Genomic DNA, 57,671 nt, shown 5'->3' on the forward strand with positions numbered 1-57,671 from the left:
GGGGGGGGGGGGGGGGGGGGGGGGGGGGAGAGCATACCGGAATGACAACTCCCGATGAACGTAAATAGCCTAGTCGGCTGGGTTTTCTGGCTCAGGCGGGTTTTCTGGCTCAACTGGATTCTCTGATTCTGCGGAGCTTTCTGGTGCGGGAGGCTCGGGCGCTGAGTCCTGCGCAGCTTCCAGCTCTTCCTCCAGCTCGGCTACCTCATCGGGGCTCAGCTCCTCCACGTTGCCCGCCGCGTGCTCTTCTTCGGGGCGCCCTTCTTCGAGATGCTCAGCCCCGGCGCGGGCACGCACCCTCGCCGGGCCCAGCGCACCCATGGGCCCCGCGACCGGGACGGCGACCGTCACCTCCACCGTTTCGGGGCGATCCGGAAAAGTGCAGGATTCCAGGTGCGCGCCGTGGCGTTCGGCAAGATCCGCCGCGACCGCGCACGGGTCCCCCTCAGTGAGCCCGCGGTAGGCGTCCGCCGCCGCGAGCGCACTCAAATCGGCGGCCGCGGAAGCCCTGCGGTTTGCGGACACCACCCCAATGAGCCCGGCAATCACCACGGTCACCACCAGTAGCGCGGCAATAATGGTGAGGGCAAGGACGGTGCCGCTACCCTCTTCGGGGCGTTGATTCTCGGAGGCTGTTTTCGGGGTGGGACCCATAGCGGCTCTACTCACCTTCATGACCCGCACCGTTTTCAGCATCGTTTTCAGCGCCGGCTTCAACGCGGGCGTGGGCGTCCGCCCGCAGCACCCAGCCGGTTGCCGAACCAATCACACCGGGGGCGGGGCGGCTCACCCGCACGTGCACTTCCCGGGCGCGCCCCGCCTCTGTCACGACTACATCATCAGGAGAAACAGAAATCTGCACGCTCTGCGCCGGGTCGATGCGGCTGACGGCGGAGCGAATCTGCGCCTCGGAATCTCCGCGGGCGGCGGCTCGTGCAGCCGTTCGCGCGGACTCCTCCACCTTCAGCTGCGCAACCCCCGTGGAGGCGGCACCCAGGCAGAGGGCGAGCACCACCGTCACGGCGGGTAGGGCGACCGCAAATTCGGCGGTGATCACACCCTCTTCTGCCGGGCTCTTGTGCGGGGTCGAGAGTGTCGGGTCCACACTGGTTTTCCCTGCGGAGCAAGTGCGCCGCAAAGCACCCAAATTCACATGAGCGTTCATTCTTTATTCCTCCCTTCTGGCTTGATTTTCCAAAGAACCTAGCATCTAGGGACAAAACCCTACGGCGGGTTTTCCAATACCTCTAGACTAAGGCCTCTAGAGCAGTCCCGTATTGCCCGCAATGGACAGGGCGTTACGCACAATATCCAGGAGCATGGAACGCACCTCATCTGACTTGAGAATCAGCACCAGCAGGCCCGCGAAACCGACCGCCGCGAGCATCACGATGCCGTACTCCGCGGTGGAGGCGCCTTCCTCCGGGTCCCCCGCCGGGGCGTACTCTTCGAGTACCTTATCGTCGCTCTCAGCTGGTACATATTCGGTGCAGCCGGGCGCGTGCTCACCCAGGCTGCGGCAGGTGGCGCCGCATTCGTCCAGGGTGCAGCCCTCGGCGAGCGCACGGGCAATGGTCAGCGCCTGCTCGGGGCTCAGGCTGTTCGTGTTCATATCAATCTCCATTTCGTTAGGGTCAATCCTGGGGCCGGTGTGGTTCAGCTCAGCATCACTCAAAAGCTCGGCATCGTTGAAGAGCTCGGGGCATTCTTCGCACAGCTGCTTCATGGTGGTTGCAATGGCAACGGACAGCGGCACGGGGCCCAGAATGGTCTGCGCTTCTGCGCCGGGTGCGGCGGGCTGAATTTCACGCGGAGCACCGGCCGGGGCGTTTACTGGAGCGCCGACGGGGTGCAGGTCGTGGCGGATTGCTTCGCAGAGGGTGTTCGTCATTGGTTTTCCTTTCGTTGTGCCCTAAACATGCGGGGCGGGGTGGGTGCTCATCCGCGTTCGCTGCAGATGGGCGAGGGTCTAAACTTTTCGGCATTTCAGCTGGTCAACAGCGCTTATGCGCATGGTTCTTTAGCCCGTCAGCGTGGGTAGTAGCGAAATGATGATGGGCACAATACCCAAGCAGATAAAGGCGGGCAGCGAGCACAGCCCGAGGGGTACCACGAGCGCTACGGAGAGCTTTCCGGCGGCGCGTTCTGCCGCGCGGCGCTCGCTGAGGCGGTGCGCATCGGCAAGGGAGAGCAGCAGCGCAGTGCTGGGTGCGCCACCCGTGTAGGCGGGAGCGAGCGCATCCCGAAGCTCACCGAAGGTTCCCGCCGCGGAGCCCGACCAGGCGCTCCCCCAGCTACTGCCCATCTGTAGGCGCTGGCAGACCGTATACAGGGGTCGGCTGTTGAGCGCCTCAGCGAGGGTACCCAAGGCGGCGAGCGGTGCAAGCCCGGCTCTCAACTGCGCGGCGAGTAGTTCCAGTACGAGGGCGGTATCAACAGTCGGTGCATTCAAGGCCTGCTCGCCTCCTGTATGCCCAGCTCGTGTGCTCTCCACCTCCGCCCGATGCACGAGCGCGGCGGTCCAGCGGCGCCCGGCGAAGGCGAGCCCCAGCCCGAACAAACCGGTAAGCGCCCCGAGGATGGAGCCGGTCAGCACGCCCACGGGGTCACTTCCCATGAGCACACCCAACCCCAGGCCGAGTAGCGGCAGCCAGGAGAGAATCCTGCCAGTGGCACGCGGCGCGGCAAGGGCGCTCTGCCGCCCCAGGAGCGCGTCGATGCGTTCTTCGGCGTGTTCTGCGGCGCGTTCCAGGCTCGTGGCGAGCGGCGCACCGGCGCTCTCGCTCATACGCAGGCTCAGCTGCAGGTCGTACAGGCGGGCGCGGCTGTGCGGGCGCATCCGGCTGCTGTTTTCGAGTAGCTGGGCGCAGGCGAGGTGTGCGGGTGCGCCCCAGGAGGCAAGTGCGGCAAGCGCCTGCGTGAAACGACGGATATCTTCGGCGCACCGCTTGTGCCCGTAGTCTTCGGAGAGGGGCGAGAAGCCTCGTGCCCGTCGAGCTTGGGCGCTTTTCCCAGCGCTTTTCCGGGCTGTTATTTTCTTCGCGTGCATTTTCCCCGCATCCGGCACCGGTTCGTTTTGCCCGAACTGTGCAAACTGCCCGGTGCCAGGGTCGGCGTGCACCGCCTCCTGCAGGGGAATGCCGGCGCGCAGGTTCAGGGCGAGGGTGCGTAGCATGAGCGGCCACATGCGCATTTCCTCGGCGCTGGCTGCTCCGGCGAGGTGCTCAGCCCAGCGTTCGCGAAGGCTTCCTCGACTCGTTTCTTCCCTTTTCATGGTTCCTCCTTTCACGTTTTCCGTTTCCCCTTTACGGGGGCTAGTACCCAACTTCGGAGCCCACAGAAATACGCCTGACCTGCAGATACTCTTCGCTCCCCTCAACTGCGGGGTGCAGGCTGTAGACGCCCTCGATGCGGCGGCGTCCGTCCCGGTGTTCCAGATGGATAATGCGTTCAAAAGCCGTCGCCGTATGTAGAGCGACCGTTCTACTATCCAGTCCGGCGAGCGCACCCAGGGCGCACAAACGCAGGGGCACCGCCTGCGCACTATTGGCGTGCAGGGTCGTTCCGGCGCCACGGTGACCGGTATTCATGGCGGTCAGCAGGTGCACCACCTCCGCACCGCGACACTCGCCGACCACGAGCCGATCCGGGCCCATACGCAGCGCCTGCACAATCAGCTCACCCAACCCGATTTCACCGGCACCTTCGGAGTTGGCGGCACGGGTTTTGAGGGCAATAACCTGCTCATGCTGCGGCGCAAGTTCCGGGGTGTCTTCGAGCAAAATGAGGCGCTCCTGCGGCGTACACAGCCCCAGCAGTGCGTTGAGCAGGGTGGTTTTGCCGGTGCCGGTGCCCCCGCTAATCAGGAATCCGCGGCGTTCGGCAATCATGCGGCACAGGTAGGCGGCGGTCGCCTCATCACACAGCCCGGCGGCCTGCAGCTGCGCCAGGGTGGGGCGCTCGCGGGCGGGTAGGCGCACGGAGAGCCGGGTACGTTCGCTCAGCGGAGGGATAATCGCGTGGATACGCCGACCCTGCGCGTCGCTAATGTCAGCTGCCGGATGCGCGGCATCCAGCTGTCCGCCGTGCCTGCGGATGAGCCGCTCGGCGAGGTCACGCACGCGCCGCTCATTGCCGAGGCTTAGCGCCACGGGGCGGACGGTTCCGTTGATGCCCACCCAGATATCGCAGGGCGAGTTCACGTAGATATCGGTGATGGTTCCGGCGCGTTGCCCCTCGTCGAGGAGCAGGTCGAGGGCACCGAGGCCGTAGAGTTCCGCGGCGAGGTAGCGCAGCGTGGTCTGCCGGTTGACGGGCACGTATTCCACGCTGGGGTAGCTCCAGGAGGTGGGCGGTGCAGTTTTGACACGGAATTTTCGGGGCTTCGTCACATTAGTTCCGTCTGCGCCCGTTACTTCTGCACTCGTGTTCCCCCAGGCGTTCCCCCGAGCATTCCCCTGGCATCCGCCGTCGATGGCGCAGATTGCCTCGTCCACGGCGTTTTCGAGAATCTCGCGGAGGGGCTGGGATTCTTGGAGTAGCCCACCGCCCGCGGCACTCGCAGCGTTTGCACTGCCCGCGGCAACCACGCCCTCTGCGGGCGGCCGCTCCCCTGCCCGCTCGGCCCCGGCGCTGAATCCGTTACTGGGTCCGCCACAGAACCCGGCACTGAACCCGCCACTAAAACCACCCAGGGCGATAGCGCTCATCTGCGGCGAACGCAGAATCAGCTCGCGGGCGTGCAGGGCGACGGCGCGGGCGCGATAGTCTTCGGGAATGAGCAGGGCGGGTAGCGAGTGCGCGCGGGTGTTCTGGACACCCATATTCTGTGCGCCCGGCTGATTCGCGCCCTGTGCGGCACGCGGCGAGCAACCGTTGGGGTTGCCGGGATTGTTGGCAGGGTGCCCGGCGGGATTGCTGGAGGGATTCATGACGGGGTTCATGGCTCTAGGAGAGCATTGCGCCCGCCCCGAATTTTTATGAGAATGAGCGTTCTGTGGATAACTCCTCGCGCACCCCGAAATATCCACGATGCACGCACCTCAAACGAACAAAACGCACGCATCCGGCGCTTTTATGACAAACCACTCGTACATTCTGGTGATAACCACGCACCACCCGTTCTACCGACACATCCTCGATAATGGAAGAATGTACGTTCTGCTCAGTCCTGCCACCGGCGCGGGTATTACCGCCCAGACCGGCACCCCCGCGCACCCGGTCACGTCGGCTATTGCCGCGGGTGCGTCCCCGCGCGGTGCTCAGCCGGTGACCTCGTGGGGTGCTTTTCATTTTTCGGCGCCGACCGCTGAGCAGTTGCAGGACCCGACCTTTATTCCGCGGATTACGCGGGCGGATCGGGTGAGTGCGGCAAATCTTCCGGCGTATGTGCGAGAGGTAGAGCGGCAAGCGGCAGATTCGGCGCAGGCGCGTTTTCCCCGCTGGATTTGGGCTGATACCCGCCGCGTTGACCCGCTGCTTCTGCGCCGCGGGGTGCGGGTGCATCTGTGCCATGATTTGCGTCTGGTGCAGCGAATTTTGGCGACTGCCGCTACGCATCCGAGCGGTTTTGTGGAGTACAGCCCGGTGCTGGATCTTTCTGATGTCCGTGAGGCGGCTGAGCCTCAAGGGTATCTGCCGGTGGCGCGGCAGATTCAGGGTCAGGAGGAGCTGTTCGGCACTGATTTTTTGAGTGCGCCCGCCACCTCTTCCGCTACACCTGCCGGTTCTCCTGCTGATTCCTCCCCGGATTTCCTGGAGGCGGCGCCTCATGAGCCTTTTGCCCCGCAGTTGGCGGCGGGCCCGGTGACTCTGCTGCCGGAGCATCCGGTGGTGCGTGTGCTGATGCGTGAGTGGCTGGCGCAGGCGCGCGCTATTAGCGAGTCGAGGCACCCGGAGCGGTTGCGTCTTTTGGCGGCGGCGGAGTCTGCCGGTGCGCTGGTGGCGGCTGAGATTGGTTATTACGGCATCCCGTTTAATGTGCAGGCGCATCATGAGCATCTGTGCGAGTTATTGGGTCCGCGTCCGGTGCCTGGGGAGCGTCCGCAGAAGATGCAGGAGTTGGCGGAGCAGATTCAGCGCATGCTGTTTATGCCGTCGTTGAACCCGGATTCGCCGCAGGATCTTTTGCGTGCTTTGCAGTCTGCGGGGGTTTCGGTGAAGTCTACGCGTTCGTGGGAGTTGAAGAGTTGGGCGGAGGCGATTCCGGCTCAGCGGGAAAAGCGTTGGGCGCTGATTGACCCGATTTTGCGCTATAAGAAGCTGTACCGTATTTGGACTGCTAACGGCTGGACGTGGGCTGATACCTGGGTTTCTGAGGGTGCGTTCCGCCCGCATCTTGAGGTGGGCGGCGCCGCGACGGGGCGCTGGGGTGCTTCCGGCGGTGGTGCGTTGCAGCTGCCTGCGGAGATTCGTCAGGCGGTGCAGGCGCCGGAGGGTCAGGTGCTGACGGTGACGGATGGATCGCAGATTGAGCCTCGTATTCTGGCGGCGTTGAGTCGTGATGAGGCGCTCGCTTCGGCGGGTCGTGGCGCTGACCTGTATGCGGGTATTGCCGAGTTGGCGCGCCTGAAGGGTGTGGGTTTGACGGAGCGTTCCCACGCGAAGGTGGGTATGCTGGCGATTATGTATGGCGGTCGCAGCGGTGAGATTGGTGCCCTGTTGCCGCATGTGGCGGCGCTTTTTCCGCAGGCGATGGAGTTTACGGAGCGTGCGGCTCGTATTGGTGAGGCGGGCGGGCAGGTGACGACTTTTTTGGGTCGTACGTCCCCGCCGGTGGATGAGCGTTTCCGTGAGATTGTGGCTGATCGGTCTTCGCCGGCGGCTGAGTCGCGTGCGGTGTCGACTGCACGTGCGCACGGGCGTATGACCCGCAATTTTATTGTGCAGGGTACAGCGGCGGAGTGGGCTCTGTGTTGGATGGGCGCGGTGCGTTCTCGCCTGTTGTCGGAGCGGATTTTTGGTATGCCGATGCGCACCCGCATTGTGTATTTTTTGCACGATGAGCTTCTGCTGTGCGGTCCCGAGCTGGAGGCCGATCGCGTGGAACGTATTGTGCGTGAGGGCGCTGCGGAGGCGGCACGTCTGCTCTTCGGTCGGGTGCCGGTTGATTTTCCGGTGTCGGTGGCGCGGGTGCGCAACTACGCGGACGGCAAATAATCGGCGGTAAATAATCAGCCGCACATAAGCGGCACCGTACAAGGGTGAAAATAGGGGCGGCAGGTAGCTTCATTCAAGCTATCTGCCGCCCCTATTTGCGCACTATTCTGCACCCTGTATCCGCTGGTCAGGTATTTATTCCAGCCGGTTTTACTCCTCGTAGTTACTCCTCGTAGCCGGGTGCCGGGCGCATCTTTTTTGTATCCCAGGGCACGGTCCAGCCGAGCGAGTCGAAGATCCGGTCCAGTAGAATCGCGGTGAATCCCCACACGGTGAATTCTTCGCCGCCGGGCATGCGCACCTCGAAGGCGGGGGTGCGGTGTGAAGTGCGGCCGTGTTTGACGTAGGCGGTGTGCCGGTTGGCAGGGTTGAGCAGGTCACGCACGGGCACGCGGGCGATGAGCGCGGACTCGTTGTGGTCGACGACTTCGACGGGCACGGGGCTGTTCCACCAGGCAAGCACGGGGGTGACCATGAAGTTGCTGATGGGTAGCGGCAGGGTGTGCAGCTGGCCGAGGATCTGCACGCCGGCGGGGTCTAGCCCAGTTTCTTCGACCGCCTCGCGCAGGGCGGCGATGTGGGCGACGGGTTCGCCGGTGGTTTCGGCGTGCGCGTAGTCTTCAGGGTCGATTTTGCCGCCGGGGAAGGCGGGCTGACCGGCGTGTGAGCGCAGGGTTGCGGCACGCACGAGGAGCAGTACATCCAGGTCGGCGCTGACGTTCTCGGGGCAGCCTTCAAATTCGCCGGTGGAGGGCGAGTTGTCGAGCACGCCGAAGAGAATCAGCACGGCGGCTTCTTTGTTCAACGGGCTGGCGGGTGCGCTGCTTAGCAGGGCTTGGACGTCGAATTCCACGCCGCCCTCTGCGAAAGCCGCCAGTGCCTGCTGGGCGGGGTGCTGTGCCTCCTGCCCCGCCTGTTCGGGTTGTACCTCGGGTGCGCTCATCTGTGTACCTCTCTTCTGTGCGGCTGCATTCCGGTTTGGTTCAGTCGCCGTTAGGCGCTGAGCGGGTAGCCTTCTGCCATGAGTTCGCGGCGGGTTGCGCCCTGCAGGAATCGCAGGTGCAGGTCTTCTCGACCGGGTGCCATTTCGTATTTCATGAGTTTACGTGCTGCTTGTTCGTTCGTCTCCCCGGCTCCATAGGACGGGCAGAGGTCGGCAACGGGGCATACACCGCAGGCGGGCTTTTTGGCGTGGCAGATGCGGCGGCCGTGGTAGACCATGCGGTGTGAGAAGAGCGTCCAGTCCTTGCGTTCGATGAGTTCGGCGACGTCTTTTTCGACTGCTTCGGGGGCGTCTGCGGTGGTGAACCCCACGCGGCGGGCGAGGCGGCCGAAGTGGGTGTCTACGGTCAGTCCGGGCACGTCAAAAGCGTTTCCGAGGACTACGTTCGCGGTTTTGCGGCCGACTCCGGCGAGTTCTACGAGCTCTTCGAGGGTTGAGGGAACCTGCCCGTTGTGGCGTTCTACGAGCTGCTGGGAGAGGGTGACGATGGAGCGTGCCTTGGCGCGGTAGAAGCCGAGGGACTGGATGTAGGGTTCGACCTCTTCGGTGCGTGCGGAGGCGAGTGCGGCGGCATCCGGATAGCGTGCGAAGAGCGCACCGGTGACGGAGTTGACGCGCACGTCGGTGGTTTGCGCCGAGAGCACGGTGGCGATGAGCAGCTCGAAGGGGTTGTCGAAGTCGAGTTCTGCGACGGCGTAGGGGTAGGTTTCGCCGAGGATGCGGTTGATTTTGCGGGCGCGGCGCACGGTGGCGAGGTGGCTTTCGGGTGCGCGTGCGTTGAGGCGGCGGGCGGCGGCTGCGGCTTTGAATTCGGGAACGAATCGGATCTGCAGGAGCGATTCGGTGTTCTGTGCCGCAGCGTTGCGTGCTGCAGTGTTCTGTGCGCCCGCTGCGGGCTGGGTGGCGTTCTCGGTCATAGCGCGAGGGTACCGGGCTTAGGTGTGTGGGCGGTAGCGAGGTTCACCGTACTTGGCGCGCGTCGCCCCCCGTATGCGGGGATGCGCATCCGCCACGCGCCTGCGCTCTCCCCTCCTCCGCATCATTTTCTGGGCAGTTCGCGTCGGCTAGCGCTCAGCGGGCGCTCGCTGTGCCACACTGGTTTTATGTCAGATACGATTTTTGTGCTTAATGGACCGAATTTGAACCTGCTTGGGCAGCGCCGCCCCGAGGTGTACGGCTACACCACTCTGCACGATATTGAGCGTATGGTGCGTGAGCGCGCGGCGGATCATGGTTTTGATGTTGAGTTTATGCAGTCGAATCATGAGGGCGCGCTGGTGGATGAGATTCAGCGTGCTCGTACTCGTGGCGCGGCGATTATTATCAACCCGGCGGCGTACACCCACACGTCGGTGGCGCTGCATGATGCACTGGAGGCGGCTGAGCTTCCGGTGGTTGAGGTGCACCTGTCGAATGTGCATCGCCGCGAGGAGTTCCGTCATCATTCGTTTGTGTCGCCGCAGGCTACCGCGGTGATTGCCGGTGCGGGTGCGTACGGCTATGTCATGGCGGTTGATTTCCTAGCGCAGCACCTTGCGGAATAGCAGCGCAGCATTTGGCAGAATAGCCCCGCCTATCCCCCTCGCTCAACAATTCAGCGTTAAATAGTTCAGGCTCCCGTTCCTCGCTAGAGGTTCGGGAGCCTGAATGTTTTTACTCGTTACTTGCGGCAGGTGCCGGTGGAGACTGCGGCGGTGTTGTCGCCGCCTTCTGCCAGTGCCTGCTTGAGGGTGCTTGCGGTGATGGCGTATCCGGCCTGGCCGGTGGTTGCCTTACCGAAGATCACGCCGACCACGTTGCCGTTTTCGTCGAGGACGGGGCCACCGGAGTTGCCGTGCTGCACGTCGGCTGCCAGCTGGTAGACCTGGCGCATGGCGTTGGCGCGGCCGGTGTCGGCATCGATGGTCTGGGTGTTGCCGATGCCCTGCACGGTGGCGGGTAGTGCCTTGAACGGGCCGCCCTTGGGGTAGCCCATGAAGGTTACGAGGCTACCTGCGGTGGCGTTGGAGCCGATGGTCAGCGGTTCGAGCGGCAGCTTGGGGACGCTGATGAAGGCGATGTCCTGTTCGCTGTCCATGTAGACGACGGTGCCGGGCCAGGTGCGGCCGCGGGAGTCCTGTACGACCGGGGAGGTAACGCCGGCGACCACGTGGGCGTTGGTGACGACCAGGCCGTTGTCCGCCACGAAGCCGGAGCCGGTGGAGGTGTAGCCGCACTGCTCTGCGGCGCCCAGAATCTCAACGACGGAGGCTGCCGCCCGGTCCAGTGCCGCAGATTCTACGGTCTCGGTGGGGGCGCTGGTTTCGGGGGCGATGAGCTGGCTGACTTCCGGAATGGTTCCGAAGGCGAGCACGTCATTGCGTACCGTGTTGATGCGGTCCTTGACGACCTCGGGGGTGGAGGCGACCATCCAGGAGAGGGTCTTGGAGTCGCTGAGCGCAGTGTTGAGCTGCGGGATGGGTACGGTGCGCATGGAGATGGTCAGCACGACCATGACCAGGGCGCAGGCGGCGAGGTTCAGCACGCCGCCGAAGAAGCGTTCAATGCCCTTGAGCGGGGTGATATCGGTGACGCGGCGGATGGTGCGTCCGGCAAGGAGGCCGAGCCACTGTCCGATGGTCAGGCAGATGATGAGCACGCCGACGGCGGTAATGAGGCTCCACTGTGATCCCACGGATGCCACGGCGAGAGGCACGAGCCAGGCTGCGGCGCAGACGCCCAGGCCCAGGCCGAGGAAGGTTCCGAGGGTGGTGAAGAATCCGCTGCGGACTCCGGCGAGGAAGTAGAGCAGCAGGATGATGGGGATAGCAATATCAAGCAGGTTGATGCCAGTCGTCACGACTAATTGCCTCCTTGGTGGGTAGAAGTGGTCACGGTGTGCCCATTGTGGTTGGTGCGGGCTGTGCCCGGTGAGTGTGGTGGCGCGTTAACACCCGGTGGTGGGTGCGGCGGGCTTGTGTACCCGGGGGTTGGGGTCGGGTTTCTGTCTCGTCGCATCGTACCGCGTGTGGAGGCGGGAGCCTCCTTGTCATGAGGGTGTCTGCGTGCTTGGTACCGATAAAAGTACACACCTGAATGCCTGATATTAGGTGGTGAACCTGTGGGGAAGCTTTGAATTTACTCGAAAGAAATAACTTTTGTTGTAAAGCTCGCTGTATCGGAATGCATAAAGCGCTTTTTTAGGGTACGCTCATATCAGTTGAATATGTCACACTAGCTTGAGCCTTCTCACATTTCAGATGTTGAGACACATGGCACCGGTTCGGGCTCACTCACTGAACATTTACGAGTTTCGGCTCATCACCTCATATCTAGGAGAACTTTATGGATCTCGAGATCCTCCGTCGTACCCCTCTCTTTGCTAACCTCGACGACGCAGCATTCGCTCTGCTGACCGATGACATTCAGGAGATTGACCTCTCCCGCAACGCTGTCCTCTTCTACGAGGGCGACCAGGACGACCAGCTCTTCGCGGTGCTCTCCGGTAAGGTCAAGCTGGGTCGCACCGCCGCTGACGGCCGCGAGAACATGGTCGCAATCATGGGTCCCGGTGACGTCTTCGGCGAGATGGCTCTCTTCGATCCTTCGCCCCGTTCGACCAACGCTGTGGCTGTCTCTGAGACTCGCCTGGCTGCCATCAAGCACGAGTCCTTCAAGCGTGCACAGCAGCTCGATCCCACTATCTCCGATCAGGTTATTAAGACTCTGGCTCGCCGCCTGCGCCACGCTAACGAGGCACTGGCTGACCTGGTCTTCTCCGACGTTCCCGGCCGCCTCGCTAAGGCACTGCTGGACCTGGCTGACCGCTTCGGCCGCCCCGCGACCGACGGCGTGCTCGTTGCTCACGAACTGACTCAGGAAGAGCTAGCACAGCTGGTTGGCGCATCCCGCGAGACCGTGAACAAGGCTCTTGCCGAGTTCGTTTCCCGCGGCTGGATCCGCCTGGAGGCACGCGCAGTTGTCATTCTGGACCTGCCCCGCCTGCGCCAGCGTTCCCGCTAAAGCCTCTTTGAGTTAGGGTATTCTAGGTCGCCCTCGCTGAAAGACACGCGGCTTAAAGAAATCAGGAGCCGTTTCCCTCTGCATGGGGAAACGGCTCCTGATTTCTTTAACGCTTCATCGTACGGGCGAGCATTGCGGCAGCTCGTTAGAGCACGCCTGTTAGTGCACACCCGCTACGCCGGTGTACACGCTACCGGTGGTTGCCGGAACCACCTCGGTGAAGGAGAGCATGCACGCGCCATTGTGGGTCACGAGCACGGGCTTCTTCACCTCAATATTGCGGCGTTTGGACAGCCATGCCACGGAAGTCTGTGCCTTCGCCAAAGATTCGAGCAAGCTCATCACGCCGGGGGTGATGAGCTGGTCGAGGGTACGGCCCACCGTGTTAGGCTGGCCGATGCGGTCACCCAGTTCGCTGGTGTCCTTGGCTTCGAGCAGTTCACGCACGTTCAGCCAGTCACCCCACACACCCTTGCCGAGCAGTAGCTTCGGGTCCTGGCCCACGGGCAACGCCGCGGTGAAGTAGGCGATATCGTAGCGCTTGAGGAAGAAGTCCGGGGACTGCCAACGCGCGACCGGGCGTAGCAGGTCAGCGCGCACGCTCAAACCGCTGGAGGTCAAGAAGTCAGAGAAGCTCTTGTCCTGCTCGGCAACTGCTTCACGCCACGCCATGAACTCAGGGGTGCTGGAGCGCTCCACGACGTCCTGTTCGTCCTCGCCGGCAAGCAGAATGCCGGTCTCTTCAAAGCATTCACGCACGGTAGCCATGACGCTACGGCGTGCCTGCGCAATATCGGAGAAGTGGAATTGGTCCTGCCAGTAGTCGGCGCCGGGACCCACCCAGGAGGCGGACTCATCATCACCGGGAAGAGCCGTGCCGCCGGGGAAAGCCACCACGCCCAGCGGAGAGGTGCCGGGGCGGTAGGTCAGAATCGTTTCGAGGCCGTTGTCGCCGTCGCGCACAAAAATTACGGAGGCAGCCTGACGCATCGTGCAACCGGTCGCACCTTCGTTACCGCCTTCACACCAGCTTTCGGCGGCAGTGCGCATGAACTCAGGAATCGCGTAGAGACGCTGAATGGCTGCGGTGCGCGGACCTGACTGGCGGCCGGTAAACATGCGGGGGCGCTCCACGCCCTCAGCCGGGGTGGGAGTGCCGAAGCGGCGTTCCTGCACCGGCAGGGGTAGAGTCTTGATGTTTTGGGCGGTGCCATTATCCTGTGCGGATTCGGTGCGTGCAGTCTTCTCAGGAGCGTCCTGCGCTGCCCGCTGAGCCTGGGCAGCACGAATAGCAGACAGCGGCAGCGCGCCGGTGTACAGATTAGACATATTCAACAATGATCTCGACCTCTACGGGCGAGTCCAGGGGAAGAACGGGAACGCCGACTGCGGAGCGGGCGTGCTGGCCTGCCTCACCGAAGATTTCGCCGAGCAGTTCGGAGGCGCCGTTAATGACGGCGGGCTGAGCGGTGAAGTTCACCTCGGATGCCACGAAGCCGACAACCTTCACGACGCGCTGCACGCGGTCCAGGTCGCCAATGACGGACTTGACCGCTGCCAGGGCGTTGAGCAGGCTGATACCCGCGTACTTCTTCGCATTCTCGGGGGTCACGAAGCCTTCAGCACCGGAGTCGGACACCTTACCAGTTTCGGGCAGGGCGCCCTCAACGAAGGGCAGCTGGCCGGAGGTGTACACGTAGGAGCCGGAGGTCACCGCGGGAACGTATGCGGCAACGGGGGCGGGTGCTACGGGCAGTTCGTAACCGAGTTCGCGGATACGTGCTTCAATACGGGATTCAGTCATGATTACTCCAGAAGGATGGCGGGTGATGGCACCCAAACGGTGATAGGGGAAATGCCGTAAATCTAAACGCTACTGATATTCAGGCAGCTGTTAAACGGCTAACCGGCGGCCTTCCTCATCTATTCCCGCGCTCCCCTAGTTAAAGGAGAGCCGGGATAGCGAGGTGACCGCCGGGTACGCTGCTCTTAGTCAGCCTTCTCGCGCTTAAAGTAGGCGATGGGGTTGCCCTGAGTCGGAGCGACCATGTTCGATGCGGGGGTTGCACCGGCAGGTGCGGAGGCACCGGGCAGCACGGTGACGAGCTCCCAGCCATCTTCACCCCAGTTATCGAGGATTGCCTTGGTCGTGTGGATCATCAGCGGTACAGTTGCGTATTCCCATTTCTTCATACCCTCTAGCCTAGCTTTCAGGGTCGAATAAGTAAAAGGGATTCACTATGGTTTCGGTCAATGTCCGGGGCTTTTTGGGGCTTTATTCTCAGCGCTGAGGCGCCCACCTCCCTGTGGGGTGCCGACCCGGACTTCCTCTCACAGCTTCATGGGATAAACTGAATGAATGGCTTCATCTAAGAAAACCCGTGCGCGTCGCCGCCCGGGAGATTTTTTGCAGTTCCTCGCGTTCAGCGTGATTGCCGGTTTCCTTGCGGCAATTATTGTCGTACCCCCTGCCGTGAGCTTGGGTATGGTCACGAACGCGTCGATGTCATGGTTCCAGGACCTTCCTGACGACATTGCCGATGGCATCTCCTCCCGTCCTTCTACTATTTACGCTGCTGACGGCAAGACCGAAATCGCGACCTTCTTCGAAGAGAACCGTGAACCGGTCAAGCTGGATCAGATTTCTCAGCACATGAAGAACGCTATCGTCTCGGTGGAGGACCGTGACTTCTACAATCACGGTGCTGTCTCCGCTATCGGTATCGGTCGTGCGTTCCTGAACAACATCATTAACTCCAACAGCGGCCGCCGTCAGGGTGCATCCACCCTGACCCAGCAGTACGTTAACAACCTCATTGTTGACTCCGCTGTGGCTCGTGGTGAGGACGCTACCGCAACCCTGAACGGTAACAAGACCTACGCCGCAAAGATTCGCGAGATGAAGCTTGCGATTTCTATGGAGCAGAACAAGTCCAAGGACGAAATCCTTGAAGGCTACCTGAACATCGTGAACCTTGGTGGTTCGAACTACGGTGTTGAGGCTGCTGCACAGTACTACTGGGGTATTTCCGCTAAGGACCTGAACGTGGCACAGTCCGCCCTTCTTGCCGGTCTGGTGCAGGCACCGAACGTGTACGACCCGACCGTGAACCCCGAACTCGCCCGTGAACGCCGCGACATCGTTCTGGGCACCATGCTCCGCGACGGCAAGATTTCCGACAAGGAATACAGCGACGCCATCGCCAGCGACATTAAGCTCAACGTCCACACCAAGTCCCAGGGTTGCTCCCTGGCAGGCGACAAGGCGTTCTTCTGCCGTTATGTGGTCAACTACCTGCTGCAGGATGAGTCCCTCGGCGCAACCGCTGAGCTGCGTAACACCGCTATCAAGCGTGGCGGCCTGAAGATCGTGACCACCCTCAACCCCGAGGCTCAGACCGCGGCTAAGCAGGCAGTTGACTCCACCCAGCCCGCAGCAACCAACTGGAACGACGTGAACTCCGCCCTGACCAGTGTTGAGCCCGGTACCGGTCGCGTCATCGCGATGGCACAGAACACCGAGCTCGGTAGCCCCGCAGACGCAAACGACCACTCCAAGACCGAGTACAACTACAACGTTGATAGCGCCTACGGTGGTACCCGCGGCTTCCAGCCCGGTTCGACGTTCAAACCGATTATTCTGGCTCAGTGGCTCATCAGCGGCCGCGGCGCTAACGCTACCGTGAACGGTACCCAGCTGTTCTGGCCCACCAGCTTCGGTTGGAACGCCAAGTGCTACGACGGCGGTAAGTACTACTACACCGGTCAGCCGAACGGCTGGTCCTATAAGAACGCAGTCAACGGCGGTCTGACCTACGGTACCGCTGCGTACGGTATTCGCCAGTCGTTGAACTCGTACCTGTACGGCATGCTCTCCCAGATTGACCTGTGCGATGTGCACGACCTGTCCATCAAGATGCACGCCCTGGACGGTACCGGCGAACCGCTGCACAGCATCCCCGACCTGGGTACCAACATTGGTGGTACCAAGTACGGTATCTCCCCGCTGACCAGCGCATCCATGTACGCTATCTTCGCTTCTGAGGGTAAGTACTGCACCCCGCGCCCGATTGAGAAGATCACCAAGACCAACGGTGAAACCATGAAGGAATACCAGAACCAGTGCGAGCAGGTCCTGGATCCGGACATCGCGAACGGTGTCAGCTGGGTTCTGAAGGGCGTTATCCAGCCTGGCGGTTCCGCTTCTCAGCGCGGTATTGGTCTTCCGAACGGTTCGGCTGCGAAGACCGGTACGAACGATAACTCCTCCCAGACCTGGCAGGTTGGCTACACTCGTGGCCTGTCCACCGCGTCTTGGGTTGGTTCTAACAACCTCGGCTTCCGCTCCCTGAACGGTGTGGGTATTAACGGTCGAGTCCTCGAGTACGTCGATGGTGCAACCTATGCGGGTGCACAGTGGCAGTCGTTCATGAAGACGATCGCACCGAAGTACAACACGAAGGACTTCACCACCCCCAGCGATAAGATTCTGTCGTACAGCTAGAATCACAGCTCATCAGCTGAAGCCTGAAAGGCGATTGATAATGTGTGAAAACGCAGTCAACGCCCGCGTCCCCGTGGCGGTCCCCGGCGCACGCGGCTCCTCCCCGCTCCTGAAGAAGGTAGCGGGGGCGGTAGCCGCCACTGCAGCCTTGGGGGCCGCCACGGCGGCGTATGGGCACTTTATTGAGCTGAACAATTTTCAGCTCCGCACCGAGTCCCTGCCGGTGTTGCCCGCCGGTAGCCCTGACTTTAGGATTCTGCATATTTCGGATATGCACATGATTCCGGGCCAGCAGAAGAAGATTGACTTCATGCACTCGCTGGCTGCCCTGGAGCCGGATTTGGTGATGAACACGGGTGATAACCTCTCCCACGTGGACGGTATGGGCCCACTGCTGGAGGCACTCGACCCGCTCATGGACTTCCCCGGCGTGTTTGTGCCCGGCTCGAATTGCTATTTCGCGCCGGTTTTCAAGAACCCGGCACGTTACCTGTGGCAGCCGCGCACCCCGCAGATGATTGAGGAAGGCTCGCGCGTAGCCCTGCCCATTGAGCGGATGCACGACGCCTTCGAGTCGCGCGGCTGGACGGGCCTGGTCAACCGCTACGATACGCTGAACCTTAAGGGTCTGCGTCTGGAATTCTCCGGCGTGGATGACCCGCACCTGCGTTACGATGAGCACCCCGGGTTCGCCCCCGGTGCCTTCGATGAGGGTGAGGAGCCGAGCGTCCGTATCGGCGTGGCGCACGCCCCCTATATGCGTACCCTGCACCGCTTCGTGCAGGACGGTGCGCAGGCTATTTTTGCCGGTCATACGCACGGCGGTCAGGTCTGCCTACCCGGCGGTCACGCCCTGGTCAGCAATTGCGATTTGCCGCCTTCGCGTGCGAAGGGTGTCAGTGAGCAGTCCGGTATTCCGGTTCAGGTTTCTGCCGGTTTGGGCACCTCTCGTTTTGCGCCGGTCCGTCTGTTCTGCCCGCCGGAGGCAATCCTGGTGACCCTCACGGCTCGCGATAAGGGGCAGGGCGCCTCCGCTACCTCGGCGGGTGGTCGTCCCTAATGTCTGAGGCTTCTACAGCACACACGGCTAAGCGCCGCCGTAATCCTTTCCTGGAGACGGCGAGCGAGCCGACCCCCGACCCGATCGACTACGCGCACGGTCAGCGTGCCCCGCGCACCCTCGCCGCGTATGCGCGTCCGATTCGTGTGCGCTGGGGCGTGGGTCTGCTCGTCGCATTCGGCGCCGGTGCTCTTGAGATTTCCATCCCGCAGATGTTGCAGATTATTGTGGATCATCTCTCGCAGAGCACCACTGAGAGCGCCATCTGGATTGCCGGCGGCCTGGTGCTTCTGCTGGGTATTGCGCACGCCTCCTTCATGTATTGGAGGCGCTGGCTGATTGTGGACCCGACCTCCACGATTGAGCTGTCCATGCGCATGAACTTTTTTGACCACCTGCTCAGTGCCCCGCTTTCTCTGCTGGATCGTTGGCCCTCCGGTCAGTTGCTGACCCGTTCCATGAGCGATTTGGGGACGATTCGCCGTTGGTTGTCTTTCGGTATTGTTCAGATGCTGACTGTTGTGGTGATGTTCCTGGTCGGTGGCTTCTTCATGCTGCGTTCTTCGCCGTCGCTGGCGCTGGTGTTCGTGGTGACCGTGCCGATTCTGGTGCTGTCGCTGGTGAACTTCACCCGCAAGTACTACCGCGCTTCACATGAGATTCAGCAGATGACGGGCGACCTCTCCACCCGCATTGAGGAGTCGGTGCGCGGCATCCGCGTGATTAAGGCGCTGGGCCGCTCCCCCGAGCAGATTCAGGAATATTCCGAGTCGGTAGATGCCCTGCAGGTGCGCGAGTACGGCAGGTCGATGCTGGTGGCTCGTGTTGCCCTGTACCAGGGCCTGATTGTGGGTGTCTCCACGGCGGTGGCGCTGGCCGTGGGCGCCTCACAGGTTGCGGCGGGCACCTTGAGCCTGGGCGCGATGACCGCCTACTTTGCGGTGCAGACGACCGTACTCAGCCATGTGACGCGCTCGACCGCGCTGATGTCTGCCTATTTGAGCTATAAGGTGGCGCTCGAACGCCACAACGAGGTTATGGATGAGCCCGGCTTTGAGGCGGTGCCGCTGGTTCGTGGCTCCGAGGCTGTGTCTGGGCCCGAGCATCCGCAGGGTGCTTCTGATTCGTCAACAGTAGCTGGAGTGTCTGCCGAGGGCGACTCCGGGAAGGAAACTATGCAGTACCCCAGCGGTGGCGCAGTGTCTGTCACTTTCGATCACGTTCAGTTCAGCTACGATGCTGCCGAAGCACCTGCAGAGGATACCGGCGCAAACTCTGAGGTGAAGGCACCCGAGGTTTCCGTGCTGAAAGACGTAAATTTCAAGGTCTTCCCGGGTGAGATTCTGGCGCTGGTGGGTGCAACCGGTAGCGGCAAGTCGACCGTACTGTCGCTGGTTCCGCGTTTCTACGAGCCGACCTCCGGTTCCCTGCGTTTTGGCACCCGAGATACCGCTGACATGTCCATTGAGGAGGTACGCGCCCAGACCGCGTTCGTCTTTGAGGAGGCGGTGCTCTTCTCTGGCACGGTCCGCGAGAACGTACTGATGGGCGTTGCCGAGCAGTACGAGCACGGCACCGAGGATGAGGACTACCCCGCCGCAGAAGAGCTGGAGGCCACCCTCCAGACCGCGCTACAGCTGGCTGCCTGCGATTTCGTGGCGGAGCTTCCGCAGGGTCTGGATACCGTCATTGGTGAGGAGGGTCTGAGCCTTTCGGGCGGTCAGCGTCAGCGTCTGTCGTTGGCGCGCGCTTTGGCAAAGCGCCCCTCCGTGCTGCTGCTGGATGACCCGTTCTCGGCGCTGGATGTGAACACCGAGGAGCGTATTATTACCGGCCTGCGTGAGGGTCTGGAGGGCCTGGGTGGCGCTACTACCCTGTTGACGGCGCACCGCCCCTCCACGGTAGCTCTGGCTGACCGCGTGCTGCTGATGGTTGATGGTGCCGTGGTCGCTGAGGGCACTCACGCTGAGCTGATGGACTCTTCGGAGCAGTACCGTCAGCTGATGACGATGGAGGAGGGCTAATGGCCCATCATCGTCCGGCGGAGCCGCGGGAGCAGATGAGCCCGCAGGAGCGCGCGGAGACCCGTGAACGCTCGATGGCTCTACTGCGCCAGATGTTGCGCCCGCACCGTGGGGCGTTGGCTCTGTCGATTATTTCGGTGCTTTTGGTCTCGGGTTCCTCGGCGATTGCGCCGATTCTGATTGCCCGCGTCCTGGATAGTTCCATTGAGCCGCTCAAGCAGGGTGACGTTTCTCCCCTGCTGACCCTGCTGGTATTTTTTGTGGCGGCTACCGCGGTGACCGCGATTTTTTCGTGGGTCAACGTGGCGTACACGGTGCGTGTGTCGCTGGGCGTGGTGGTGTACCTGCGTAAGCGGGTGTTCCGCCACGCGCAGTCGCTGAGCGTGTCGTTCCATGAGCGGTACACCTCGGGCAAGGTCATTTCGCGTTTGACCAGCGATATTGATACGGTCCGCAGCTTCTTGGACAGCGGCATCAGCCAGTTGGCGATTACCTTGCTGTCCATGGTGATTTCTGCGGTCGCTATTTTCCTTCTGGATTGGCGTATTGGTCTGTTCATGCTGGTCATGGGCGTACCGATTTACTTCTTGACGCGCTGGTTCCAGAAGACCGCGGTGCCGGTTTTCCGTACGATGCGTACCGAGTCTGCGCATTTGACGAGCCGTTTTGTGGAGACTTTTACGGGTATCCGTGCGGTGAAGGCGTTTGGTGCGGAGGCGCAGATGCGTTATGAGTACGCTCAGGCGTCGGAGCGTTACCGCCTTGCGGTGATGGATTCCATTAAGATTTTCGGCGTCTACTCACCCGTGCTGATGCTTTTGGGCAATGTGTTTATTGCCGGTGCGCTAGTGCTGGGTGGTTATGCGGTGCTGGGCGGCACCATGCAGATCGGTACCCTGCTGGCGCTGGTGATTTACGCGAACCGTGTGTTTGAGCCAGTCATGCAGCTCTCTGAGTTCTACAACATGTTCCAGTCGGCGATGTCTGCGCTGGAGAAGCTGTCGTCGTTCTTGGCTGAGGAGCCGGAGGTTGCTGAACCGGAGCATCCGCATGAGCGCGCTGTAGAGTCTGCTACCGGTACCGCTGCGGGCACGTCCGGCACGGTTCAGGGTGCTCTGGTGGAGCTGGATTCGGCGGTCTTTGGGTACACTTCGGATCGTCACGCTTTGAAGGAGACAAGCCTGCGCATTGAGCCGGGTACGACCGTGGCGCTGGTGGGTGCTACGGGTGCCGGTAAGTCGACGATTGCTAAGCTGGTGGCTCGTTTCTACGATGTTTCAGCCGGTCAGGTGCGTATTGACGGCGTGGATGTCCGCCAGCTGGCGGATGCGCAGCTGCGCCGTGAGGTGCTCATGCTGACCCAGGAGGTGTTCCTGTTCTCCGCGTCGATTCTGGAGAATATCCGCATGGGTAACCCACAGGCGTCCGATGAGCAGGTGAAGGCTGCCGCGAAGGCGGTGGGTGCTGACGCGTTCATTGAGCGTCTGCGTGACGGCTACGAGTCACAGCTGGGCCGTGGCGGTATTACCCTGTCGGCGGGTCAGCGTCAGCTGGTGTCCTTTGCTCGTGTGTTCTTGGCGAATCCGCGGGTGCTAATTCTGGATGAGGCGACGGCTTCGCTGGACATTCCGAGTGAGCGTGCGGTGCAGGCGGCGCTGCGAACTATTTTGGCGGGGCGTACGGCGCTGGTGATTGCGCATCGCCTCTCGACGGTTCTGGGTGCTGATCGTGTGCTGGTGATTCATGAGGGCTCCGTAATGGAGGATGGCTCCCCGCAGCAACTGATTGCCTCCGGCGGTCGTTTTGCGGCGATGTACGCCTCCTGGGATGAGCTGAATCAGGTTCAGGAGACTGAAGCCTAGAAGCTTTATCTGCCCCTCCTCCGAGCGGTGGTGTGCCGCTGTGTTGCGTTCTGAATTTTTTTGGGTTATCCTAGGTGAGTTGCCTACGGTATTCACTGATAGGTCAACATCGGGATGTGGCGCAGCTTGGTAGCGCGCGTCGTTCGGGACGACGAGGTCGCAGGTTCAAATCCTGTCATCCCGACAGATAGCCCCGGTCCTCTGGACCGGGGCTTTGTCGTACCCGCAGTATTTCTGTTGCAGATGTTGAGCACATAGAGGCGACCCCCTACCCGCGCAGGAACTCGGGCGAGGGGGTCGCTTTCGTATCGAGCTCAGTTCCGTTTAGCCGCGCCCGGAGATGAGGGCGAGAATCGCCTCCAGAGGGCCGCGTCCGGCAATGGAGCGCGCCATACGCGCCCAGAGGGTGCAGAAGCCCAGGGCGATTGCGGTACCGAGCAGCAGGAAGGCGCTCCAGTACACGGCGGTTCCCCAGCCTCCGGTGGCGACGTAGTGCTCGCCGACGGTGAATGCCTTGATGGTGGGTCCGGCGTAGATGATGATTCCGCTCAGCACAATGGAGGCGCTCAGCGACATCTGGCCCAGGCGGGCGATGGGGGTGAGCATTCCCGCCTGTGCGGAGAGCAGGCGCGCGCATTCGGCCCAGAAGTAGAGGGTTGCCGCGAGGTTTAGGGTTAGCAGCACCTGCGGGCTGTTGAGGAAGCCGAGCTCGGTGTAGGGGTTGAAGGTGCGGTAGACGGCGAGCGCCAGCACGGCGAGTACCACGGGGATTGCGAGCTTTGCCTGCAGGTTGTCGTAGAGGCGCACGAGCACGATGCCCAGGCACATGACCCAGATGAGCTGGGCGCTCTGCGCGTGGTTGACGCCGTGGTTTGCCAGGAACGGCAGCTGGGTAGCGGTCCACTGGTCGGCCCGAGCGGCTACGTCCATGAGGAGGGTGTAGGTCCAGGTAATGAAGGGGCTGGTGACTACCGCTAGCACTGCGATTGCCCACAGGGGCAGGTGCACGACGAATAGGGTTAGCAGGGTGAGTAGCGCCAGGTGCACGAGCATGTCGAAGGGCAGGGAATATGAGAAGCCCTGCGCCGGTACGGTCACTCCGGCTTGCAGCAGGTAGGTGACGCCCTGCATGAGTGCCACGCCCAGCAGAAGCAGCGCAAGGAATCGCACTATGGTTCCGGCGAAGAGTTGCGGGAAGTTCGCGGTGCGGGCGTAGCGCCAAGCGGCTGCGCCCAGAATTGCGGCGAAGAGCGGTTCAGCCGGTACGAGGGTCTGCGGGATCCAGAACTTCCAGGACACCGGGATCAGCTGCAGCCAGTATCCGAAGGGGATGAGCAGGCTGAGCACGGCGAAGGCGCGGGCGAGGTCGAGCCCAAGGTCGCGTCGGGTTCCTCCGAGGGAGGCGGCACGTGCCCCGCTGCTGACGGTGGGGATAGGTTGAGTGCGCCCTGCTGCCATGTCCTCGCTCCTTGTAGTGCCGTGTTTGAGAGTCTGTGCACCCTGCCGGTGGTGTGTGCCCTGCCAGGGTATCTGCCGCATCCGGTGGTGTGTGTCGGATGCTCTGGCATAGGTGTTAAGTGTAACGGTGGAAGCTGTGTCTGCTCGGGTGGTGGCGCGGAGGTTTTGCTCTCATACTGCCTCTCTGTCGGCTGCTGGCTGGAGCTTCTTGCCCTATTGGTGAGTGCTGTTCAAGTGTTGTTGCACGAGGTTAGGTGTGTACCATTGGTACGTTCTTAAAGGTGGAGCAACCCCGCGGGAGCATGATTTCGCTCCTTTTACTGTCCCAAACGCGCCCCACCTGCACACACCACGTTGAGGTTTTATGTTTTCGACTTTTTCCCCGCTTTTCTTGACGGATTTGGGGGCGTCTGGTGCTCTTCTTGCCTCGGGTACGACCCTCTCGGAAGGGTCGAGCCACGATAGCGGCCAGTTTGTGTCCATTTTCTGGATTACGTTGGTTGCGTTGCTTTCCCCGATTCTTTCCCGCGTGACGGGTAAGAAGATTCCGGATGTGGTCTTCCTGCTCATTTTTGGTCTGCTCATTGGCCCGAATATGTTCAATCTTGCCAGCAGTGAGGGCGGCATCCCGCTGCTGAAGGAGCTTGGTCTGGGCATGCTCTTTTTGATTGCGGGCTTTGAGATTAACGTGTCCTCGCTGCGTAGCCGCCAGGGTTATAGCGCTATTGCCACGTGGTTTGTGTGTTTTGCCTTGGGTATGGCGGGTGCGGCGGTGATTACGTCGTTCTCGCGTGAGCTGAATACGTATGTTGCGGTGGGTGTGGCGCTGAGTTCTACGGCTCTGGGTACGCTGCTGCCGATGTTGAAGTCTCATGGTGCCGCCGGTACGCCGGTGGGTAATGCGGTGCTGGTGCACGGCGCTGTGGGTGAGCTGCTGCCGATTTTCGCTATTTCGCTGTTGTTGTCGTCGCGTTCGCCGGGTATGGCGTTTGTGGTGCTGCTGGCGTTTATGGTGGTTGCGGTGATTACGGCGTTGATTCCGCACCGCCTGTTTGCGCATGTGCCGGGTCTGCGTCAGATTATGGCTGCGGAGGCGAACACTACCGGTCAGACGGTTCTGCGTCTTGCGATGTTCCTGCTGGCGACCCTGATCATGTGCACCGCACTCTTCGATTTGGATGCGGTGCTGGGCGCGTTCGCGGCGGGCCTGATTCTGCGTACCCTGACCCCTCCGGCGGCTCTGCACATGATGACTCGCCGCCTTGAGGTGGTTGGTTTTACGTTCATGATTCCGCTGTTCTTTGTGGTCAGCGGTATGGGTATTGATGTCTCTGCCGTGGTGGCTAAGCCTTTGGGTCTGCTTGCCGTGGTGGTGGGTATTCTGCTGTGCCGTGGTGTTCCGGTGCTTTTGGCGGAGCATTTCTTCGATACCCGTTCGGGGTTGACCACTCGCGCGCAGAAGGCGCAGTTGGCGTTGTATTCGGCTGCGGGTCTGCCGATTATTGTGGCGGTGACGGAGGTTGCGACCAGTTCGGGTCTTCTGGAGGAGTCCACGGCGTCGCTGCTGGTTGCCGGTGGCGCGCTGACGGTTCTACTGTTCCCGCTGTGGGCGTTGGGTATTCGTCAGGCGTTTGGTTCTGCTGGACCGTCTCAGCAGGCGCCGAGCCGTAAGGAACAGATGAATGCTCTGAAGGCTCAGCGTAATGCTCAGACGAAGCTGACTACGGGTATGATTCCGGTGGTTCGTTTGAAGTCTCAGGCTGAATCTGATTCTGTCGAGGTTGAGGTTGCTTCCTGTACTGCGTCTCGGGATGCGGCAAAGAAGCGCAGGGGCTCTGTAGAGAATACGGATGCTGCGCAGAAGTAGCTGCGGCTATGTGGTGGTTCGATCTTTCATGGAATGAACTAGTTTGGACAGGTACCCCGCATACAGTCACAGCAACCTTATGTGGGATTACCTTAATAAAAACCACATAATAACAGGTAGCTACGCTATTCAATTTCACAAGGCATCCCACATATAGGCTCAAAACTCGCCACGCCCTCATCGTAGGGTGTGGCGAGTTTTTGCATCTGAATCTCCTTATAAATCAGGGGGAGGAGGCAAAAAATCCTTAAATTCGGATTTTTTATGCAAATATTACAGAAGATGACGTGTCTTAGCTTTCGCGACTGACACTTTGTCCTATAAAATTGAAAGCACACAGGGTATTTCCCTAAAACACACATAAACCAACATACATGCACAGAGCCGCTTCCGCCCCAGCGGGAGCTGGTGTACCTCCCCATTCACACACGGGAGGCGCCCCTTTCGGGAGTATCCGCGACGATACCCCGGCGGCTCCCAACCACGGAGGAGGATTATATGGGTCAGAAAGGTAATTATTTCTAACCTCACATCTCAAGGCCTCGCACTGAATCCTAACGATTGTCTGCACACACAGTCATTTCCGAAGGAAAAATCATGCACCAACTACTCCTCACCGCGAGCACTGGTGGCGTAGAGCTAGACTTCCCGTCATGGCTCCGAATTACGCACTTCATCAACTTCATTATGATGGGCTTCCTGATTCGTTCAGGTTGGGAAGTTCTCGCCTCTCACCCCCGTCTGTACTGGAACAACCAATGCACCCCGGGTTCCGAGTGGCTCAAGTTCACCAAGGACAAGGTTTCGACTGTCCCCGGTGAGTTCACTGCCCGCGACGACCAGCGTCGACTGTCGCCGCTTATCTCCCTACCCGGTAACGGCCAGATTGGTCTCGGCCGTGCATGGCACGCTCTAGTTACTTTTATCTGGATTGCTAACGGTCTCGTCTACGTCTCCTTGCTATTCCTGACCGGCCAGTGGCGCCGCATCGTCCCGACCAGCTGGGACATCATCCCGCAGGCGTGGGAATCCATCCAGATTTACGCTGGCTTCCAGATTCCCTCCATTGAGCATTTCCAGCCGTACGACGCTCTGCAGCAGATTATGTACTTCACCGTGGTGTTCATTGTGGCACCGCTGATGATTGCAACCGGCCCGATTATGAGCCCGGCATTCTGCGGCCGCTTCCCCGGCTACGTGCGCCTCTTCCGTAACCGCCAGACCGCACGTTCCATCCACTTCCTGGGCATGGCGTTCTACTGCGTCTTCACCGTCATTCACGTGGCGCTGGTGTTCGTGGTTCACCCCCAGTACAACATCGCCCACATGATGCTGAACAAGCCCTACAACGAGGTCGACGCAGCACAGTTCGCTCAGGCAGTCACCATGCTCATTGGCGGCATTGTCTTCGCTGTGGCTCTGTGGATTTTCGCTTCGTACTGGTCCCTGCGCGACCTGCGATTCACCCAGACCTTCATTTGGGGTCTGACCCAGCCGATTCGTAACGTCCTGCTGGACCGTATCACCTCCCGTCAGGTGCAGAAGAAGACCTTCACCGATGCCGACATCTCGCCCTTCCACTGGGTTAACACTCGCCCGCCGACAGAGCGTGAGAGCACCGAGTGGAACCGCCTGAAGGAGCACGAGTTCGTTGACTACCGCCTCGAGCTGGGCGGCCTGGTGAAGGAATCCAAGTCCCTGAGCATTGACGAGCTCAAGCAGCTGGGCAAGGAAGTCAACATCACCATGCACACCTGCATGCAGGGTTGGACCGGCATCGCCAAGTGGGAGGGCGTGCGCCTGCGCGACGTTCTCGCACTGGTCGAGAAGACCGACGAGGCTCGCTACGTTATGGTGACCTCCTTCGGCCACGTGGGCCACACCTACGACGGCCGCCCGACCGAACCTTACTACGAGTGCCTGGACATCTCCATGGCAATGGAGGATGAGACCATCCTGGCATGGGGCATGAACGACAAGCCCCTGCCGGATGTGTACGGTGGCCCGCTGCGTCTGCGTGCGGACTCCATGCACGGCTACAAGATGGTCAAGTGGGTTCAGAAGATCGAGTGGATCAAGGACTACCATGATGTTGGCGACGGCCAGGGCGGTAGCCGCGAGGACTCCGGTCTGCAGCACTTCGACGCACGCGCCTAAGCACCCTTACGGGGCGCTACGACGCTAACCGTCGATACACCACCCTATAAAGCGCTGAACATATAAAGCACAGAACGGTGGCGGGAAACATGGGCCCGCCACCGTTCGCGTATCTTCTCCGCCGCTCTCTAGCTCTGAAAGATGCAGAAGCCGCGAGGGCATAAAGAAACCGCCCGGGAGCCTTAGCTCTCGGGCGGTTTCTTTAGAGGTTTGCCTTCTGGCGCTGCACCTTAAGCGTCGTAGATGATGACGTCCAGGGTACGGGGGCCGTGCACGCCCTCCACGCGGATCAGCTCGATATCACTGGTTGCCGACGGACCGGAAATCATGGTCACAGGGCGGGTGTAGGTGATACGCTCGATCGACTCGGGAACCAGCTCCACCACGGTGGAACGGGGAACCACGCAGATGTGGTGGTCGGGCACCAGGGTGATGGCGCGGCGACCCTCATCGGGGTTGGTGTTCAAGAAGATCGTGCCGGTCTCTGCGCAGGAGACGGTCGAACCGGTCACCACAGCGTCAACTGCGTCCAGTTCCTTCAGGCTCAGGCAGCCGGGTTTGAGGGTGCTACCGGAGTCGGTGACGCGCTTGCGGTCAGCGGTGTCAGCCGGTAGCCACTCCATGTTCAGGCCCTCGGGAACCACGTAGGTGGACTTTTCACCCAGTCGCTCTGCGATGACCTTGGAGATGTTCTCCTTGTTCGCGTGGAACACGTTTGCCTTGTAGTCAATGAGGCGGTCGACGAGCATCTCAATGGTCTGCTCTTCGTTCAGCTCGCTGACGCGGCGGTAGTTACGTACGGGCTCGGGGGCGACGGGTGCGTCAGCCAGGGACGAGCGGATACGTGCGAGGATATCTTCCTTAGCAGAGGACATTAGTTGTTCTCCTTAGCTTCACGGGCTGCCTGGGCGTCCATAGCTGCCTTGGCGTTTGCTGCCGCCTCAGCGACCTTACCCTTGTTTGCCTCGATGAGGGCCTGAATGTCAACGCGCTCAGCGTTATCGCGTGCCGGAGCCTGACCCTTCTCCTTCTTCCACCAGTTGCGGAAAGATTCCTTGGGGGGCTCGGGGATGTCGCGGTAAGCGGTCCAGCCGCTGACGATACCGGGAACAGCGGTGATCTTGTGCTTGCGGCCGCTGATAAGGCGGGACATGGGCAGACCACGCTCTGCAATCGACATCATCTTGCCGGAGGTGAAGAGCTTCTTCGCACCAAGCATCATGCCGTCCATCTGCGAGAAGGGAGCCTTCTTGTTGCCCTCGAACTCGCGGACAGCGTGCTGGGACTCAACATCCTTAGCGCGCAGATGCACGAGGACCTCAGGGAAGTTAATCTTCACGGGGCAAACTTCGTAGCAAGCGCCACAGAGAGAGGATGCGTACGGCAGGGAGTTGTTCTCTGCAGCCTCGATACCGGAGAGCTGCGGGGACAGAATCGCGCCGATGGGGCCCGGGTAGGTGGAGCCGTAGGCGTGACCGCCTGCGCGCTCGTACACGGGGCACACGTTCATGCAAGCGGAGCAGCGGATGCAACGCAGTGCCTGGCGACCCAGCTCGTCGGACAGAACGGCGGTACGGCCGTTGTCGATGAGGATGACGTGCATGTTCTGCGGGCCGTCACCGGGGGTCACACCGGTCCACATGGAGGTGTAGGGGTTCATGCGCTCACCGGTGGAGGAACGGGGCAGCAGCTGCAGGAATGCCTCGTAGTCCTGGAAGGTGGGCAGAATCTTCTCAATACCCATGAAGGTAATGAGGGTGTCGGGCAGGGTCAGGCACATACGGCCGTTACCTTCGGACTCCACGATGGTCAGGGTACCGGTCTCAGCAATACCGAAGTTGGTGCCGGAGACTGCCACGGTGGTGTTCAGGAACTTGTTACGCAGACGGTTACGCGATGCCTCTGCCAGTTCTGCCGGCTCATCGGTGATGTCCGGGTTAATACCCTCAATTTCGCGCAGGAAGATGTCGCGGATTTCGCGGCGGTTGCGGTGAATTGCGGGCACCAGAATGTGGGAGGGGCGGTCGTGGCCGAGCTGGACGATTTCTTCCGCGAGGTCGGTCTCAATAGCGTTGATGCCGTTTTCCTCGAGGAATTCGTTCAGGCCGGTCTCTGCGGTTGCCATGGACTTAATCTTGATGATTTCGTCCACGCCCTGCTCGCGAATCAGGTCCAGAGCAATCTGGTTCGCCTCGGTGGCGTTGCGTGCCCAGTGCACGTGGCCGCCTGCGGCGGTGAAGTTACGCTCGAACTGTTCGAGCAGCTCGGGCAGGTTCGCCAGAACGTAGTTCTTGACGGACTCACCGGTGTTACGCAGGTCCTGCCAGTCGGGCACCTCTGCGGTGACGCGTGCGCGCTTGTTACGGATCGCGTGGGTCACGAAGCGCAGGTTGGCGCGTAGCTGCTCGTTCTTGAGCTCTTCCTTCGCGTACTTGGGGAAGGGGGTTTCTTCGAAAATGTTGCCCTCGCCGTAGTGAACGACCTTGGGCATACCAAGCTGAATAGCGGTCATGAGGTCTTATCTTTCCTTAGCCGATCGAGAGCTCAACACGCTCGGAGTTAATCTTGAGCGGGTTTTCCTTGGTGGATGCGAGGATCTCAGCGAAGTGGATGGTCTGAACGTCCGAGCCGCGACGCATCAGCGCACCGCCGATGTTCATCAGGCAGGAGCAGTCGCCGCCGGTGCAGACGGAAGCACCGGTTGCTTCAACGTTGTCTGCCTTGTCGTTGACCATTGCGCCGGAGACGTCAGCGTTCTTGAAGGAGAAGGTACCACCGAAGCCGCAGCACTGGTCCATGCCCTCGAGCTGGGTGTACTTGATGCCTTCGACGGTGCGGACCAGGTCCTGCTGGCGGGTGCCCAGGCCGAGCATACGCATACCGTGGCAGGAGCTGTGGTAGGTGACGTGCTCGGGGAAGTAGGAGCCGAGCTGCTCGGCAGCGTTGGTGATGCCCAGGATGTCGATTAGCAGCTGGGAAAGCTCGAAGGTGCGGGAAGCAATCTGCTCTGCCTTCAGAGCCAGCGCTTCGTCGCCGCGGCTACGTGCGACCATTGCCTGCTGGTGACGCAGGGAAGCAACGCAGGAGCCGGAGGGTGCAACAGCTACGTCCCAGTCCCAGGAGTCGAAAGCTTCAACGTGGTTCTTGATGACTTCGTAACCGTCATCGAAGTAGCCGGAGTTGACGTGCATCTGAGAGCAGCAGGTCTGGTTCGGGGGGAAGACAACCTCGTGGCCCAGGCGCTCAAGAATTTCGACGGTGGCGCGTGCTACGCGGGGGTACATGCCGTCAACGATGCACGTGGAGAAGAGTGCAATGCGCATGACTTGTCCGTCCTTTCCTCTGTGTTCAGAGTTTCTCGGTCTCACCGCCTGCGTCTGGGGCAGGCGGGGCACAGTCCGAACAAGTTCGGTCTTCCAAAGAAGCGACTCAGATGTATTGAGTCGGGGAAGCTGGACCGGATGGTTCCGGCTAATGTGCGCGCCCCAAGTGGAGGTGGGATGCGGTGGGATCAGAAACCGTGGTGATGTCTTTTATCTTTCTAGCCATTTAACACCGTTGGGCGGCTTTTCTCTAGTTGGAATAGCACATACTTTCCTTGTTAAATAACCGGTTAGGTCGACCTGACCTTAAGGTATATTTCCCTACCTTCCGGTACATGTGACCTCATCTCCCATGCACCCCCCGTAAGACCCCTATATTCTTTTCGCAGATTGAACATTTATCAAACACACAGAAGTGGACCATAAACCCCCTAGAAATCCGCCGTTCTGAAGATTTTATGGTTGTTTTATGGGGCTTTTCCTTTTTAAAACAACATTCTTTTCGGGTATATGCGTCCAAATGAAGACTCTCCCCTGGGTAAACCAATGACCCATACACCCAACTCGTGATGTATCTGAAAATATTCGAGTTTCAGAACCTGGAATTAACTATCAGAACCGCAATATTTCGGCAGTTTCACTGGAAGCGAGCCCAGGTTCCGGTCGCCTTCCACAAAAATGAGTCAGGTCACTTTTGGTGAAACACCACATTATCCGGTACTCTTCTAAACATGCGATCAATGGTCTGACCACATCCCCGCATGGGAAACAATGACCCGTTCCCCAGCGGGATTATCTATGGTCTGACCACACACAAGACACACCCTGAACCAAAGGAGTTCCAGTGGAAACTTATACCGCTGTAACCAATGCAGTGGGAGGTAGCCTCGGCCTCAGCGCACTCGTGGCAACCATTCCCCTCCTCACCTTCTTTGTGATGCTACTGGGCGTTAAGGCACGCGCTCACTGGTCCGCACTCGTGGCACTGGCAGCATCCATCCTCGTAGCAGTCCTGGGCTTCCACATGCCCGCTGACCTCGCCGGTCTGAGCGCCATCCGCGGTGGCATCTACGGCCTGGTCATCTGCTGGGTTATCCTCGGTGCAATCTGGTTCTACCAGATCACCGTCCTTTCCGGCCGCTTTGAAGATCTGCGCCGCGTCTTCGACCGCCTCGGCGGCGGCGACCTGCGCATCCAGGCTATCCTCATCGCATTCTGCTTCGGCGGTCTGCTCGAGGCACTGGCTGGCTTCGGCGCTCCCGTTGCAATTACCGCAACCATGATTCTCTCCCTGGGCGTTAAGCCCCTTAAGGCTGCTGTCACCGTTCTGATCGCTAACACCGCACCCGTGGCATTCGGCGCAGTTGCTGTCCCGATTACCACCGCAGCTGACGTCGGCGGCAAGGACCCACACGTTATCGCAACCATCGTTGGTCACCAGGCTCCGTTCCTGGCAATGCTCGTTCCCCTCATCCTGCTCGTCATCCTCGACGGCATGCAGGGCCTGAAGGACGCTTGGCTGCCCGCACTGGTCATCGGCGTTTCCTTCGCAATCGCACAGTGGGTCACCGCTGCTACCCCCGCATACAACCTGACCGACGTTGTTGCTTGCATCGTCTCCATGGGCGTTGCTGTGATCTTCCTGCGGTTCTGGAAGCCCCGCGGCGTCGCAGGCGTTCGTGAGCGCTACGGTCTGCCCGCACAGTCCGAAGAGAAGGAAGCTCTGCCCGCAGTTCGCGTCTGGATGGCACTGCTGCCCTACGTCATCGTTGTCGCAATCTTCGGTATTGCTAACCTGCACGCCGGCCTGAAGGCATGGCTGAAGAGCTTCGTCATCAAGATTGACATCCAGGCTCTGAGCTCCCGCCTCGTCACCGCTGACGGCAAGCCCGTCAAGGACGCTGTCTACAACTTCGCGTGGATGTCCAACCCCGGCACCCTGCTGATCATCTCCGGCCTGGTTGTTGCTGTTATCTACTTCTTCTTCAACGAGAAGGGCCGCTACGCCTTCAAGTTCCCGGCAATCTTCACCGAATTCGGTTCCGTTGTCTACCGCATGCGCTGGTCCATCCTGACCATTGCTTCGGTTCTGGCACTGGCATACGTCATGAACTTCTCCGGTCAGACCATTGCTATGGGTACCTACCTGGCAGGCCTGGGCACCGTCTACGCGTTCCTCGCACCGGCTCTGGGCTGGATCGGTACCGCTGTGACCGGTTCGGACACCAGCGCCAACGCACTGTTCGCCAAGCTGCAGGTGTCTGCTGCTGAGAACCTGCAGCACGCAGGTATCCACGGCGCAACCCCCGAGCTCATGCTGGCTGCTAACACCACCGGTGGTGTGGTCGGTAAGATGATCTCCCCGCAGTCGCTGGCTATTGCTGCTACCTCCGTGGACATGGAAGGCAAGGAATCCGACATCCTCAAGGCTGTCCTCCCCTGGTCCTTCGCTATGCTCGTGGTCGTCTGCATCCTGGTCTTCCTGCAGACCAACGTGCTGTCCTTCATGATTCCCTAATCTGAAGCTCAGGTTTTAGAGAGTTCCTGAAGCATCCGCTTCACGAACAGTAGGACATTCGCCCCGGTTTGACCGGAGGCCACAGCGGGGCGGCGTACCTTTCCGGTATCGCCGCCCCGCTTTTTATGCCCCTTATGACTCGATAGGTTGCCCCAATAGTTTGGGAGAACATGCTGAGTCGAGACTTCTTTTCGTTATCCGCCTCGTTATCAGGAGAGAGTATGCCTCGTTCTTTTGACGACACCCAGCCTGCAGAGGCGCCCCCTGTGGTTGAGCGCCAGCCGATTCTGGCGGACCGCAGCTACAGCATCATTCTGGAGACCTTTGAGCGGCGCCTGCGCCTGGGTGAGTTGCGTGTGGGCGATAAGCTCCCCTCCGAGCGTGAGCTGGCGGCACGGCACGGTATCTCCCGCCCCTCGGTCCGTGAGGGTTTGAGGGTTCTGAACGCGCTGGGTCTGATTCGTTCCAGCACGGGTTCGGGACCGAAGTCGGGCGCGATTATCATTTCTGAGCCGTCGGATGCGCTCAGCTGGGCGCTGCGCATGCACATTGCGACCCGTAGCCTGCCGGTGAAGGACGTTGTCTCAACCCGCTTGCTGCTGGAGGGCCCTGCGGCGCGTGCGGCAGCTGCCGCGCCGGACACTCCGGAGCGTGCGGCGGCGCTGGAGCGGGCGCGCGTGCATCTGGCAGAGATGGATGAGCAGATCAGCGATGAGCGCTTCCACTTCTGCGATACGCGTTTTCACTATGAGCTGTCGAAGCTCGGCGGCAATATTGTGCTTGATACGGTTATTGACTCTCTGCACATGGCGACGATGAGCTATGTGCAGGAGGCAGTTCCTTTCTTGAAGGATTGGGAGGCGGTCAAGCGCACGTTGCAGCAGCAGCATTACGGCATTATTGAGGCGATTACCTCTCACGATGAGCAGGCGGCCTATGAGCGGGTGTGCGAGCACATTACGTGGTTTTATTCGCTGTCTGACCGTGCTGCGGAAGAGCGGGCGCGGCAGCATCCGGCGCGGGATATTCTGCACGAGGATTTGTGCCACGAGAACATTCACGCCGGCTAGGATGTGCCACTCAACCTCATAACCCCACATAGCTAAAGGGCGGTGCCCCGGAAGAATGACCTTCCGGGGCACCGCCCTTTAGCTATCTCAAAGACTTATTCGGTCCGAAATATTGAGTTTAGAACTTCGTGCCGGTCAGACGCTCATACGCCTCAACGTAACGGGCACGAGTCTTCTCCACAACCTCCTCAGGCAGGTGCGGCACGTTATCCGAACCGTCCCAACCCGCTTCCGGGGAACGCAGCCAGTCACGCACATACTGCTTATCGAAGCTCGGCTGTGCACGACCCGGCTCGTACTGGGTCGCATCCCAGAAACGCGAAGAGTCCGGGGTCAGCACCTCATCACCCAGGGTGATTTCGCCGCGGTACGAATCGGTACCGAACTCCATCTTGGTATCCGCCAGAATAATGCCCTGCTCGCGAGCAATCTTCTCGGCAGTGGTGTACAGGCTCAGGCTCAGCTCCTCCAGGCGCTCACCCACCGGCTGACCCACCTCAGCGTACAGCTCCTCACGGGTCACCAGCTCATCATGCTCACCCACCTCAGCCTTACCGGTCGGAGTGAAAATCGGGGTCTCCAGGCGGGAACCATCCACCAGACCCGCAGGCAACTTCACACCAGCAATCTCACCAGTCTCGTTGTACACAGCCAAACCCGAACCGGTCAGGTAACCGCGCACAATGCACTCCACCGGGAACATGTTCAGGGAGCGGCAAATCATTGCTCGACCAGCCACAACATCCGGAACGTCAGTGGACAGCACGTGGTTCGGAACCTGCTTGAGCTGCTCAAACCACCACAGGGACATCTGAGTCAGAATCTTGCCCTTATCCGGGATCTCGGTGGGCAGAATACGGTCAAAAGCGCTAATACGGTCCGAGGCAACAACCATGACCGAACCGGCACGCAGCTCAGCGTCATCATTGACGGTCAAGCCGGTAGCATCAAAACGTTCCTCATTCGGAACATACAGGTCGCGGACCTTACCGGAATAAATGTGAGTCCAGCCCGGGATTTCCACGGGGTTAGAACGAGAAGTCATGAGAATTTCTCCTGATGAGGTGGTGTGATGTGGATGCAAAAAGTCTGTGTAATTACAATACCGCGACAGGCACGGCTCCCGATAGTGCCATCAGTCACCGATACGGCACAATCTTGTGAGCCCAACCTGCCCCGGTCGCCGCCGACAGTACCCCGAGCTGAGGAAATGAACCCGGGAAAAGCTGAGACTGCGAGGGATAAAGAAGCGAGTGGCAAAGAAGCGACCGGCTCCCCCACCCTCAAGCGGGGAAGCCGGTCACCTTAGGTTTTAGCCGCGCGGAGCGGGAATGTGGATGCGGTTCTCCACAGCCTTCAACGCGATATCGGTACGGTACTGCGCGCCAGCCCAGGAGATAGCGCGAACACCCTCGTAGGCGGCATTACGGGCGGCAGCCAGGTCATCGCCGAGAGCAACAACAGCCAGCACACGACCGCCAGCAGTCAGCACACCCTCCTCAGATGCGACAGTACCCGCGTGAATCACGTGCACGCCCTCCAGGGTGTTCGCCTCATCCAGACCGGAGATAACGTCACCCTTGCGGGGAGTGTCCGGGTAGTTCTCAGCAGCCATAACCACGTCAACCGCGGTGCGGGGATCCCAATCCAGCTCGGTACCCTCAGAAATTTCACCGCGAGCAGCCGCGCGCAGCAGCTGACCCAGCGGGGTGCGCAGACGCGCCAGAACCGCCTGGGTTTCCGGGTCGCCAAAGCGTGCGTTGAACTCGATAACGCGCACGCCGCGGCTGGTCACAGCCAGGCCGCAGAAGAGCACACCCACGAACGGGGTGCCGCGCTCAGCCATACGAGCCACGGTCGGGCGGGCAACCTTCTCCACAACCTCCTGAACGAAGCCCTCAGGCAGCCAGGGAAGCGGGGTGTAGGCGCCCATACCGCCGGTGTTCGGGCCCTCGTCGTTGTCGAAGATGCGCTTGAAGTCCTGAGCCGGGGACAGCGGCAGAACGTTCTTACCGTCAGAGATGACGAAGAGGGACACCTCGGGGCCGTCCAGGAACTCTTCGAGGACCACGGTGCCGCCAGCGTTGAAGCAAGCCTGAGCGTGCTCCAGTGCCGCGGTGCGGTCCTCGGTCACCACAACGCCCTTACCCGCAGCCAGGCCGTCGTCCTTCACCACGTAGGGTGCACCGAACTCATCCAGTGCCGCCTGCGCCTCAGCGGCGTTCGATGCCACGTAGGCGCGGGCAGTCGGTACGGAAGCCTCTTCCATGACCTGCTTAGCGAAGGCCTTGGAACCTTCCAGCTGTGCGGCAGCTGCGGAGGGGCCGAAAACGTCAAAGCCCGCCTCACGCAGTGCATCGGAGACACCTGCGACCAGGGGCGCCTCCGGGCCAATAACGACCAGGTCGGCGTTCAGTTCGCGTGCCAGGGCGGTTGCCTGGGCGGGGTCATTCGCATCAATTGCGTGGACGGGAACATCCTGGGCAATGCCGGCGTTGCCGGGGGCGCTGTGCACCTCGGTTACCTCAGGGTCGCGCAGAAGCGCTCGAATAATTGCGTGTTCGCGGCCGCCGGGGCCCAGTACCAAAACCTTCATAGTATTTAGGGTACCCGGTACCCTCTCAAAAATGTGAGCTGAGCACACTAAAAATGCGGCCCTTCTCATGTAGCGGCACATTCGCAAGAATGCACGCTAGAGAAGAGCCGCACAGCGCGGTAACCGAAGCTACCGAATCAAGCTAAACCTTAGATGAGGGCGGTAATAGCAGCCACACCACCGAAGACAATACCCGGGAGGTTCGCGATGATGATCGGGACGTCCTTCTTGGGGCGCCACAGACCGTACAGAACCCACAGGGTGCAGTTGATAGCCGCGACCAGGGGCTGAATCCAGTCGCCCTTGTGACCGCTCAGGTTACCGATAATCTGCGGGAAGTAGAAGACATACATGAGCACGGCAGTAATCGAAGCGACTCGCGCAAGAATGGGGAAAAACTTGGCGTGAAATTCAGATTCAGCGCTCATGCCGCTTTTTTCTGCGGTGTTCTTAGGGGTGGTGGAAGAAGAGTTGTTCTGCTCTGCCATAAAATTACCTATTTCTGATGATCTAGTGTGCGTATTATCTGGTGCTGTCGTTCTCGCAAACAGTGGAGACGTAGATGATGGGAGGATCTGTTCTAGGTGGCTCCAGGATAGGTGGCGCTAGGATACATGGCGCTAGGAAGGGGCCGCTCCCATTTTGAGAGGTATGCGCAGACCTCACGGGTATACTCCACGAATATTCTATTCCTCCCCATGCTAAAGACGTAACCCCTACCACCAATTAATATGAGAGGTATCACATATACAGCTCACTGTCGGTCAAAAAATATCACATAAACATCCAAAAATAAGGATGAATCCGCCCCACCCTTACAAGCAACGTTCTGCACGGAAATATTTGCGGGGATACCATTCTGAGCCGCCCTATACGCGTAAAACCGCGTACATAAGGCAGAACAATACACCCCTTAAACTAGAAGAATGACCAACAGCACCACCCCACAGGCAACCACTCACACCACCAACCCCAGCAGCGTCTTCGACGTAGAACTCGCGCAGCTCACCCGCAACAACTTTGTTGAGGCACGCCACCGCGGCCGCCTCATCCTCCTCAACCCCGACGGCGATGTACAGCTTGCCCTCGGTGATATTCACGAGCCCTTCTACCTGCGCTCCGCCGCTAAGCCGTTGCAAGCCATCGGATCTATGAAGGCGGGCGCACCCCTGCGCGGTTCCCAGGTCGCCATCGCCTGCGGTTCGCACCGCGGCACCTTCGAGCAGATGCGCGCCGTACAGGACGTGCTCACCCAGGGCAGCACCGAAACCAACCCGCTCACCCCGGCAAACCTGGCGCTCAAGCCCACGCTCCCTGCCGATAAGCAGGCACGCCAGGCAATGACTCAGGCGAACCTCGCCGCTACTGCCCTGGCGCACCCCTGCTCCGGCAAGCACGCCGCATTCCTGTGGGCGTGCACCGCCAAGCTTGAGCGCGGCGACCTTGAAGAGGGCTCGCAGAACTGGACCCTGCACAACTACCTCGACCCCGCACACCCGCTGCAGCAGGTCATCACCGAAGAAATTGAGGCGTTCACCGGCGAGCCGGTAGCCGCCATCGGCGTTGACGGTTGCGGCGCACCCGTGCACGCCGTCTCCCTTGCCGGTGCCGCACGCGCCTACTCGACCCTGGGTGCGGCAATCCGCAACCTCGGGGCGGATGCGCGCGCCTCCACGGTCGCGACCGCCATGGTGGATTACCCCGAGCTGATTCAGGCACCCGGATCCCCCGACACCGTGCTCAGCGAAGAACTGGACGCAATCGTCAAGGGCGGCGCGGAGGGTGTGCTCTGCATTGGTCTGCGTTCGGGCGCGTCCGTGGTGGTGAAGATGAGCGACGGTTCGCACCGCGCTATGTACGTCGTGGCTCTGCGTGCTCTCGTTGCTGGCGGCTACCTGAGCGCCGAGGAATGCGAGCGCCTACTCGCGCTGGTGGTTCGCCCGGTGACCGGCGGTTACGTGAACGACAAGCCGGTTGTGGTGGGTGAGCTGCGCGTACATGAGGAGCTCTTCACTCGCGAGGATTTGGCTCCCGGCGCCGCGGAAGAGGACTAATCGTGGCGATTCGACGTAAGACTAGCGAAGAAGCGGGCATGGCGGCGGTACGCGAAGTGCGTGCCTTCTTTGAGGCGCAGCGTGCGGCAGCCGGTGAACTTGCAGATTCGCATGCCCGAGGCGAGTACCTGCTGAACAGCCCCGAGGTGGAGCAGGCGTTTGCCGCGCTCCCCCGCCCGGTGCGCGCTACCTTTGTGCGCTTCACCCTGGAGGAGCTGGCAACCCTCGCCCCCGGCAATAGTGTGGAGGTGCGCGTACCCCCGCTGGGCGTGACCCAGTGCGTGGCGGGTCCTCGCCATACGCGCGGTACCCCGCCGTCCGTGGTGGAGGCGCGTCCACTCGTGTGGGCGGCGCTGGTTCTGGGTGCCTGTTCGTGGGCGCAGGCGGTGAGTGCCGGTGCGCTGGATGCGTCGGGTGAGCGCAGTGACCTTTCGGGTTTGTTGCCGCTCTTCTAGAGTTCGCTACGAGCTCACAGGTCCACGCAGTTTTCGTGATTTGGCGTGTTTGGTGCCTGTTCTAGTGGTCCATCCTGAGGTATTTAGCGCATCTTTCACCGCATCGGCTCCGAAACCCGGTACACTTTTAAAGGTCTGGTGTATGCTACGGCACACACAGGCAGGTGTGAGTGCGGCAACACGCCCTAATCTTGCGCTTGCACAGACGCATCCGCAGTCCCATCGTCGAAAAGAAGTGAATTGATTCGCCCCGACGGAAAACTCACTCACGACCTCGATCCAATTGACCACGGCCCCAAGGACGCCTGCGGCGTCTTCGGTGTCTGGGCTCCCGGCGAGGACGTGGCAAAGCTAACCTACTACGGCCTGTACGCGCTCCAGCACCGCGGCCAGGAATCAGCAGGTATCGCAACCAGTAACGGCAAACGCATCCACGTGTACAAAGATATGGGACTGGTCTCCCAGGTCTTTGACGAAGCCACCCTCAGTTCCATGCCCGGCGACCACGCTATCGGCCACGCCCGATACTCCACCACCGGCGCATCCCACTGGGCTAACGCACAGCCGACTCTCGGTACCACCCCGCACGGTACGCTCTGCCTGGCGCACAACGGTAACCTCACCAACTCGGCAGACCTCTACGAGCGTCTGATTGAAAAGAACGGCGGCAAGCCCCCCAAGCACGGCGAACTCGCCCAGGGCAACACCACCGACACCGCACTCGTCACCGCCCTGCTGGCGGAGCACGACTTCGACTCCCTCGAAGAAGCAGCACTCGACCTATTGCCGACCCTTCGCGGTGCTTTCTGCCTCACCTTCATGGATGAGCACACCCTCTACGCTGCACGCGACCCGCAGGGTGTACGCCCCCTCGTGCTCGGTCGTCTGGAGCGTGGCTGGGTTGTCGCATCCGAAACCGCGGCACTTGATATTGTCGGTGCGTCCTTCGTGCGTGAAGTGGAGCCCGGCGAGCTCATCACCATTGATGAGAACGGTCTGCGTTCCCAGCGTTTCGCAAAAGCTAAGCCCGCCGGTTGCGTCTTCGAGTACGTTTACCTCGCTCGCCCGGACACCACCATCTCCGGCCGTAGCGTCTACGAATCCCGCGTAGAAATGGGCCGTCAGCTTGCCCGCGAACACGCTGTTGAAGCTGACCTGGTCATGCCCACTCCCGAATCCGGTGTTCCGGCTGCTATTGGTTACGCCGAAGAGTCCGGCATTCCCTACGGTAACGGCCTGGTCAAGAACGCCTACGTGGGCCGAACCTTCATTCAGCCCTCGCAGACTATCCGCCAGCTCGGTATTCGACTCAAGCTGAACCCGCTCAAGTCTGTGGTTGCCGGTAAGCGCCTCGTCGTTATTGACGATTCCATTGTTCGCGGTAACACTCAGCGTGCCCTCGTGCGTATGCTCCGCGAAGCTGGCGCGAAGGAAGTGCACGTGCGCATCTCCTCCCCGCCCGTGAAGTGGCCTTGCTTCTACGGTATTGACTTCGCTTCCCGCGCGGAGCTGATCGCTAACGGCCTGTCCGTGGACGAAATCGCTTCCTCCCTGGGTGCCGATTCGCTCGGCTTCATCTCTCAGGACGGCATGATGGCAGCCACCGAGCAGCCCGCCGAAAACATGTGCACCGCATGCTTCACCGGCAAATACCCGATTGAGTTGCCGAGTGAGGAACGACGCGGCAAGTCCCTCTTCGACTCCGCGGAGAAGGGCAAGGGCGGACCCCTCGCCGGCAAGGCAGCTGAGGTAACCGTGGAGCGCCCCGTCCCCTCCAAGCCTGAGCATGCTGAGGCCGTCTCCATTGAGACCCGCGAAGGCACCGAAACTCTCGAAACGAAGTTCGACCCTTCCGCAGTACAGGTTGCCGCAGACGACGCCGGTATGGGCATGTGCAACCCCGGCCCCGACGCCGACCTCGAGGCATTGCTCACCGAGCAGGACCGCATCCCCGCAAACTCCTCCGCTACCGCTACCCCGAAGGAATCCTCATGAGCGAGAACACCACCACCGTAACCTACGCGAGCGCAGGTGTTGACGTAGAGGCTGGCGATCGCGCCGTTGAGCTGATGAAGGGCGCTATCAAGGCGACCCACAACTCCTCCGTCGTTGGTGGCGTGGGCGGCTTCGCGGGCCTGTACGACGTCTCCGAGCTGGTCAAGTACCGCAAGCCCTACCTGGCTACCTCCACCGACGGTGTGGGCACCAAGGTCGCTATCGCGCAGGCTCTGGATATTCACGACACCATCGGCTACGACCTGGTCGGTATGGTCGTGGACGACATCGTCGTGTGCGGCGCTAAGCCCCTGTTCATGACCGACTACATTGCCACCGGCAAGGTCGTTCCTGAGCGCATCGCTGATATTGTGCGCGGTATCGCGGGCGCATGTGCACAGGCTGGCACCGCCCTGGTTGGCGGCGAGACCGCTGAGCACCCCGGTCTGCTCGCTGAAGACGAGTACGACGTTGCGGGCGCAGCAACCGGCCTGGTCGAGGCGGACGAGCTGCTCGGCCCCGACCGCGTGCGCGAAGGCGACGTGCTGATTGCTATGGCGTCCTCCGGTATTCACTCCAACGGCTACTCCCTGGTCCGCAAGGTCCTGAACGTTGCCGGTTGGGGCCTGGAGCGCCAGGTGGACGAGCTGGGCCGCACCATCGGTGAGGAACTGCTCGAGCCCACCCGCGTGTACGCTGCGGACTGCCTGGACCTGGCGGCGGCGTTCCCCGTCAACGGCGAAGACGGCACCACCGGTAGCGGTGTGCGCGGCTTCTCGCACGTGACCGGCGGCGGCCTGGCCGCTAACCTGGCTCGCGTTCTGCCTCAGGGCCTAGAGGGTCGCGTGGACCGCTCCACCTGGCAGATTCCCGCAATCTTCTCCCTGATCGGCTCGCTGGGCAACGTGCCCCTGGCTGACCTGGAGCGCACCCTGAACCTGGGCGTGGGCATGATCGCTATCGTTGACCCCTCCGTGGCTGAAGCCGCTACCAAGCGTCTGAACGACCGCGGTATCCCCTCCTGGATCATGGGCGATGTTGTTGCCGCCGGCGAGCCCGAGGCAAACAGCGCCGACTACATCCAGGGCGCTAAGGGCGTGGACGGCGGCGCGGTCCGCCTGCTGGGCTCCTACGCATCCTAAGGACGCTTCTTCACGCAGTGAGCGAGCGCCAGCCTGACGGGTGCTGATAATTGCTGATGCCGGGGCGGTCACCTCTACGGTGGCCGCCCCGGTCTTTGTGTGTCTACCGGCGGGGCGTGCTGTCCCGTGTGTTTAATGCCAGCTTTTTATTTATTTTCACGCGTATTTTGGGCTATTTTTATTTTTTGCTATCAATTGCATTTTTAATGCATTCTAGTGCTTACACCATAGTGTTAAAACATTTATTTTTCTCCCCTATCAGCAAGAGGTACCGCATATCCTGCCTCGCATATTCCAACCCTCAAGCTTTACTTATATAAACTCTCATTCATTGGGTGCTATTCAGCCTCCAGAGGTTGATTTTCTGTACATTAACCCGTGAAAAGCACCTCAAAAATCCCTCAAGTTCACCTTGAAGTGATACCTTAGAAATGTACGTTGCACACCGTCCAAAAAGAGTTCTTCCGGTACGCAAAAAGGGTCAAAGAAACGCTATTCCCTCACCCCATTCATTACTTCAGCGCGCCCAAAAAGGCCTCTTTTACTGCCCCGTAAAAACCCTATACGCACCTCGCGCACCTACAGACGGAAACACCAGTACACATCACACAGTCCGCATACCACCTACATCAGGAGAACCAGATGAGGCTTCCATACATCGGCGCGCAGCGCACCGAAACACCTCCTCACCCCTGCATCGATAACCACCGCATCGATAATCGCCGCCGTAAGCGCCCCGCACGCGCAGCGCTGAGCCTGCTCGCCGCCGGCGCCATCCTCTTCGGAGGCGACCTGCCCGCCGTCCTCGCGCAGGCACCCAGCGACGAAGCCATCCTGGCAGCAGCTCAGGCAGCGCCCCAGATTGAAGGCCCCGTCAGCCCCCTCACCCTCACACGCAACGGCGTAACACGCCCCACCACCCCCACCGCGGCGGCACCCGGCACGCTCCCCCAGCAGAACTTCGACCGATTCATCGTCACCTACACCAACGAAGCCAAGCAGCGCAAAATGCTGCGCGACGGCGAGTGGGACGCAGTCCGCGGCATCGTTGACGACATCATGGACACCGTCGACGTCGTCAGCGAAGCACTGAACGTCGACACCAAGTTCCTGCACAACACCTCCACCGATGACGCCGTCATCCAGACCTCCAAAACCCTCAACAAAAACGAGGCGAAGGAGTTCATGGCGAAGGTCGCCTCCGACCCGGACGTAGCCTCCGTCGAGCCCGACTACATCAACTACCCCGCCGCAGAAGGTGACATCACCTTCCAGTTCAACGACCCGCAGTACAGCAAGCAGTGGAACCTCACCAACCCCACCACCGGCGTTCAGAACACCGGTAACGCGCGTCTGCGCCGCGGCGCAAACGTGAAGGTCGCCGTACTCGATACCGGCTACGTGCCGCACCCCGACCTGGTTACCGGCATGGCGAACGGCTACGATTTCGTCAGCGACCCGCTCAGCGCCCGCGACGGCGACGGCCGCGACCCCAACCCCAGGGATGAAGGCGACTACGCGCCCTACAACCTCTGCAAGGACCAGGCGAACGCCCACACCTCCACCTGGCACGGCACCAGCGTTGCCGGCATTATCGGTGCCCGAGGCAATAACCGCATGGGCATCGTCGGCGTTGCCGACCTCGCCCGCGTGCAGCCTGTGCGCGTACTGGGCCGATGCGGTGGCCGCACCTCAGACATTGCCGACGCCATCATCTGGGCTGCCGGCGGACACGTTGACGGAGTACCGGACAACACCTACCCCGCCAAGATCATCAATATGTCCATCGGCACCGTAACCCAGTGCCCCGCCGCGTACCAGCGCGCCATCAACATTGCACGCTCCAAGGGCGCAATCGTGGTCGCCGCGGCCGGTAACGGCAACACGGAGGCGTCCAAGTACGCGCCCGCCAACTGCATGGGCGTCATCACGGTTGGTGCAACCACCAAGGCTGGCACGCGAGCTTCGTTCTCCAACTACGGCACGAGGGTTAACATCTCGGCACCGGGTGAGGACATTCTCACCCTGTCCATGAAGAGCCTCGACCGCCCGGATTACACTAAGTTCAGCTACGACTACGAGAGCGGCACCTCCATGGCGGCACCGCACGTCTCCGCTCTGCTGGCGCAGCAGCTGGTCAACGGCACCTCCATCACCACCAAGCAGGTTGAGGAGGCGTTCACCCTCGCGGGGGGAAACCGCATCAAGTGCGATAAGTATTTCTGCAGCCGAGGTATTATCAACAGCTTCAACCTGGCTAAAAAGGCTGGAAACTTGGACGCGAACGGCAAGGTAACCTACCTGCGACCGCGCAAGACCATCAAGGTGATCTCTAAGGGATTGAGCGCAGGCGCATCTAACACCAAGATTGCCGATAGATCCGCCGACGACGAGGCAGCCGAAGCAACCACAGAAGCTCTCACGGCAGGAACCAACGGCGAGAGCCTCACCGGTGACTACGACCGGCTTCCCGGCGCACCCGCCATGGAAATCCCCGAAGATGCCCAGGTCTACGACCTGAACGGTGACGCCGAGCCCATCACCCAGGACGAACCGCTGGTCACCAACCCCGCGCAGAAGCCCCGCGAGGTCAATGAGCAATAAGCTATCCGCTACCGACACCCCATCAGGCCCAGTCGACAGCGCATAGTAAAAGCCCCCGATGAGAGAACTCATCGGGGGCTTTTCGTATCTAAAACGAGTTTTGACTAGCGGCGGTTACCGGTCGCAAAGCCCAGGTAGCCAGTGTTCGGGTATGCACTGCTCGGGTAACCGCTGCTCGGGTAGGTGTTCGCAGAAGCACCGTACCAGGAGCGGTAACGCGGGGTGTGGCCGTGACGCGGACGCGACGGGTAGGAGGGGCGAGTCACCGGGCGGGACGGGCGGGTCCTAGTCTTAGGAGCGGGGGTCACCTTCGGTGCAGGGGTTGCCTTAGGTGCGGGGGCCTGCTGACGCTTAGCGTCCTCTTCAGCCTTCTTGCGTGCCGCCTCTTCAGCCGCCTTCTTACGTGCGGCCTCCTCCTCAGCCTTCTTGCGTGCCGCCTCAGCCGCGGCAGCATCCGCAGCCTCGCGGTCGGAACGGACCTGCTGAACCGCGCGCGCCGCATTCACAATGCCGGAACCGCACGCGGACTGGTCGCACTCAACACCCTGAGAGGTGGACTGCAGGGCCTTCTTCGTCTGAGCGTACGTCAGCTTCGGGTCGACCGCCTTCATGAGCGCCACAATACCGGCAACATGCGGTGCCGCCATGGAAGTGCCCTGGTACTCGGCGTAGTCAGCCTTACCGGGAGCGGTCTTACCGGCGTTCAGGGTGGAGAGAATACCGCCACCCCAGTAGCGGCGGTCGCCACCGGGCGCGCTCACGTCCACGCGGGAGCCGTAGTTGGAGAAGTAGGAGCGCTTGCCGTTCTTATCGGTTGCGCCCACGTTGATGACGTCCTCGCAGTTGCCGGGGCTGGACTTCGAGGCATCAAAGTTGTTGTTACCCGCTGCGACGACCACGATGGAGCCGCGCTTATTCGCCTGAGCAATCGCCTGGCGGTACGGGGTGGTGCAGGTGCCCTCGCTGCCGATGGACATGTTAATGACCTGGGCAGGATGGTGGTTCGCAGGAACGCCGCGCACGCTACCACCGGCAGCCCAAATAATGCCGTCGGTGATGTCTGAGTCGAAGCCACCGCAGGCGCCCAGAACGCGCACGGGCACGATCTTCGCCTCGGGTGCCACACCGGCAATGCCCTCGTTATTGTTCGCAATAGCGGCAATGGTGCCCGCCACGTGGGTGCCGTGCCAGTCGGAGGCGGTCGCCTTCGAACCGGTGAAGCACTGGTCGTCCACAGTCCAGTTACCGGCGTCGGTCGGGTCGGAGTCACGGCCATTACCGTCGTTGGAGAACGCCGACTCGGCAATAAAGTCGTAGCCGGGCAGCACGTTAGCGTCCAGGTCCGGATGAGCGGTAATGCCGGAGTCCAGCACCGCCACGGTCACGCCCTTGCCGCGGGTGGTGCCCCATGCCTCCAGCGCGGAGACGCCCTTTTCACCGGTGAGGGACCACATACGGTTCATCTTCGGGTCGTTAATCTTGACGGGCTCCGCGGAGGTGTGATCCACGGTAGCATAGCGGCGCATATCCGGGGACACGGAGGCAACCTTGGAGTTCGCGCTCAGGGCGTCCATGTACTGCTGGGCCTGAGCGGGGGTGAGCTCTGCGGAGGTGGTGACCACGCTGGCATCCAGCGCGGTGGAGCGGACGTAGCTGGTCTTAATGTTCAGCAGCTCGTCAATGCTCTGCACATCGGAGGTGATGCCCGCGTAGAGTGCGTCGGTCCAGGTCGCCTGCTGGGTGCCGGCGGCTGCGGACCAGTCAATCTGGTCTGCGGTGGCGTCGGTGGAGGCGGCATTCTTCGCCTCATCGGTGTAGGTGATGATGAAGCGGTTGTATGCCACGGGCGCGGACTGGGTGACCTGCGCATTATTGGAAATCTGGGCGGCGGTAGAAGCCTGTGCCGCCGCAGATGCCTTGGCCTGGTTAGCCTGCGCGGTGGGTACTGCCACGGCGGGGATAACACTTGCCGAAAGCAGGCAGGTTGCGGTGACGAAGCTCAGCAGGGAACGCTGTGAGGAGCGTGCCTGCGAGGGGCGAGCAATGCGAAGCATGAACGTCCTTGAGGTGAGTGGTACCGGGTGCGCACGATGCGGCGTAGCGTTGCCGACTCGCGTTGAGGGCGCGGGTGTGCGTTCGGTACGAGTGAATACGGAAGAGTGAGGTGTTGGTGCGTAGTGCGGGTTGCGTTGTGGGTCCACAATGTGCATGCACGGGTACGCACCGTGAGATACTCTAGCACCCTTTTCGGGTTACTTTATGAATAAAATAACCTTTGTGATACAGGTCATTTTATGCAAAGATGAGTAAAACTTAAATCTTTACTTTAAGTCCATGAGAATAGTTCGACTAGGCATTTCTTTATCTGCATTTACATGAAAGAAAAATCTCATTATTTACGCCACACTATCGAGTTTTAGCCGCTTCACACATAGGAAAAGGTGCTAGGATAGCGATATCTCACCACATAAATTACTTCCGAAGAACTCCCGCACGGGGGTTTAGAGAAAAATACACATCAATGCAGTGATGTGCATTTTCTTTTTCTATTCGCTCCTCACAAGCAAATACGCAAAAGAATGCAAATATTTTCTCGAAGGTGCATTTATGTGAGTGGATGACCAACCCACTTGCCGCTTCCGGCACTCACATACGCAAAGGACCCCGATGTCTTTTACCACTCACCCCTCAGCGCGCGGTGTCGCACGCACCGCACTGAGCCTGGGTACCGCCGCAGCACTCGTCACGACCCTGGGCGCCCCTGCATCCTTCGCGGCCCCCGCCAAGGCTAACGGAGCCGAGCGCGCCAAGGCGCACACCACCATTTCCTCCCTCAGCTCCGAGCAGCAGAAGGCAGGCTTCAACCGATTCGTTATCACCTACACCGATAGCGCACTGAACGCGGGCGGCATCAACTGGGCAAGCCCCGCAGGCACCCAGGTCGCCACCTGGAACGACGCCCTCTACCAGGGTCTCACCTCCGAGGTGAAGAGCGTCGATGACCTCTTCAAAATCAAGACCAACTACGTACGCACCACCGCCCAGAAGGCAACCGTAGTGACCCTCTCCTCCAAGCTCACCGCAGAGCAGGCAGAGAAGTACATGGCAGCGCTGAGCTCTAACCCCTCCGTCGCATCGGTTGAGCCCGACCTGCTGCGCCGCTCCAACGCACGCACCCGTACCGCCGCGACCTCCAAGGTTGCTCAGGTAGCTCAGGCTGCTCAGGCATCGAACCAGGTTGTGGCACCGAACGACACCCTCTACCCGCAGCAGTGGAACCTGCACGGCACCAAGGGTCTGGCGGCCCCCGAGGCATGGAAGACCACCCAGGGTGCCGGCGTGACCGTTGCCGTGATTGACTCCGGCATCGTCAAGCACCCCGACCTGGACGCTAACGTCCTGCCCGGCTACGACTTCATCACCGAGCCCTCCATTGCCCGTGACGGCAACGGCCGCGACTCCGACCCGACCGACCAGGGCAACTGGGAAGAAGCCGGCGTCTGCGATGCAGATTCTGAGGCAAGCGAGTCGAACTGGCACGGCACCCACGTTGCCGGCTCCATCGCCGCAATTATGAACAATAAGCGCGGCATCGTCGGCGTGGCACCGAACTCCAAGATCCTGCCCGTGCGTGCCCTGGGCATGTGCGGCGGCTACGACTCCGACATTGCGGATGCAATGGTTTGGGCAGCCGGCGGCACCGTTGAGGGCGTTCCCGCGAACTCCAACCCCGCAAAGATCATTAACCTCTCCCTCGGCGGCGAGGGCACCTGCCCCGCAACCTACTCCAAGGCTATTGCTGAGGTGAACAAGCGCGGCGCGATCCTCGTGGTCGCAGCTGGTAACGATGGTCAGGACACCTCCAAGGTTGCTCCGGCTAACTGCGGCGGTTCGATCGTGGTGGGCGCTACCGACCAGAACGGTAAGCGTAGCGACTTCTCCAACTACGGCAAGATTGTTGATGTGAGCGCTCCCGGCAGCAACATCATGTCCACCGTGGATCTGGGTACCACCGTGTCCACCGGCGCAGGCTACACCGAGTACGACGGCACCTCCATGGCAGCACCCCAGGTTGCTGGCGTGATTGCTCTAATGAAGTCCGTGGATCCCTCGCTGAACGCTGAGCGTGCAAAGCAGATTCTGAAGCAGAGCTCCAAGCCGCTCACCTGCGATGTGAACGGTTGCGGTTCCGGCATTGTGAACGCCGCGAGCGCACTGGCTATGGTGCAGGGCAAGAAGGACCCGAACCCGCAGGCAAAGCCCTGGCCGAAGCGTGCACCCAAGCACCCGACCCGTGCGGCTCGTGTTGGTTACGTGACTAACCCGGCTGTTAACCACAACCCGCCGTTCCTGATTACTGCCCACGGTCTGATTCCCGGTCAGTAATCGGCATGTTGCCAGCTCGGAAGCCGGTGAGCCAATAGGCTTCTGAAGGATGCCACATACAAAAAGCCCCCGTTGAGTTTTCTCAGCGGGGGCTTTTCGTGAACAGAAACGCTGCGGCTTTTGGTGCTGCAGCTTGCTTCTCCCACCCACCCTCACGACTGACAGGTGGGAGAAATCTTGGGGTACGCCCCTAACGAGCTGGACGCTAGGGTAGACGAGCTAGGGGCGTACCTGGGAGGCGCGCGCACCGGTACGGATACCTGCTGCCTCCATGCGAGCGGACTCGTAGCTCACCGCGCGCAAGCCGGAAGAGGCGGCGATTGCCTGAGTCTTTTCTCGCGTATTTTCCTGACGCTGGGTGGGTAGAAAAACCCAGCGGCGCTGGACCGCGAAGCTGATCGGAATGAGGATCAGCTCGGTCAGGATCTTGGCAACCAGCAGGGATACTCCCAGGCCGGTCAGGGTTTCCATCAGAGCCGCATTGGCTGCGAGGATACCCACCGCCAGCACGGCGTACCGCACCAGCGAGGAGGATGCCGAGGGGCGTGCGCCTCCGTCGTGCATGAGCATTCGGTTGACGGTGAAGTTCGTCAGCGCCGAGATGATACGTGCACCGACTACGGCTGCCAGGAGCGGAGCACCCAAGCCCACCAGGATGAAGAGGGCGATAGCATCCACGAGGAAGCCGGTCAGGAAAGACGAGGCCAGGAAGGCGAGCAGCGGTGCGTAGATGAGCGCCGAGTCCTGCAGGGGCCTAAAGTGGCTGGTCGGGTTGCCCGGCTCGTAGACCTTCACGATGGGTACCTGTACCAGGTCCACGTCTGCGCGGGTTGCGCGCAGCAGCATGGAGAACTCGTACTCGTACTTATCGCCGGGAATCTGCAGCAGCCAGTCCAGGATCTGCGGGGTGAAGCCGCGCAGACCGGTCTGGGTGTCTGCCACGCGGGCGCCGGTCGCCAGGGCGAAGAAGCCTACGGTTGCGCTGTTACCAATTTTGGAGCGCAGCGGCACCTTCGTGCCTTCTTCACCGGCGTTCGGGTCGGGCTTGGTACGCACGCCGAGGATGATGCTCCTCTGCCCTGCCGCCGCGGCGGTTTCGGTGCGCACACCCACACGGAAGATATCCCGAGGTAGGTGCTGGCCGTCCGCGTCGGCGGTGACGATGACCTCGCCGGGGCGGTTTGCTTTCGCCCAGGCGATGCCGGTGCGCAGTGCCGCACCCTTGCCCCTGTTGGCGGGGTGGGTCTGCACGGTCACGCCGTCGATGCGCAGTTCGGTAAAGATGGGTGCGTAGGCGCTGCCGGATCCGTCGTCAATCACGAGGATTTCGACGGCAGGGTCCTGTGCGCGCAGGGCCCGGGCAAGGCGGACCAGTGATTGGTCCGGCTTATAGGCGGGTATCAGGATAATCACGATGCGCTCCCTGCAATGTAGAGGATGTCGCTGGTGCCGCGTTCCTTGGTGCCACCCTGCGGGCGGTTGACCAGCTTGTTGTTGAAGACCATGGCGGAGGAGCCACCACCGTCCAGGTTGTAGGCGCTCACGCAGCCGAGGTCCTTGAACATCTGGGCGAACTCGGGCATGGTCACGCCACGCGAGTAGTTGGTGGAGCGGCCATCGACCACGATGAAGACCAGGTGGTTGGTGCCAAGCACGCCCACACCGGTTCGCGGCTGGTTGCCCTGGATGGAGTGGTTACCGAAGTTGGTGTCCACCTCGACGCTGTCGATACCGTCGACAACCGCGGAGTCCTTGACCAGTGCCGGGCCGAAGGAGAGGGTGTTCCACACACCCTCGTTGACGAGGGTTTGGGCGTTGGTTGCGGTTTCGTCGTAGAGCTTGACGGAGCCGTCGCGGTAGAAGGCCAAACCCTCGCGAGCGCCGGAGTCACGGTAGACAACACCGTTTCGGATCACGATGCCGGTGGTACGGAAGCCGTAGTAGTCACCGTTGATCGCCCAGATGCCGTTGTGTTCGGAGGCAATGTTCGAGGGGGTGTCGATGATGTTCTGGCCGAACTTGTTGTTGGCGAAGGCGCTTCGCAGCAGGGTTGCGTTGTTGAGCTTGATGTCTGCTACGAAGGAGACGACCGCATCGGAACCGCTGCCGGTGGTGTTGGAGGTGATGGTGATCGAGCCTTCGTTAGCGGTGAGGCTCTGGCCGTTGACCTTCACGCCGGTCAGTTCGGTGGGGTCTGCGGTGGCGGAGCCGGAGGCGCTTGCGTTTGCCTGGGTTGCTGCCGCCTCGTAGGCGGTGGTGTCTTCGATTTCGGTGTGCTCTGCCAGGTAGCGGTTGTATGCCCAGCCTGCGCCGCCGCCGACTACTGCGAGTGCGCCGAGGCCGCCGCCGATGAAGATTCGACGGGTGAGCTTCTTCTTGGCTAGCTTCTGCTCTGCGGCGGTTTGTGCGGCAGTTGCTTGTTCAGCCGCGGTCTGGGTGGTCTGGTCAATGTTCTGAGTCATGTTCTGTTCGTTGTTCATGTCTCTAGAATGCCGGGCTATTCTCTGTGCCAGGCATGACTAAGCTGTGCAGAAGCTATGTATACTTATTCATTTCAAACTTTTTTATTACTGCCTATGCTTTATTACCAGATGGCGCTATGCATATCTATGTATAAACATGTGTATTGGCTTTGTGTTCCGCATAGTCAAGAACCCCCGCGGGCAACCTGTCCTCGCGCACACGCCTGAGAGTGCATCCTCAAAAACTGCGGGCACGAAAAAACCGGCTGAGCACCCCGTGCGGGGCCTCAAGCCGGTTCATCATCTATGAAATACGCTCGGTCGATATACACCGAATCATTCCGCGTATTCTTTATGCCTCATCCTCGTAGGACGCGTACTTTTCTGCGTATGCCGAGTAGTCGTCCTCGTCGTCATAGCGACGGCGGGACGAATCGGAGGACTTCGTTTTCTTCGCGCTGCTGAGCTCGCGCTCGAGTGCGCTGTAGTCGGTCTCGGGGCTGAAGTACTTCATCTCCCGAGCCTGCCTAGTTGCTTTAGCCTTCTGACGGCCGCGCCCCATGGCGTGACCCCCTCTTTCATCCTGTCCGAGGCGAACAGCGCGCGCGGCGCATCGCTCTCGGATCGTTCAACAGTCTTTACTACACTATAGAGTACCCTGTTTCAGCCCTGAATGTCTCGCTCAACGGCACCTATTTTGCGTATCATGACACTTCTTCGCACCGGAACAACCGTTTTATTTTGCACCCGCGGCTTTTTACCCCAGACGCCACACACCCTATATAACACGTAGCCCCGCATCGGATATATCACTACATCCGATGCGGGGCGGGTGTCTCTGCCTCCGGCTCACTCACAAGACCGGGTTCGGAGAGGGTACCGTGCCGGTCATGACATCCAGCACGGAGCTTGAGGGGCACTCCTGCCGCTTAGCTTGCAGTGAAGGAGCCCAGCGAGGTGGCGTTAGAAGCCAGGGTGGTGCTGGAGGCATCCACGCTATCGGTGGTGGTGTACACGGTGTAGCTCTCGCCCTTGGTGATCTTGGAGCTGGAGACCAGGATCAGTGTGGTGCTGGAGTTAGCCACCTTGTAGTTCGCCACCACGTTACCGGAGGAGTCGGTCACCTGTACGGTGGTGCCGGCACTCAGGTTCGATACGTTGCTGATCTTCACGTAGCCGCTGGTGGAGTTGGTCGAGGGCGCCTCGAACATGTCACCGGAGTTAGCCGCGGTCACGGTCGCGCCGTTGAGCAGCAGGTCGCCATTGGTATCCAGGGAGGTGTTACCACCAGTGAAGGGGCCGTTGACAATCACGGTGCCACCGGAGAGGGTTGCCGTACCGTTGGAGTCGATGCCATCGCCGTTCGCGTTCACGGTGACCGTACCGCCGGAGATGTTGATGGTTGCGTCGACGACCTCGAAGGTGCCGCCGCCACCGCCCATACCGCCACCTGCGCCACCGCCAGCCGGGGGCTGACCCATAGTGCCCGAGGGAGCCTGACCGCCTGCCGGAGCCTGACCAGCCTGACCGCCCTGTGCGGTCTGGGTAGTCTGCGTGGTAGAGGTCGAAGCCGACTCAGTACCGGTCGAGCTAGTGCTGGTGGTGCTGTACGAGGCGTTGATACCGTCATCGGAGCTGGTCACGTTCACGGTGCCGTCCAGGATGTTGATGTACTGCGCCTCGATACCCTCGTTCGCCTGGGTAATGTTCAGGGTACCGCCCGAAATCTCCAGCACGCGCTCGGCCTTGAAGCCGTCATCACCTGCAGAGATGTTCACGGTACCGCCGCTCAGGCGTACCCAGCCGCGGTTGCCGTCGGTGTCATTGGTTGCCTTGATGCCGTCCTTGGTGGCGGTCACGGTGATGGTGCCGTCCAAGATATCGACGTAGTCCTTACCCTTGATGCCGGTGTTTGCCGCGGTCACCTCCAGGGTGCCGGAGGCAATGACCAGGCCGTCAGTGGTGTGGATGCCCTCTTCGTACTTGCCCTCAACCTTCAGGGTGCCTTCACCGGCAAGGGTCAGGTCGCTCTTGGAGTAGATGGCGGCGTCGGGGCTGCCGCTGGCGGTATCCGAGTAGGAGGAGCCGTCAGAGACGGTGTTGGTGGTGCCCGAGGCGGTGTAGATGACGACCTCATCCGCCTCAACCACGTTGATTGCCGCGCCGGTGGAGTTGGTGATGGTCGCGTTATCCAGAATCAGGCGGACCATATCGCTGTCGGCTGCCTCAACCTTGATCTGGCCCTCGTAGGTGCCACTCAGGCGGTAGTTACCCGCCTTGGTGATGGTGATGACGCCGTCGCTGACGGTCACGCCGTCGGTCGCGGTCGGGTTAGAAAGATCGATAGTGACTTCGCTGGAGGAATCCCAGGTCAGATCCTTCGCGGAGTAGTGGGTGTCCTCGGCGAGCTTCGCGCCGCTCTTCACGTCGGTGGAGAAGGAGTCTGCCACCTTCGACGTGGTGCCCGAAGTGCTCGAAGCGGAGGTACTGATTGCACTCGAAGCGCTGGCATTCGATGCCGAGGTTGCCGAGCAGCCGGTCAATGCCAGGGCTGCCAGGAGGGTAATGGAGGTTGCGCTCTTAATCATATTGCTCTTTTTCACGGGTTTTCCTTTGTGTTTGGGTGACCACTCGCGTAGAGCCAGCGCCACGGGGGTAAGACGTATGTGAAATGTGAATATGTGTGAGAGCGGTTATTGCCTGTGTGGGGCGAATAAGGCCGATGTTGTGCTTGGTTCGGGGGTTAGATTCGTTCGGGGTTAGATTCGGGATTCAGCGGGTTAGGGGCTGGGGGTGCGGGTAAGGTAGGTGCACTACCCTACCCGCGCATCCCAGATTGCCGTTTTAGGCGGCTACGAAACGCTCGGTCAGCAGCTTCTGGTAATCCTCTTCGGTCATGTCATCCACGTTCAGGCGGGTGCCCTCAACCGGTTCCAGGTGCATCCAGTTCTTCAGGGTTTCTGCCCACTTGTTGCTTGCCAGCTGCGGGTTCAGCGCCGCCATACCGGTTGCAAACTTGGAAATCTTCGCGGGGGTGATGCCCGCATCCCAGAGGTGCTGGTCTGCCACGGAGGGCTCCACACCGGACTTGGTTTCGATGATGACCGCGTTCGGCAGGCCGTAGGTGGTGCCGACCAGGTTGCCGTGGAAGTTGCGGTAGTTCACGCCCGCCATGAGGATGTTCTCAGACATAGGGGTCCAGGTCAGGTTGGTGTCTACCGTCATGCGGGAGGCGACCGGGTTCTTCTCACTCTGCGGCAGGAAGACCGTGGTACGGCGGTAGCCGGTGGTCAGGACCGCCTCCAGCTTGTGCACGGGGCCGGCGAGGATATCGCCGAGTGCTGCGGTGATGTACTCACGACCTTCCGCGGTGAGCGTATCGCGGTTCTCGAAGGTGTACGGGATACGCTTCTTGACCGTCATATCCTGCTCACCGTCGGTCTTGACCTCCAGGAAGGTCAGCTCCGAGTCCAGGTAGCTACGGGTACGGATCTTGAAGGTGTCGTCGCGGCTGTAGGCTGCCGAGTGGTAGCTCTGCATCTGCGGGGTGTCGAAGTAGACCGAGTCGTAGGCGAAGTCGCGCTGGCCCTTGATTTTCATGACGGAGGCGTCTGCATCGAGCGTGGAGAGTACCTTGGCGGCGGTTTCTGCGTCGACAATGTACTTGCGGTCCACGCGGGTCTGCATGGCTGCCTTCTCGTTCATGGCTTCGAGGCTGATGCTCTTCCACTCTGTGGGGATGATGTTTGCGGCTGCGTTAGTCATGGGTCTTCGTCCTTCTGGGGTGCCGTCCCTGCGTTTTGGGCTGTGCGCTGGGGGCGGCGTGTCGTGGATATCGGAGATGTTTGTGCGGCTGGAGTGAATCGGAGGCTTGTATACCGGCTGGTCTTACTTGCCTACCGGGGTGCGCTGGAGCGGAACCATCCGAGTGTCCAGCGTGGCGTGCGCCTCGGCGGTGGGTGCTACCGGCTGGCGGGTTGCGGTCATCTGCGGTGCTACCGGCTGAGCTACTGCCGAGATGGGTGCTACGTGAGCCTGTGCCGCTTCCACTGCCGCGGGGGTGCTGCCCTCGGTGGTTTCCTTGGGCTGGTAGGTGACGGTGGCGCGGGTCAGGTTGTTCACCATGTCCAGCTCGGTAATCTTCGCCGAGGTGACGGTGTAGCCCAGGCGAGTGCTCAGGTAGCTCTTGAGTTCTTCCTCGTCGCTGATGGCGCGATCGGCGGTAACGGTCTGAGTCTGATCGGTAGAGACCGGGGCGCTGCGCGAGTCGAGGATTGCGATCAGGGCGACCAGGGTAGCCATGAGGCCGAAGGCGATGTACGCCGGGCTGATGTTCACACCTGCGATCATGCCGACCGAGAGTGCTACGAAGTAGTAGCCGACCTCGCGCTGGCTCAGGGCGGTGGAACGCAATCGGATAATCGACAGGACACCGAAGAGGCCCATACCCATAGCGGATGCGTTCGATCCGGCGGATACCAGCGCCACCGAGACGGTGAAGATGCCGGCGTTGATGACCGCGTAGGAAATCATCAGTTCGCGGTTGCGGTGCCGCACCATGTAGAGGGTGCAGAGAGCTGCGATGGCTATGGCATCGGCAATCGCCATGGTCAGAATAGTCATTGGGTGCTCCAGGTATCGTGTCGTGATGTTCGCAGTGCTTTTTGCTGTCTGTTCTTCAGCTTCGGGCTGTGCGTTCTTTGTAGTATCTAGATTCCCGTGCAAGCCTGTGTTTACCCTGTGTTGCCCTTAACTTAGAGATAAGTGTTAGAAGTCTCTAGTATATCTGCTGGTCAAATGCACTAGAGGCTATTATTTTTTCCCTCTCTCCACTACGTTTTCTGTATCTTCTGCGGTATCAAAAAGCACAAAAAATGGGCTCCCTCCGATATGGAGGGAGCCCATAAAAGCAGCTAAAAACTTAGCGACTAGGCGTTATTATGCCTTCTTGCGCATACGGGTTGCCACGATGGTCGCGCCACCGGCACCCAGAGCAATCAGGCCCAGGCCAGCAGCGGTCATCGCGTCGGATGCACCGGTCTTAGCCAGGGAAGAAGAGTTCTTGGAGGATGCGTTCGAGGAACCGGAGCCCAGGTTGTCGTTCGAGCCGGAGCTCAGCGAAACGCTGTCAGACTTCTTGGAGTTCTCGTAGTTCGGCTGCTCTTCGCAACCCACACCATTGTTATTGGCATCAAACTTCTCACGGAAGTCCGGGTCATCCTTAGAGATAGAGGTGCCGCGGTCTGCCCACACGTCAGCGCAGTTCTGGTACTTGTAGGCCTTCTCGTCCTTTGCGGAGGAGTCGGAAGCCTGGTCAGACTTCTGCTCTTCAGCAGGTGCGGAGGTCTCTTCAGCAGGCTTGGTTTCCTTAGCGTCCTCAACTGCGGGTGCGGAGGTCTCTTCAGCAGGCTTGGGAGCCTCGGTGGTCGGGTCCTGAGTGGGAGCCGGGGTCGAGTCCTCGGAGGGAGCGGGGGTCGGATCCTCGGAGGGAGCCGGAGTCGGGTCCTCAGAGGGAGCCGGGGTGGGCTCTTCGCTAGGTGCCGGAGCGGGCTGCTCTGCAACCTTAATGGTCACGGTAGCCGCCTTACCGCCGCGGGGAACGTCACCGTCCTTCAGGGAGCCGGACAGCAGGTAAATGTCAACGGAAACGCTGCCGTGCAGCTCTTCCTGCCAGGGGATGGTAACGGAGAAGTTGCCAGCCGCGTCAGCGTGGATTTCCAGGTAGTCCTGGCCGTTAATCTTAACTGCACCCTTGTTCAGCTTGAGTGCCAGAACGGAACCGGAGGTGCCGTCAGCGGTCTTGAAGCCTTCGCCACCAATGTTCAGACCCTGACCCTCAATCCATACGTCGGGGGCGATGAACTGTGCAGAGTCTGCGTAGGTGTGGACAACCTGAGGTGCACCTTCAACAGCGAAGGTCGCGGGGACGGAAGTAGCAACGAGGCCACAGCCGATGAGGGCGGTGGCACCG

43 protein-coding genes and 1 tRNA gene (1 of these 44 cut by a window edge) are annotated in these 57,671 nt (G+C 60.8%); 18 read left to right on the forward strand and 26 right to left on the reverse strand.

Annotated elements, in window-relative coordinates; all coding sequences use genetic code 11:
• Positions 1-69 precede the first annotated feature (69 nt).
• The 5 genes from HMPREF2971_RS02585 to HMPREF2971_RS02605 form a co-directional block, all read right to left on the reverse strand.
• Positions 70-654: an Rv3654c family TadE-like protein gene (locus HMPREF2971_RS02585; RefSeq protein ID WP_246825018.1), complete on the reverse strand. Its 585-nt coding sequence runs from the start codon at positions 652-654 to the stop codon at positions 70-72.
• A 7-nt stretch (positions 655-661) separates the two neighbouring features.
• Positions 662-1,105, reverse strand: coding sequence for a TadE family type IV pilus minor pilin (locus tag HMPREF2971_RS02590; protein WP_239668334.1), 444 nt, complete (start codon positions 1,103-1,105; stop codon positions 662-664).
• A gap of 156 nt (positions 1,106-1,261) precedes the next feature.
• On the reverse strand, positions 1,262-1,891 hold the full coding sequence (locus tag HMPREF2971_RS02595) for a DUF4244 domain-containing protein (RefSeq protein WP_070691101.1): 630 nt from the start codon (positions 1,889-1,891) through the stop codon (positions 1,262-1,264).
• Positions 1,892-2,020: 129 nt separating this feature from the next.
• Positions 2,021-3,274 (reverse strand): type II secretion system F family protein, encoded by a 1,254-nt coding sequence (locus HMPREF2971_RS02600; RefSeq protein WP_049360292.1) that lies wholly within the window; start codon positions 3,272-3,274, stop codon positions 2,021-2,023.
• A 40-nt stretch (positions 3,275-3,314) separates the two neighbouring features.
• The gene (locus tag HMPREF2971_RS02605; protein ID WP_070691104.1) at positions 3,315-4,931 is read right to left on the reverse strand and encodes a TadA family conjugal transfer-associated ATPase; all 1,617 of its coding nucleotides are present in this window, start codon (positions 4,929-4,931) and stop codon (positions 3,315-3,317) included.
• Between the two features lie 220 nt (positions 4,932-5,151).
• Here HMPREF2971_RS02605 and HMPREF2971_RS02610 point away from each other — a divergent pair, with 220 nt between their 5' ends.
• Positions 5,152-7,158, forward strand: a complete 2,007-nt coding sequence (locus HMPREF2971_RS02610) for a bifunctional 3'-5' exonuclease/DNA polymerase (protein WP_070691107.1) — start codon at positions 5,152-5,154, stop codon at positions 7,156-7,158.
• A 163-nt stretch (positions 7,159-7,321) separates the two neighbouring features.
• On the opposite strand, the gene HMPREF2971_RS02615 is transcribed toward HMPREF2971_RS02610, so the two are convergent.
• Both HMPREF2971_RS02615 and nth read right to left on the reverse strand, forming a co-directional pair.
• Entirely contained in the window at positions 7,322-8,101 is a 780-nt protein-coding gene (locus HMPREF2971_RS02615; protein ID WP_070691109.1) for an NUDIX hydrolase, read from the reverse strand.
• 50 nt (positions 8,102-8,151) lie between these two features.
• A complete protein-coding gene (gene nth / locus HMPREF2971_RS02620) occupies positions 8,152-9,078 on the reverse strand; it encodes an endonuclease III (RefSeq protein WP_070691112.1) in 927 nt (308 codons plus the stop codon).
• 186 nt (positions 9,079-9,264) lie between these two features.
• Here nth and aroQ point away from each other — a divergent pair, with 186 nt between their 5' ends.
• Complete coding sequence (aroQ, locus tag HMPREF2971_RS02625; protein ID WP_044150130.1) at positions 9,265-9,705, forward strand: type II 3-dehydroquinate dehydratase; 441 nt, start codon at positions 9,265-9,267, stop codon at positions 9,703-9,705.
• Between the two features lie 116 nt (positions 9,706-9,821).
• On the opposite strand, the gene HMPREF2971_RS02630 is transcribed toward aroQ, so the two are convergent.
• Complete coding sequence (locus tag HMPREF2971_RS02630; RefSeq protein ID WP_070542871.1) at positions 9,822-11,000, reverse strand: MarP family serine protease; 1,179 nt, start codon at positions 10,998-11,000, stop codon at positions 9,822-9,824.
• A 485-nt stretch (positions 11,001-11,485) separates the two neighbouring features.
• Between HMPREF2971_RS02630 and HMPREF2971_RS02635 the strand changes: the two genes are divergently transcribed.
• Positions 11,486-12,163, forward strand: a complete 678-nt coding sequence (locus HMPREF2971_RS02635; protein ID WP_012902921.1) for a Crp/Fnr family transcriptional regulator — start codon at positions 11,486-11,488, stop codon at positions 12,161-12,163.
• Between the two features lie 159 nt (positions 12,164-12,322).
• Here HMPREF2971_RS02635 and HMPREF2971_RS02640 read toward each other — a convergent pair whose 3' ends face one another.
• The 3 genes from HMPREF2971_RS02640 to HMPREF2971_RS02650 form a co-directional block, all read right to left on the reverse strand.
• Positions 12,323-13,492 (reverse strand): NUDIX hydrolase, encoded by a 1,170-nt coding sequence (locus tag HMPREF2971_RS02640; RefSeq protein WP_070542876.1) that lies wholly within the window; start codon positions 13,490-13,492, stop codon positions 12,323-12,325.
• The gene (locus tag HMPREF2971_RS02645; protein WP_005508253.1) at positions 13,485-13,967 is read right to left on the reverse strand and encodes a RidA family protein; all 483 of its coding nucleotides are present in this window, start codon (positions 13,965-13,967) and stop codon (positions 13,485-13,487) included. The genes HMPREF2971_RS02640 and HMPREF2971_RS02645 overlap by 8 nt, the downstream gene beginning before the upstream one ends.
• A 185-nt stretch (positions 13,968-14,152) precedes the next feature.
• Positions 14,153-14,356, reverse strand: a complete 204-nt coding sequence (locus tag HMPREF2971_RS02650) for a DUF4177 domain-containing protein (RefSeq protein ID WP_005504647.1) — start codon at positions 14,354-14,356, stop codon at positions 14,153-14,155.
• A 166-nt stretch (positions 14,357-14,522) separates the two neighbouring features.
• On the opposite strand from HMPREF2971_RS02650, the gene HMPREF2971_RS02655 reads away from it, so the two are divergent.
• From HMPREF2971_RS02655 to HMPREF2971_RS02675, 5 genes are all read left to right on the forward strand, one after another.
• A complete protein-coding gene (locus tag HMPREF2971_RS02655; RefSeq protein ID WP_070542879.1) occupies positions 14,523-16,667 on the forward strand; it encodes a transglycosylase domain-containing protein in 2,145 nt (714 codons plus the stop codon).
• Positions 16,668-16,707: 40 nt separating this feature from the next.
• On the forward strand, positions 16,708-17,727 hold the full coding sequence (locus tag HMPREF2971_RS02660) for a metallophosphoesterase (RefSeq protein WP_070691116.1): 1,020 nt from the start codon (positions 16,708-16,710) through the stop codon (positions 17,725-17,727).
• On the forward strand, positions 17,727-19,751 hold the full coding sequence (locus HMPREF2971_RS02665; RefSeq protein WP_070691119.1) for an ABC transporter ATP-binding protein: 2,025 nt from the start codon (positions 17,727-17,729) through the stop codon (positions 19,749-19,751). The genes HMPREF2971_RS02660 and HMPREF2971_RS02665 overlap by 1 nt, the downstream gene beginning before the upstream one ends.
• Positions 19,751-21,613: an ABC transporter ATP-binding protein gene (locus HMPREF2971_RS02670; protein WP_070691122.1), complete on the forward strand. Its 1,863-nt coding sequence runs from the start codon at positions 19,751-19,753 to the stop codon at positions 21,611-21,613. Before HMPREF2971_RS02665 ends, HMPREF2971_RS02670 begins: the two co-directional genes overlap by 1 nt.
• 110 nt (positions 21,614-21,723) lie before the next feature.
• Positions 21,724-21,797 (forward strand) — tRNA-Pro (locus tag HMPREF2971_RS02675).
• Positions 21,798-21,937: 140 nt separating this feature from the next.
• Here HMPREF2971_RS02675 and HMPREF2971_RS02680 read toward each other — a convergent pair.
• Positions 21,938-23,071 (reverse strand): hypothetical protein, encoded by a 1,134-nt coding sequence (locus tag HMPREF2971_RS02680; RefSeq protein WP_070691125.1) that lies wholly within the window; start codon positions 23,069-23,071, stop codon positions 21,938-21,940.
• A 364-nt stretch (positions 23,072-23,435) separates the two neighbouring features.
• On the opposite strand from HMPREF2971_RS02680, the gene HMPREF2971_RS02685 reads away from it, so the two are divergent.
• Together HMPREF2971_RS02685 and HMPREF2971_RS02690 are read left to right on the forward strand one after the other, a co-directional pair.
• Entirely contained in the window at positions 23,436-24,938 is a 1,503-nt protein-coding gene (locus HMPREF2971_RS02685; protein ID WP_070542896.1) for a cation:proton antiporter, read from the forward strand.
• Between the two features lie 597 nt (positions 24,939-25,535).
• A complete protein-coding gene (locus HMPREF2971_RS02690) occupies positions 25,536-27,095 on the forward strand; it encodes a molybdopterin-dependent oxidoreductase (protein WP_070542899.1) in 1,560 nt (519 codons plus the stop codon).
• Positions 27,096-27,325: 230 nt separating this feature from the next.
• Here the strand turns inward: HMPREF2971_RS02690 and HMPREF2971_RS02695 are convergent, their stop codons facing one another.
• The 3 genes from HMPREF2971_RS02695 to HMPREF2971_RS02705 are packed head-to-tail and all read right to left on the reverse strand — an operon-like array spanning position 27,326 to position 30,418.
• Positions 27,326-27,970: a LutC/YkgG family protein gene (locus tag HMPREF2971_RS02695; protein WP_012902909.1), complete on the reverse strand. Its 645-nt coding sequence runs from the start codon at positions 27,968-27,970 to the stop codon at positions 27,326-27,328.
• The gene (locus HMPREF2971_RS02700; RefSeq protein WP_049353896.1) at positions 27,970-29,607 is read right to left on the reverse strand and encodes a LutB/LldF family L-lactate oxidation iron-sulfur protein; all 1,638 of its coding nucleotides are present in this window, start codon (positions 29,605-29,607) and stop codon (positions 27,970-27,972) included. The genes HMPREF2971_RS02695 and HMPREF2971_RS02700 overlap by 1 nt, the downstream gene beginning before the upstream one ends.
• Before the next feature lie 16 nt (positions 29,608-29,623).
• Positions 29,624-30,418 (reverse strand): (Fe-S)-binding protein, encoded by a 795-nt coding sequence (locus tag HMPREF2971_RS02705; RefSeq protein WP_005504630.1) that lies wholly within the window; start codon positions 30,416-30,418, stop codon positions 29,624-29,626.
• A gap of 844 nt (positions 30,419-31,262) precedes the next feature.
• Between HMPREF2971_RS02705 and HMPREF2971_RS02710 the strand changes: the two genes are divergently transcribed.
• Positions 31,263-32,936, forward strand: a complete 1,674-nt coding sequence (locus HMPREF2971_RS02710) for an L-lactate permease (RefSeq protein WP_049347186.1) — start codon at positions 31,263-31,265, stop codon at positions 32,934-32,936.
• Positions 32,937-33,157: 221 nt separating this feature from the next.
• Positions 33,158-34,006: a FadR/GntR family transcriptional regulator gene (locus HMPREF2971_RS02715; RefSeq protein ID WP_070542905.1), complete on the forward strand. Its 849-nt coding sequence runs from the start codon at positions 33,158-33,160 to the stop codon at positions 34,004-34,006.
• 118 nt (positions 34,007-34,124) lie between these two features.
• Here HMPREF2971_RS02715 and HMPREF2971_RS02720 read toward each other — a convergent pair whose 3' ends face one another.
• The 3 genes from HMPREF2971_RS02720 to HMPREF2971_RS09365 form a co-directional block, all read right to left on the reverse strand.
• Positions 34,125-35,051 carry a phosphoribosylaminoimidazolesuccinocarboxamide synthase gene (locus tag HMPREF2971_RS02720; RefSeq protein WP_070507137.1) on the reverse strand — a complete coding sequence of 309 codons (927 nt, stop codon included), beginning with the start codon at positions 35,049-35,051 and terminating at the stop codon, positions 34,125-34,127.
• Between the two features lie 267 nt (positions 35,052-35,318).
• Positions 35,319-36,602 (reverse strand): phosphoribosylamine--glycine ligase, encoded by a 1,284-nt coding sequence (purD, locus tag HMPREF2971_RS02725; protein WP_070691130.1) that lies wholly within the window; start codon positions 36,600-36,602, stop codon positions 35,319-35,321.
• 149 nt (positions 36,603-36,751) lie between these two features.
• Positions 36,752-37,090 carry a SemiSWEET family transporter gene (locus tag HMPREF2971_RS09365; RefSeq protein ID WP_083297876.1) on the reverse strand — a complete coding sequence of 113 codons (339 nt, stop codon included), beginning with the start codon at positions 37,088-37,090 and terminating at the stop codon, positions 36,752-36,754.
• A 438-nt stretch (positions 37,091-37,528) separates the two neighbouring features.
• Between HMPREF2971_RS09365 and HMPREF2971_RS02735 the strand changes: the two genes are divergently transcribed.
• From HMPREF2971_RS02735 to HMPREF2971_RS02755, 5 genes are all read left to right on the forward strand, one after another.
• Positions 37,529-38,656 (forward strand): asparaginase, encoded by a 1,128-nt coding sequence (locus HMPREF2971_RS02735; RefSeq protein ID WP_070691134.1) that lies wholly within the window; start codon positions 37,529-37,531, stop codon positions 38,654-38,656.
• 2 nt (positions 38,657-38,658) lie between these two features.
• Entirely contained in the window at positions 38,659-39,111 is a 453-nt protein-coding gene (locus HMPREF2971_RS02740) for a sterol carrier family protein (protein ID WP_065423878.1), read from the forward strand.
• Between the two features lie 240 nt (positions 39,112-39,351).
• Positions 39,352-41,106 (forward strand): amidophosphoribosyltransferase, encoded by a 1,755-nt coding sequence (gene purF / locus HMPREF2971_RS02745; RefSeq protein WP_070598874.1) that lies wholly within the window; start codon positions 39,352-39,354, stop codon positions 41,104-41,106.
• Positions 41,103-42,248, forward strand: coding sequence for a phosphoribosylformylglycinamidine cyclo-ligase (purM, locus tag HMPREF2971_RS02750; RefSeq protein WP_044150117.1), 1,146 nt, complete (start codon positions 41,103-41,105; stop codon positions 42,246-42,248). Before purF ends, purM begins: the two co-directional genes overlap by 4 nt.
• A 642-nt stretch (positions 42,249-42,890) precedes the next feature.
• Positions 42,891-44,852: a S8 family peptidase gene (locus tag HMPREF2971_RS02755; RefSeq protein ID WP_070691137.1), complete on the forward strand. Its 1,962-nt coding sequence runs from the start codon at positions 42,891-42,893 to the stop codon at positions 44,850-44,852.
• Positions 44,853-44,956: 104 nt separating this feature from the next.
• On the opposite strand, the gene HMPREF2971_RS02760 is transcribed toward HMPREF2971_RS02755, so the two are convergent.
• Complete coding sequence (locus HMPREF2971_RS02760) at positions 44,957-46,906, reverse strand: S8 family peptidase (protein WP_070691139.1); 1,950 nt, start codon at positions 46,904-46,906, stop codon at positions 44,957-44,959.
• A gap of 613 nt (positions 46,907-47,519) precedes the next feature.
• Between HMPREF2971_RS02760 and HMPREF2971_RS02765 the strand changes: the two genes are divergently transcribed.
• The gene (locus tag HMPREF2971_RS02765) at positions 47,520-49,238 is read left to right on the forward strand and encodes a S8 family peptidase (RefSeq protein ID WP_070691142.1); all 1,719 of its coding nucleotides are present in this window, start codon (positions 47,520-47,522) and stop codon (positions 49,236-49,238) included.
• A 219-nt stretch (positions 49,239-49,457) separates the two neighbouring features.
• Here the strand turns inward: HMPREF2971_RS02765 and HMPREF2971_RS02770 are convergent, their stop codons facing one another.
• The 7 genes from HMPREF2971_RS02770 to HMPREF2971_RS02800 all read right to left on the reverse strand — a co-directional run.
• A complete protein-coding gene (locus HMPREF2971_RS02770) occupies positions 49,458-50,651 on the reverse strand; it encodes a bifunctional glycosyltransferase family 2/GtrA family protein (RefSeq protein WP_070691145.1) in 1,194 nt (397 codons plus the stop codon).
• Complete coding sequence (locus tag HMPREF2971_RS02775) at positions 50,648-51,718, reverse strand: phosphodiester glycosidase family protein (protein ID WP_070691148.1); 1,071 nt, start codon at positions 51,716-51,718, stop codon at positions 50,648-50,650. Before HMPREF2971_RS02775 ends, HMPREF2971_RS02770 begins: the two co-directional genes overlap by 4 nt.
• Positions 51,719-52,052: 334 nt before the next feature.
• Positions 52,053-52,262, reverse strand: a complete 210-nt coding sequence (locus tag HMPREF2971_RS02780) for a DUF3073 domain-containing protein (protein ID WP_005504588.1) — start codon at positions 52,260-52,262, stop codon at positions 52,053-52,055.
• A gap of 367 nt (positions 52,263-52,629) precedes the next feature.
• Complete coding sequence (locus HMPREF2971_RS02785; RefSeq protein WP_070691151.1) at positions 52,630-54,303, reverse strand: carbohydrate-binding domain-containing protein; 1,674 nt, start codon at positions 54,301-54,303, stop codon at positions 52,630-52,632.
• Positions 54,304-54,544: 241 nt separating this feature from the next.
• The gene (locus HMPREF2971_RS02790; protein ID WP_070691155.1) at positions 54,545-55,465 is read right to left on the reverse strand and encodes a polyphosphate polymerase domain-containing protein; all 921 of its coding nucleotides are present in this window, start codon (positions 55,463-55,465) and stop codon (positions 54,545-54,547) included.
• Positions 55,466-55,588: 123 nt separating this feature from the next.
• Positions 55,589-56,323 (reverse strand): DUF4956 domain-containing protein, encoded by a 735-nt coding sequence (locus HMPREF2971_RS02795; protein WP_070691159.1) that lies wholly within the window; start codon positions 56,321-56,323, stop codon positions 55,589-55,591.
• A gap of 315 nt (positions 56,324-56,638) precedes the next feature.
• Positions 56,639-57,671 carry the 3' portion of an excalibur calcium-binding domain-containing protein gene (locus HMPREF2971_RS02800; RefSeq protein WP_070691162.1) on the reverse strand. 29 nt of this gene lie beyond the right edge of the window, so the window shows 1,033 of its 1,062 coding nt (coding positions 30-1,062); the start codon falls outside the window, past its right edge; it ends in the stop codon at positions 56,639-56,641.

This window comes from Rothia sp. HMSC066G07 (assembly GCF_001814485.1).
Taxonomy (GTDB): domain Bacteria; phylum Actinomycetota; class Actinomycetes; order Actinomycetales; family Micrococcaceae; genus Rothia.

Bases quoted from the DNA above. Each gene is read 5' to 3' on its own strand.
- HMPREF2971_RS02585 (WP_246825018.1), bottom strand. From the start codon at position 654: ATGGGTCCCACCCCGAAAACAGCCTCCGAGAATCAACGCCCCGAAGAG.
- HMPREF2971_RS02595 (WP_070691101.1), bottom strand. From the start codon at position 1,891: ATGACGAACACCCTCTGCGAAGCAATCCGCCACGACCTGCACCCCGTC.
- HMPREF2971_RS02600 (WP_049360292.1), bottom strand. From the start codon at position 3,274: ATGAAAAGGGAAGAAACGAGTCGAGGAAGCCTTCGCGAACGCTGGGCT.
- HMPREF2971_RS02605 (WP_070691104.1), bottom strand. From the start codon at position 4,931: ATGAATCCCTCCAGCAATCCCGCCGGGCACCCTGCCAACAATCCCGGC.
- HMPREF2971_RS02610 (WP_070691107.1), top strand. From the start codon at position 5,152: ATGTACGTTCTGCTCAGTCCTGCCACCGGCGCGGGTATTACCGCCCAG.
- HMPREF2971_RS02615 (WP_070691109.1), bottom strand. From the start codon at position 8,101: ATGAGCGCACCCGAGGTACAACCCGAACAGGCGGGGCAGGAGGCACAG.
- nth (WP_070691112.1), bottom strand. From the start codon at position 9,078: ATGACCGAGAACGCCACCCAGCCCGCAGCGGGCGCACAGAACACTGCA.
- aroQ (WP_044150130.1), top strand. From the start codon at position 9,265: ATGTCAGATACGATTTTTGTGCTTAATGGACCGAATTTGAACCTGCTT.
- HMPREF2971_RS02635 (WP_012902921.1), top strand. From the start codon at position 11,486: ATGGATCTCGAGATCCTCCGTCGTACCCCTCTCTTTGCTAACCTCGAC.
- HMPREF2971_RS02640 (WP_070542876.1), bottom strand. From the start codon at position 13,492: ATGTCTAATCTGTACACCGGCGCGCTGCCGCTGTCTGCTATTCGTGCT.
- HMPREF2971_RS02645 (WP_005508253.1), bottom strand. From the start codon at position 13,967: ATGACTGAATCCCGTATTGAAGCACGTATCCGCGAACTCGGTTACGAA.
- HMPREF2971_RS02650 (WP_005504647.1), bottom strand. From the start codon at position 14,356: ATGAAGAAATGGGAATACGCAACTGTACCGCTGATGATCCACACGACC.
- HMPREF2971_RS02655 (WP_070542879.1), top strand. From the start codon at position 14,523: ATGGCTTCATCTAAGAAAACCCGTGCGCGTCGCCGCCCGGGAGATTTT.
- HMPREF2971_RS02660 (WP_070691116.1), top strand. From the start codon at position 16,708: ATGTGTGAAAACGCAGTCAACGCCCGCGTCCCCGTGGCGGTCCCCGGC.
- HMPREF2971_RS02665 (WP_070691119.1), top strand. From the start codon at position 17,727: ATGTCTGAGGCTTCTACAGCACACACGGCTAAGCGCCGCCGTAATCCT.
- HMPREF2971_RS02670 (WP_070691122.1), top strand. From the start codon at position 19,751: ATGGCCCATCATCGTCCGGCGGAGCCGCGGGAGCAGATGAGCCCGCAG.
- HMPREF2971_RS02680 (WP_070691125.1), bottom strand. From the start codon at position 23,071: ATGGCAGCAGGGCGCACTCAACCTATCCCCACCGTCAGCAGCGGGGCA.
- HMPREF2971_RS02685 (WP_070542896.1), top strand. From the start codon at position 23,436: ATGTTTTCGACTTTTTCCCCGCTTTTCTTGACGGATTTGGGGGCGTCT.
- HMPREF2971_RS02690 (WP_070542899.1), top strand. From the start codon at position 25,536: ATGCACCAACTACTCCTCACCGCGAGCACTGGTGGCGTAGAGCTAGAC.
- HMPREF2971_RS02695 (WP_012902909.1), bottom strand. From the start codon at position 27,970: ATGTCCTCTGCTAAGGAAGATATCCTCGCACGTATCCGCTCGTCCCTG.
- HMPREF2971_RS02700 (WP_049353896.1), bottom strand. From the start codon at position 29,607: ATGACCGCTATTCAGCTTGGTATGCCCAAGGTCGTTCACTACGGCGAG.
- HMPREF2971_RS02705 (WP_005504630.1), bottom strand. From the start codon at position 30,418: ATGCGCATTGCACTCTTCTCCACGTGCATCGTTGACGGCATGTACCCC.
- HMPREF2971_RS02715 (WP_070542905.1), top strand. From the start codon at position 33,158: ATGCCTCGTTCTTTTGACGACACCCAGCCTGCAGAGGCGCCCCCTGTG.
- HMPREF2971_RS02720 (WP_070507137.1), bottom strand. From the start codon at position 35,051: ATGACTTCTCGTTCTAACCCCGTGGAAATCCCGGGCTGGACTCACATT.
- purD (WP_070691130.1), bottom strand. From the start codon at position 36,602: ATGAAGGTTTTGGTACTGGGCCCCGGCGGCCGCGAACACGCAATTATT.
- HMPREF2971_RS09365 (WP_083297876.1), bottom strand. From the start codon at position 37,090: ATGGCAGAGCAGAACAACTCTTCTTCCACCACCCCTAAGAACACCGCA.
- HMPREF2971_RS02735 (WP_070691134.1), top strand. From the start codon at position 37,529: ATGACCAACAGCACCACCCCACAGGCAACCACTCACACCACCAACCCC.
- purM (WP_044150117.1), top strand. From the start codon at position 41,103: ATGAGCGAGAACACCACCACCGTAACCTACGCGAGCGCAGGTGTTGAC.
- HMPREF2971_RS02755 (WP_070691137.1), top strand. From the start codon at position 42,891: ATGAGGCTTCCATACATCGGCGCGCAGCGCACCGAAACACCTCCTCAC.
- HMPREF2971_RS02760 (WP_070691139.1), bottom strand. From the start codon at position 46,906: ATGCTTCGCATTGCTCGCCCCTCGCAGGCACGCTCCTCACAGCGTTCC.
- HMPREF2971_RS02765 (WP_070691142.1), top strand. From the start codon at position 47,520: ATGTCTTTTACCACTCACCCCTCAGCGCGCGGTGTCGCACGCACCGCA.
- HMPREF2971_RS02775 (WP_070691148.1), bottom strand. From the start codon at position 51,718: ATGAACAACGAACAGAACATGACTCAGAACATTGACCAGACCACCCAG.
- HMPREF2971_RS02780 (WP_005504588.1), bottom strand. From the start codon at position 52,262: ATGGGGCGCGGCCGTCAGAAGGCTAAAGCAACTAGGCAGGCTCGGGAG.
- HMPREF2971_RS02790 (WP_070691155.1), bottom strand. From the start codon at position 55,465: ATGACTAACGCAGCCGCAAACATCATCCCCACAGAGTGGAAGAGCATC.
- HMPREF2971_RS02795 (WP_070691159.1), bottom strand. From the start codon at position 56,323: ATGACTATTCTGACCATGGCGATTGCCGATGCCATAGCCATCGCAGCT.